Below are 53,737 nucleotides of genomic sequence, written 5' to 3' on the forward strand. Positions count from 1 at the left end.
CATGCCGCCATGCACGTTGCGATCGAACCAGCGAATCGGCCAGGGTTTCCAGATATCCAGGCAGCGGAAAACGACAAACCCAGCTGCCACCCACTGCCATTCATCCACCGGAATCGCCATCAGGGTAATCCACATACCGACAAATTCGTCCCAGACGATGCTACCGTGATCGTGAACGCCCATATCTTTCGCGGTCTGATGGCACAGGTAAACACCGATACAAATGCTCAGCATGACCATCAGCGAATACAATTCAAGCGGCAGGAACGACATGAGGTACCACAGTGGAATCGCCGCCAGCGATCCTACCGTACCCGGCATCCAGGGAGACAGACCGCTGCCAAACCCGGTTGCCAGCAGGTGCCACGGGTTACTCAGCCGTAAGCGGCGTTTTGCCACTTCAGCACCTTTCGCCTTGTTCGCAGAATCAGTTTTGCTCGCTAAAATGGTCATACCCCTTCCAGTTCAGCTCGGTTGCTTTATTATCCCTGAAAAAGCGTAGCCCTTCAGAGGAAGGCCCGATTTGCCCGATGCAGGTGTAGTCAGCGCCGAGATGTCCCAAGGCCAGTTCCAGCGCACCGCGGTTAATTTCCGGCACGGTGAAGCACAGTTCATAGTCTTCGCCGCCAGATAGCGCCCAACGCAACGCCTGTTCTCCATCGACGCAGCCCCGTAGCCAATCAGATTGTGGGATCGCGTCCAGATTAATACGCGCGCCGCACTCGCTGGCTTTAAGTATATGCTGTAGATCGGAGATGAGGCCGTCGGAAAGATCGATGGCTGAGCTGGCCAGATCGCGCAGCGCCTGACCTTGCAGGATTCTCGGCTGAGGACGAAGGTGACGTTGGATTAATCCCTGACGTGCCTTTTCATCATCAACGTGCAGCGTATTCTGTAGGATAGCCAGACCAGCCGCACTGTCGCCTAATGAGCCCGTAACATAAATCCAGTCACCAATTCTGGCTCCGCGACGCGTCAGCGCCCGACCTGCCGGCACCAGGCCGTGGATAGTCAGCGTCAGGCTCAGCGGGCCGCGCGTCGTATCCCCTCCCACCAACTGCATGCCATAATAGTCAAGCAGTTCAAACAGGCTGTCGCTGTACGCGGATAGCCACTGGCTATTGCTTTTAGGTAGGGTAATGGCCAGAGAAAGCCAGGCAGGATCGGCGCCCATTGCAGCCAGATCGCTTAAATTGACCGCCAGAGATTTGTAACCCAAATCGGCGGGATCGATATCAGGCAGGAAATGAACGCCAGACACCAGCGTGTCGGTACTTACCGCCAGCATCTGCTTATCTGCCACCGTCAGTAACGCACAGTCATCACCAATGCCTAACTCAACATCGCGACGTGAACTTCGGACCCGATTAAAATAGCGGGCAATAAGGTCAAACTCACCTTCAACCATAACCTTTCCAGCCAGCCTATCATTCAAAAGCGATCAGGGCCGGATATCCGGCCCTGATTCGATTCATTTTACTTCTTGCCTTTCCGTACACTCGGAGCAGCTTTGTCTAGCACGCCATTCACAAACTTATGGCTATCTTCAGCACCGAAGATTTTAGCCAGTTCGATGGCCTCGTTAATCGCCACCTTGTAAGGAACGTCTTCGCGCTTGCTCAGCTCAAACATCGCCAAACGCAGAATCGCTTTTTCAACCTGTCCCAATTCCTCAATTTGACGAGACAGGAAAGGTGCCATCAGTTGATCAAGCTTCTCAGCCTGAGTGGCAACACCCGCCAGCAATTCACGGAAATAGGTAATGTCGACATCTTTGACATCCTGCTCGCTCAGGAATTGGTGTTCAACATCGGCAATATCATTTTTAGATAACTGCCAGGAGTAAAGCGCTTGAACCGCACATTCACGAGCGCGGCGACGAGCAGCAGGTTTCACGGAATTCCCCTTACTTAATCAGGCTTACTTAATCGCTTTCAATACATTAATCATTTCTAGCGCGGTCAAAGCAGCTTCAGCACCTTTGTTCCCCGCTTTCGTACCGGCACGCTCAATCGCCTGCTCAATGCTTTCCGTCGTCAGAACGCCGAAAGCAACAGGGATTTCACTGTCCATCGCAACAGAGGACAGGCCTGAGCTACATTCGCCAGCAACAAATTCAAAATGCGCTGTTCCACCACGGATGACCGTTCCCAGAGCAATCACGGCATCATATCCGCCATTTTTCGCGCTTTTGGTCAGGGCACGAACCGTCAATGGCAGTTCATAAGCACCCGGCACCCAGACAACGGTGATGTTTTCGTCTTTAACCTGACCGATGCGTTTCAATGCATCAATCGCACCGTCCAGCAGGCTGTCGTTAATAAAATGGTTAAAACGCGCAATCGCAATCGCCACACGGGCATCAGGAGTAGCAACAACACCTTCGATAACGTTCATAGCTTTCCTTGTATCTGGTCTTTATGGCCCGCAGGGGGGCGGATTCTATCATAATTTTTGTTGGCACGTATCCGGTTTTGTCGGACCTGCGCCACGTATTTACATACACATCAGAATTTAGGTTTCAGGCGCAATCGCAAATCTGGGCCAACCTGGCGCACGTCTGCGATATCAAACTCCGGTGCCTGAGACAGCTGATCCAGTCCGGGCAAGAGGCACAGCGAACGGGCATTTTCACCTAACAGCTTGGGGGCAAGATAAACGATAAGTTCATCAACAACGCCAGCATTAAGCAGCGCACCGGCCAGACTGGCCCCGGCTTCGACCCAGACGGAGTTAATCTGCCGTCTCCCCAGTACCATCATCAACGCCACCAGATCAACACCGCCATTGTGCTGTGGTAGCATCACTTGTTCAACGCCCTGCGGCCACGCTTGTTCATCCGCCTGCACGCGCGCCAGCCAGGTCTCACCCGGTTGGCTAACAATCCGATGCTGTGGTGTGACGCGCTGCTGGCTGTCCACAATCACCCGCACGGGCTGCCTGAGATCCGCTTCTGAATAGCGTTTCTGAATATCGGCCCCCAGCTCTGACCAGCGTACAGTGAGAGAAGGATCGTCAGCTAACACCGTCGCACTGCTGCTTAGAATCGCAGCGCTCTCCGCACGAAAGCGCTGCACATCCTGCCGTGCCTGCGGTGAGGTGATCCACTGGCTTTCCCCCGACGCCATCGCAGTACGCCCATCCAAAGACGCCGCCATTTTGAGCTGCACGTAAGGAAAGCCCGTCCGCATGCGTTTCAGAAAGCCGACATTCACCTTCTCTGCTTCAGCCATCATCAAACCATGACTGACGGCAATCCCCGCTTGCTGTAAGCGATGCAAACCACGACCCGCCACCTGTGGATTCGGATCCTGCATCGCAGCAACCACGCGGGAAACGCCAGCCGTAATCAACGCATCGGCGCAAGGTGGCGTTCGCCCATGGTGACTACACGGCTCTAACGTGACGTAGGCCGTCGCACCACGTGCACGCTCCCCCGCCATTCTCAGCGCATGCACCTCAGCGTGTGGCTCACCAGCACGAAAATGATAGCCTTCACCGACAATTTCGCCATCACGAACAATCACGCAGCCAACATTAGGATTGGGTGCTGTGGTGAAACAGCCACGGCGCGCCAGCTCTAGCGCGCGCGCCATGTATAATTCATCCTGCGGCAAGTGGCCGTTTTCCTGAAAAGCGCTCATTCCCGAACCTCTTATTTCTATTGCGTCGACGCAACTTAATCCTGCAAACGCGCAATTTCTTCGCCAAATTCGCGGATATCTTCAAAGCTGCGATACACCGATGCAAAGCGGATATAAGCCACTTTATCCAGCTTTCTCAGCGCTTCCATCACCAGGTTGCCCACCATCTTGGTGGTCACCTCGCGTTCTCCGGTCGCACGAAGATGAGATTTAATGTGATTAAGTGCCATTTCGACGTCATCAGAACTGACCGGCCTTTTTTCCAGCGCCTTCAGCATGCCGCTACGCAATTTATCCTCATTAAAAGGCTCGCGTACTTCATTGCTTTTGATGACTCGCGGCATCACCAGTTCAGCCACTTCAAACGTGGTGAAGCGTTCATGACAAACCAGACACTGCCGCCGACGACGTACTTGCGAACCTTCGCCGACCAGACGGGAATCAATGACTTTGGTATCAACAGCGGAACAAAATGGGCAATGCATGATGTGTCCTGACCAGTAATCCTTAAACGTAGCGACAGTTTACCCTGAATTAACGGACTAACCAAAACTCCTGATCCACGTTGCGAAGGGTTTCGCATCTCTTCCGGTAATAGGATGAAAAAAGCTGTCTCACCTATGACTTAGGCTTAATCACAGCTAAACTCAGCAACAGGGATCAACGGATCAATGAATAAAAACATCGAAAGGGGAACCACAGACATGAGAACCCGATATCGCGTACTGAGCTTCCTGCCAGCGCTAATTTTGCTCGCAGGGTGCGCTGAACAGCGCCAGATGCCAAAATTGCAAAATCAGATAGGCCAGCTCAATCAGCAATTACAAACGCTGACCGATCAGGCCACGGCATTAGAGCGACAAAATGCGTTGAATTCCCAGTCCACCTCCGGCGTTTATTTACTGCCAGCAGCACAAACCAGCACTGTGCTGGAAAGCAGTATTGGCAGACTCAACGTGTCGTTACGCAATATCGAGACGGAAGCGAACGGAACAAGCGCGTTGTTGCACATTCGCACGCTTGATGCGAAGGGGCTACCGGCCTTTGGCGCACAGCTTGACTGGGGACGACTCGACCCGGTGAGCGGGAAGCCTTTGGCTGGCGACACGCAAACACAGTCGTTTGTCGTCTCCCCTACTCTGTTACCAAAAGCCGAAGCGATTATTGAATTGCGCCTGAGCGGCCTGTCGCCGGAAGAACTCGGCTTTGTTCGTTTACATCAGGTTCAGGAAATACAGAGTCCGCCACCGGTTGCCGCCACCGAGTCCCCCTAGTAAACACATTTCCCAACGCTAAGATGCAAAAAACCCCGCAATGCGGGGTTTTTTATGTTTACAGTCAGCAGATTAAGGCAGGATAGACGGTTGGTCCGCCCCTTCTTTTTCCACTTTCTGAACGATCAAGTGTTCGCGCTTCATACCCAGTTTCAACGCCAGAGCAGAAGAAACGTAGATAGAAGAGATCGTACCGATGATCACACCGATAAACATCGTCAACGAGAAGCCATGCAACAAGGCTCCACCGAAGACCATGAGGATCACAATCATCGCCAGCGTGGTCGCCGATGTGATGATGGTACGATGCAACGTCTGTGTCAGAGAGATGTTGGTAATCTCGTAAGGTGTGCCACGACGAACCTTGCGGAAGTTCTCACGAATACGGTCAGATACCACGATCTTATCGTTAAGTGAATAACCAATTACCGACATCAACGACGCAATGATCGTTAGGTCAATCTCAATAGAGAACAGAGACAGCAGACCCATCGTGATGATCGCATCGTGCGCCAAAGCCAGCACGGCACTCATCGCCAGACGCCATTCAAAACGAAAACCGATATAAATAAGGATAGCAATCAACGCAGACAGCAGCGCCAATGCGCCCGCCTGTGCCAAATCACTCCCCACGCTCGGCCCGACAAACTCAATACGTTTCACCGTCGCATGCTGCTGGAAGGTATCGTTCACCACCTTCAGCACTTTGTTACCGAGCGCTTCGTTCTCGCTGCCAGACACGGGTGGCATGCGTACCATCACGTCACGGCTGCTACCGAAGTTCTGCACCTGCGGCTCTGAAAACCCAGAGGTCTCTAATGAACTACGCAGGACATCGAGATCGATCGGTTTCTCAAGGTTAATCTCAATGACCGTACCACCGGTAAAATCGAGTCCCCAGTTGAAACCACGTACACCCATAATCGCGATAGAAGCGATGATCAGCAGACCGGAAATGGCAAATGCCAATGTGTCCCAGCGCATGAAATCATGGACTTTACGCCCATGATTGAGTTGTTCAATGTTGTATTCCTGTTCCTGTGCCACAACGCACTCCTAGATAGACAGCTTGTTGATACGTTTACCGCCGTAAAGCAGGTTAACGATGGCACGAGTACCGACGATCGCCGTAAACATTGAGGTCGCAATCCCAATCGCAGTCGTGATAGCAAACCCTTTGATAGAACCGGTACCAACCGCATACAGGATGATGACTTTAATCAACGTCGTGACGTTCGCATCAACAATCGAACTGAATGCACCTTTGTAGCCCTCATGAATGGCCTGTTGCACGGAGCGACCATTACTGAGTTCTTCTTTGATACGTTCGTTAATGAGTACGTTAGCATCGACTGCAACCGCCAACGTAAGCACGATACCCGCGATACCCGGCATGGTCAGCGTCGCCCCTGGCAGCAGCGACATCACGCCGACAATCAACACCAGGTTAGCAACCAGTGCACTGGTCGCGATGACACCAAACTTCTTGTAGAAGAAGACCATAAAGAGGATCGATGCGATCAAGCCCCACAAACAGGCTTCCAGCCCCTGAGTGATGTTTTGCATCCCCAGCGTTGGCCCAATGGTGCGTTCTTCAACGATCTGGATCGGTGCAATCAGCGCACCCGCACGCAACAGCAGAGAAAGCTGACGCGCTTCGTTCGGGTTATCAATGCCGGTAATACGGAAGCTATTACCCAGTCGCGACTGAATCGTCGCTACGTTGATCACTTCTTCGTGTTTTTCCAATATCGAGCGGCCAGTTGCATCTTTCTTGCCGCTGTCTTTGTATTCCACAAAGAGCGTCGCCATCAGCTTACCGATACTGTCTTTGGTGAAGTTGGACATGGTGTTGCCACCCGCGCTGTCCAGAGAAATATTCACCTGAGGCTGGTTGTATTCATCCGTACTCGATGTCGAATCGGTAATATGGTCGCCCGTCAAAATCACACGCTTGAACAACACCACAGGTGAGCCATCACGCATGTTCTTCACTTCAGAGTCGCCCGGCACACGGCCATTAGCCGCTGCGGTTGCATCAGCATTACTGTTGACCAGACGGAATTCCAGCGTAGCGGTTGCACCAAGAATTTCTTTCGCGCGCGCCGTGTCCTGAATACCCGGCAACTCAACGACGATGCGGTCGGCACCCTGACGCTGTACCAGAGGCTCAGCAACACCCAGTTGGTTCACACGGTTACGCAGGATATTGATGTTCTGCTGTACGGCGTATTCACGTGCTTCACGCAGACGTTCGTCAGACATCACTGCGCGTAACAGGTTGCTGCCGCTGCTGCTGAGAACCAGATTACGGTGACGAGTCGTCAGATAGTTGATGCCCTCATCACGCGTTTGAGCATCACGGAAACGAATTTCGACACCGTAATTATCAATTTTACGCACGGAGGCATAAGGAATGTTCTTCTCACGCAGATCGCTGCGCAAAGAGTCCATGGTTTGTTCTTGTAGTTTACCCAGCGCCGTATCCATATCCACTTCCATCAGGAAGTGAACGCCGCCGCGCAGGTCAAGCCCCAATTTCATCGGTTCAGCGCCCAACAACCGCAGCCAGGTTGGCGTAGCAGGTGCCAGGTTAAGTGCAACGACGAACTTTTCGCCCAGCTCATTAACGAGCGCTTCACGCGCACGGAGCTGAACATCAGGGTTAGAGAAGCGAGCCAGAATTGCACCGTTTTCCAATGCAATCGACTTACTGGTAATGTTCTGTTCTTTTAAAACATTCTGGACTTGGATCAGCGTCGTTTCGCTGGCGGCGGTTCCCCGCGCGCCAGTAACTTGTACCGCCGGATCCTCACCATATAGGTTAGGAAGTGCGTAGAGCAGGCCGACAAACAACACCACGACCAGCATCAGGTACTTCCACAAAGGATAACGATTTAACACGGCAGTTCCCTTCGGGAAAATCGGAAATTACAGGGCCTTAATCGTGCCCTTCGGCAGCACGGCAGCCACGAAATCACGTTTGATAACCACTTCATTGGTCTCGTTCAACGCAATCGCAATATAGCCAGTTTCGGACACTTTGGTTACGCGACCAACCAGGCCACCAGTCGTTAAGACTTCATCGCCCTTGCCGATAGAATCCATTAACTTTTTGTGTTCCTTGGCGCGTTTTTGCTGAGGACGCAGGATCATAAAGTAGAAAATAAGACCAAAAACGGCCAGCATAATAACCAGAGAGTACGGGCTTCCCTGAGCCGGAGCGCCGGTTGCAGCTACAGCATCGGAGATGAAAAGACTCATTTAAATATCCTCTTTTTTGTCAAAAGATAAGCTATCAAAAAGATAAGTTATCAACCTTATAATCGTAAAAACGCTTCACAACAAAATACAATTCATAACAAAATACAATGCATAGCAAACGGACTATCAGCTGCTTGCGGCGACGTCTTTTTCCGCAAGCGGCGGAACCGGTTTGCCTATGCGTTGGTAAAAATCCACCACAAAGTGCTCTAATTTACCCTCTTCAATGGCCTGGCGTAAACCTGCCATTAAACGCTGATAATAACGCAAGTTATGAATGGTATTGAGTCGTGCTCCGAGTATTTCGTTGCAACGGTCAAGATGATGCAAGTAGGCGCGGCTATAATTGCGACACGTGTAGCAATCACAGTGTTCATCCAGCGAGCTGACATCATCTTTATGCTTCGCATTACGGATTTTCACTACGCCATCAGTCACGAAGAGATGCCCGTTACGTGCGTTGCGCGTTGGCATCACACAGTCAAACATATCGACACCGCGGCGGACACCTTCGACTAAGTCTTCCGGCTTGCCAACGCCCATCAGGTAGCGCGGTTTATCTTCTGGAATCTGCGGGCAAACGTGCTCCAGAATACGGTGCATATCTTCTTTCGGCTCACCTACAGCCAAACCGCCCACAGCGTACCCATCAAAGCCAATGTCTACCAGACCTTTTACGGATACATCACGTAAATCTTCGTAAACACTTCCCTGAATAATACCGAACAGCGCATTTTTATTCTCCAGCTCATCAAAACGCTGACGGCTGCGTTTTGCCCAGCGCAGCGACATCTCCATAGAGCGCTTGGCGTAATCCCAATCGGCAGGGTACGGCGTACACTCATCAAAGATCATGACGATGTCGGAACCGAGATCGTGCTGAATCTCCATCGATTTTTCCGGGCTAAGGAAAATCGAGTCCCCGTTGATCGGGTTACGGAAATGCACGCCCTGTTCGGTAATCTTGCGAATATCGCCGAGGCTAAATACCTGAAAACCGCCGGAGTCCGTCAGAATCGGGCCGTGCCAGTTCATGAAGTCGTGCAGATCGCCATGCAGTTTCATGATTTCCTGACCGGGACGCAGCCACAAATGGAACGTATTGCCGAGCAGAATCTGTGCGCCGGTCTCTTTCACTTCTTCCGGCGTCATGCCTTTCACCGTGCCGTACGTCCCCACGGGCATAAAAGCCGGGGTTTCCACTACGCCACGTTCAAAAATCAATCTACCGCGTCGCGCACGGCCGTCCGTTGTTTGTAATTCGTACTTCACTTAGCCTCCGGCATCAGAAAAACAGTCTGATGGATGGTAAAAAGACGCGCATTCTACCAACCAACAAACCCGCACCACAAGCCAGCCATCTTCCCGAATTAATTCCCCCCTATGCGATTTTTTGTAGATTTGTGCCAATTTTATGACACAAATCCGGCACAGAGCATTACCGCAAGACGAACCATACCAGCAAGCTGATGTGAGTTGTTTTGCGCTAATTTTTTGCCCCATATATGCCCATGCCATTTTAAAACGCAAAAATACGGGAACATAAAAATTATCGATATCAGATTTCCCGGTATACAACACCCAGCCGCAATAAATTCAAATACTCAGCGGATGTCGCCATCGAATCAACAGCAATACTGATGGCGCGAACTCGATATTGTTGGTCGAATGAGAATACTGCATCCCCCCCACCGGTAATGGTTGATGTCTGAGGAATTTTAACACCAGAGTTTATTTGTGGATTTATGTACAGTGAAATAACTGATGTATTTGACGGTCCGTTTTCATCAACAAATGATGCAATTATCTTCTCAATAACTACATATCTACCGAATTCGACTGGTACCATCATTCCTGTTTTTAGTCGTGGGCATTTATTATTTACAGACCAATTTCCTGATGTTGAGCCGTCTAACCACACTACGCTTTCTGGATTTGATGGTATTTTATAATCCATAAATATACTACTATCTGCAACCCCTCCAGTCATCAACTCTCTAAACATCCCCATAGTTCTTGAATTATTCGATCTACTCAAGGAATTCATCAATAGAGAATAAATTTCATCATCGTTCTCTATATAGCGGTGACTAGCGGCATCCCTTCCACCATAAAACATAAAAACACCAAATTTATCGAATCTCTCAGATATGTAGTTATTTACATCAACCATCTGAGTTCGGTTGAAAACCGGAACTTCTTCTGGGTAATAATATGCAGTGAGCAACGGGATTACTCTCCCCCTCCTAAATCCGTTTTCTTCTGCCAGCGCCCAAGTCGTAGCAGCGTAAACTGTTAAGCCATCTACATCAACATAATGTGAATAATTGCTAGTAAAAACAAAGTCAAAGTCTTTATGAACTGGAATTACGTTAAAATTTGCTTCCGAGTTTGTGGATACGTAAAGAGGCTTGTCAGATAGGCCTTTAGCCACAGATATAATCGTAGATTGTCTAGAAATCGGGTAGTTATCAAGGGTTGGTTCATCAAGAAGATAAAGCCCGATTACTGCGTTGTGATCTAGCAAACTTGAAAAAAAACCGAAATCACTTGGTATATTATTACTATATTCCCCATTAGACACAGGCTGAAAAACAACACCGAAGCCATATATTTCGCATAGATTCAAGAAGTTCTCGAACGCCTTTAACCCATATGGAGACCACGAGTAAAGAACTATATTTGAAACACCAATGCTTGATAGTTTTATAAAAAATGAAGGGTCTAGTTTTTCCGCGTACCATAACTCAGTAAATGAAAATCGGCCATTATTTAAATATGTTCTCTTTGGTTCATTTATCTTGAACTCCTTACCATTTGAATCATAAATCAAATATCCGTCTCCCGATGCTGAACTTGACTGCGTCACTACTCCGGTTGATTTGTAATTTATTACTCCATACTTATATTTTATTGTTATATCATTTGAATCAATTGATGCCAAAAAGACATCATCAATACTATTGAATGAAGTATTCGTTATAACTGATATGTCTTTTTTTATTCCATCTATCTCTTGCTGAACTGTATTCCCACTTGATGTTTTTATCAAACTTGCCCCGGTGTTTACAGACAAATCCGCACGCAACTGATCCGGGTCATACTTCAGCACGTTCGGGAAATAGAATTGCTGCACGTTGTAGGCGTCGTAAATCGCCATCGAGTGTCCTTGCGCGGTCACGAACTTGGCAATCTGCCCGTTGTACACCGGATAGCCAGCGGAGTTAATCAAGATAGGCTGAGCAACAGGAACGTGGCTACCGTCCTCGTTTTCGATGTAAACCTGAATCTGGTTTTCAGGAATAGTCGGATCGGAATCAATTTCTCCAATGTAAATCTTGCCGTTGGCATTGGCCTTGAACGAGCGAGCCAGGGTGAAGAGTTGGGATGGCATGCTGACAACAACGTTTGGTGTGATATCCGCCATTATTTTCTCCGGGCGTGAGTAGTCCCCACAGAGCGTGTCTGCGGTAATAAAAAACCCGCCGAAGCGGGTTAGGTTTGGTGTTTAGGCTTATTCGCCTATTTGAGGGTGTATGTCATGCTCATGTCGCATACGATAAAGAACGCGCCAGTTGTCCTGTCTTGTTGGCCCTGAATCGATGTGCTCGGTAGCGCCTAACAGTATTCTTCTGGCAGCATTGATTGTTCTCGGTGATTCCAAAGGCATAGAGCAATACGCCCCAGCAAGTCTATGTTCGGCGGCACGAAGCATCGGGTAAACCTGCCTCATGTAGTCACACATGTAGTCGGCGTAACTCCACAGCCAGCACAGAACCTGAATTTCTTCATCGGTGAAGCTGCTTTTCGCTGCCCTCTTCTCTTTGCCGATAAACTCCCCTTCCAGTCCGTCCAGATAGGCCACTGCTTCTTTTATCTGCGCTGGCTGCAACTGGTGGATGTGTTCAACGTCGAAGCGCTCATGCACCAACTTCCAGATATCAGGGTAAATTTTTCCGATGCCGGTAGTGATTAAGCGCTCGGCTGTCTGGCGCAGCGGGATAAGCTGTGTTGCGGTTGATTGGCGAACCTTGCGAACCTGCTCCACTTCACCACGCTGGCTAAAGTAGAAATCCTCCAGCTTCTCGAATACGTCCCATGCGCGATCTGTTTCAAGCATCTTGGCATGGCGGGCGGCTCCACGTTCTGTCCAGAGAGTTAACTTAGGTGCACGCTTATCGACTTGGTTACCGAAAGTAACCGAGTTCTTTAAATCCTTTAATACTGAACCACTTATCACAAAGTAATGCTTACCTTCTGCAAATCTTGAGGAGTTGCAGGAGTAATTTTTCTTGATGTTGTTTTTGGTGCAGCCGTAGAAACTTGCGATCTGCTCAGTGGTAACAACAGGAACGCCAGAATGAACGATTACGGGCATACCTTGTTTGATAGCTGCATCGGTAGTTGCTATAATTGACATGTCAATAATTCCTTCCCAGATTTGTTGATACCGAAGCCTTGACTGTTAGCGCAGTTGGGGCTTCACTCTTTTGGGGTGATATCGATTGTTGAATTTAATTCGTGCAGCTTGTTACCCATCTCCTGAACACATAAACCAATGCATAAGTTACAGATCGATGCATCGCGCTCCTTTCCCACCACAAGCATTGCTGACTCATTTTGGCTTTTGCCGCAAAACGAGCAATGCCTAACACCATCCTTAATCATACCGTCACCCCTTCTCGCTTAAGGCTTTCCATCACTCTGCGGTAAATCTCAGTGTTTGCCGAACGCCCATTTTCCTCTGCTACCTTGCGTATCAAATCCAAATCCTTCTGAGGCCATCGCAGGTTAAATTGCGGTAATTTTCTTGCGCCTTGCATGCTACCTCCATTAAAAGGAACCACGGTGGTTCAATTGAGAATGTACTATCACCGTTATAGACTGTCAATAAAAAATACGGTGATAAAATGTCCAGAGAAGATCCGCAGTTTAAACTAAGGCTTCCTCCTGACTTAAAAGCAAAAGTGACTCAGCGTGCTAAGATGAACGGACGTTCTCTCAATGCTGAATTGGTGCAAATTGTGCAGGATGCAGTAGCCAAGCCATCCCCCGTGTCAGGCTACCGTGATGAAGCAGAGAGACTGGCAGATCAACAGGCCGAGCAGTTCAAGGCTGTTGTGTTTGAGACGCTTAAAACTATGTACGGGAAGGATAAATAGGATGTTTTTTGGTGATACTGTTCTAGTTGAAGATAACGGCGGACTTAGCACGCCTGAAAACGCAGGGAAAGACAGAAAACACCCTGATTATGAGTACTCTATGGTTACTGTATCCATGGAGTCAAATTCTGTAAACGCAGTAACCCACTGCGGAATTTCTGACTACAACATTCCAGATGAGCCATTAGAAAAAGGAGATTATAAATATCACAAATCTCTTTTTGATAAATCATTCTCTTACTCAAGAGTCATAATGGCAGATATAGAACCATCCTCTATTTCAGATAGAATTTACTGTTTATCAAAGGCAGGCAATGAGCTTAATGCTATTTCTCCATCTTCCATAAGTTTATATATTCGTGAGATTAATAATAATGATTCTCAAGATATTTATGGTGGAAGATTCCACTTTGATGATGAAAAAATCGAAAGAGAGTATTCAATAGAAACTGGTAATAATTCCTTATCCATATCAATACCTCTCAATCACCAGTCATTCTCAAAGATATTCGATTCAATAAAAAGTGGTGATAAATCAATTGGTTTAACAATTTCATTCCCAGCTTACGCTTTCTGGATAGATAAGATGGCGGGGATATGGGCACCATCCTCATACATCATTGACTCAGATGATGATAAAAGAAATTTCGTTATGATTTCTAAAATATCATCCTCTTTATTGGGAGCAAGCAAAAAGGAAGAAGAGGAAGATGAGTCGATGGATTATGAAATTGATGATAAAGAGCCAAGTGTTACAGCAAATGAAATAAACGAATCAATTAATTCACTTATAGCACAAAACAGAGAAAGCCGAGTGATTATGAAGACCATATCAACAGGCGTTTCAATAATTACCGCTTGTGCCATAGCAATAGCCGTTAAAATTATCTTCTAGCCATCCTTGGCTATGAATTACTCATAATTACCGTTAATCCCGCTTATCGTGGCAACTATTCCTGCTCTGGATAGGCGGTTAAACTCTTCACTGCCCACCGAATCTCTGATAGCTTTTACGGCGATCTTGTTAGCGAGGAATCGCCTTTCTGCTGCAGCGACGGCATGTTGTGATGCTCCAGACCTAACGGCGCGAGTGGCTTCTTGTATGGCTTTCTCAATGGCATATCGACCACTGCGGCTATTGGATATCTTGGCTACAGTGCCTTTTATTGTCGCGCCAGCGACAGCGCCAGCAGCCGCACCAACAACGCCGCCACCTGCGCCACCAACGACTGCACCAGAAGTTGAGTTACCAATCGCGTTAAGCACGGTTTCCGTTATTTTGGGGAGTCCGGTATTTAATGTATCAAGGACATCAGACGTTCTACCCGTTCTCTCTACGTATTGCTGAGGCTTAATCGCAGCCCTTGCCAATGAACCATAGGCATCTGAAATCCTTCCTAGTTCCTTTGAGTATCTTCCAATTGCTGCGGAGTTCTGTGGGGTGAGGATTGTAGCTATATGCTGAATACCTGCCACATCAGCCTTACCACCTCTGACCCCATGAGATAGAGCATCTTGAAGGATTGAGGCTACAGCAGTAACTCTTTCAGCTTCTGGAAGCGCGGAGATCATGGAGTGAAAGCCTCCTGGCCCATTTAGTCCCTTTGCTGATGATGATTGCAGAGCTTTGACACCATTTGTGATCAGTGCATCGGTTGCCAATTCTCGACCGAAAACAGATTCCGCGCTGGATTGTGCTGCAAATCTTGCCTTTGATAAATCATTGGCAGCAGACCAACTTTCTAAGAAACCGCCATTTTCAGCCATTACCCGCATATCATCAGTAATAGCTGACCTCATCTCCCCCGCTCGCCTTGCAGCGTTTGCCTCTCCGGTTCTGATATACTTTTGCTCAGCATCAGCAAATTTCGCACGCCATGCCTTCATCCCGTCGAAAGTAACACCTGAGCGGTTATTTGCCGCCTCAAGTTGTTTCATCTCAGGGGTAAGCGGTACGCCTGCTGACTTTTCACCCTGTACAACCGCATTAGCATTGCTTAGTCTCATCTTTTGCTGTGGCATCGTGGATCTAACCTCATCCCATGCTGCACGCTCAGCAGATTTCATTTCATCAAGATTTGATAGTACACGGCTTCGTATTGCGGCACTTTTTTCAGAGGCATTCCCTGCAGCTGCTCCGAATTCGTCCAAATTTCGGTTTAGCTTTGATGCTATCTCGTTAAAAGCCAGAAAATGAGCGTCTTGCGTTATCCCGGGCGTTGATGCCAGCGCCCCTTCTGCATGTGCTATACCACGACTTCCAGACCTCATTCCCGGTGTTAGGGTATTAATGTCTACACCAGCCGTCGCAGCGGCTCTAGCTACGTCATCGCTAACACTGGCTGCTTGATTTGCAATAACGTCTCGACCAGAGGTGGAGCGAGCCAACTGAGAGACATCATTAGCGGTATTGATTGTTCCTATTGCTGGAGGGGCAGCATCGCCACCTCTGATAAGTTGGCGAGCACCACGATACAAGGCAGGAGCGCCCATCAATGCAGTGTTGATCGCCATTTCCTTTGTGGCGTTCTCTGCAAAATCACCCGGCTGATTGCCAGCGTTTGCTACTGATCCAATCATCGCTCCTTTCACAGCGCCAGCGCCCGGAACAAGGTACGTACCGATAGCTTCACCTGCTTGCGCCCACGGATCGGTTGGTCTTTCTACTGGACGGTAAACGGGGTCGAGAACGTTACCCAGACCAACCGCACTAGTGCCAGCATTAATGAGGTTTGCGCCACCTTGCAGGATATCGAATGGAACGTTTGCCACTCCACGCGCAGCCTGTTCCGCATTTTGTGCCGCTGTTGGGGTTGGCGCTGATTGTGCCCACTGAGTTACTCCACCGTTATCCTGCTGCTGAGTGGTATTTTCTTGCTGTGACAACGCAGACGGATAAGCTGAATAGAATTGGTCTCGAACAGCGGCCCACTCATCTCGCCCTACTTTAGGGGCAACAACCTCGTCAAAATATTGCGCCTGTGCCTCGGTCTGTTGCTGTGGTGATAAAGACTGGTACTGAGGTGACGCAATAACATCCTTCCAATCCTTTGCCATTACCCACCCCACAAATTGGAATAGCCGCCCTGTTGTTCAGCATTTTGAGGAAGAGATTGCGCTGATGGCTGGTTCTGTTGATTGTGCGTGTCAATTTCAGATCGATAGCGATCAACAGTAGGTCGCTGCTTGTTCAAGTACGTCTCCTGTCTACGCAAAACCTGTTCCCAATTGTTAATCGCAGCCCTTGCCGCTTTTGGCGACATACTTTGATTAATAGAAAGGAATGCTTTTGCTGCCGCCTGACCTTCTGAATCAGACACCGGACCTGTCCCCTTCATGCCAATTACACCCATTAGCCTTGCCTGACCCTGCATCTGCTGGATTTTTTGCCATGCATCAGCAGACTCAGTGCCGGGAACCATCGAATTAACCGACCCGCCAAAGCCAAATATTCTATCAAATACTTCCGGCTTAATACGCGGGTCTGGTTGGCCCTGCTGCGGATTTCCTCCACTCCCCTTGACCTGATTAACCGTGTCAAGCATGTTGCTAACCTGATTCATCTGGGAGTCATAAGCGCCAACCATCTCTGTTTTTGCTTGAACAGATTTTTCACGATTCGACGCCATTTCTTGGCGCAGCCTATCTTGCTGTAATTGATTGGACTCTCGCGCGATCTGGCGATCGAATTTTTTATCCTCAAGCTCTAACTTTCGGATATTCGCGTTTTGCTGAGCTATCCCTATATTGGCCCATTGAGCAGCCTCACCAGCCCTATTGCTACGTACCTGCTCTGCCAGTCGCGCAGATTCATTCTGGCGTTGTGCCATATCGTTTTTCACTGCGAAACGGTCTTTAGCTCCTAACAGGCCAAACTGAACCTGTTGCAGTACCCCATCTAATTGATTCGGGTCATCCATGAAAAGTTTCATTAATTCCTGAGCGCTGGAACCCACCTTCTCTACGGTTGGGTTATGTTTCACCAAAGCACGGGCCATTGCTTCCGGCCCCAACTTTAACGCCGTAGATATATCATTCACGGCAGAGTTCAGAGCAGATACATCCTGTTCATTCTTAAAGCCCAACTGGTCTTGAATGGCTTTTCGTTGAGTAGGATATTTCAGCGCCAGAGCCTGCAACTTAGCCGGATCGTTAATCGCCTCCGGGAGCGCTTGTCTTAGTTGCGCTTCCTCGCTGATTTGTCGCTGCATCTGCTGGTTCTGCATCTGCGCCCCGATCACTTGTTGCTGACCTAATCGATTCTGCGTCTCCTGCAATGCCTCAGCGCGAAAGTCTGGGATCATCGTTTCATAATAATCAATCGGAGCACCGAGCCCCGAAATGCCGCCGAATTGTGCCATCAGAACGACCCTCCGCCCATCATCCCGCCTATCATGCTGGTAAACTGGTTAACATCCTGAGCGGCTCCATTAGCCATGCTGCTATTTGCGCTGGCGGCAACCTGCCACGGTAATGCTGCCCTGCCAGCTTTAATCTGTCCCAATTGCTGCTGTAGGGTAGCCATCGTATTACCTTGCCCAACAGCGAAGTTGCCCAATGCGTTAGCAGATTGAGCGCCCATGTTGGTTAGTCCCATCAGTTGCCCGTACATGGTTTGCTGCTGGTCGTTCATGTCAGCGAGATAGTTCTGACCTAGCATGGGCGCAATGGATGAGAGCATGTTACCGGTTGCAGTAGAACCAAGTCCTCCGGTTGCTTCCGCTGCATTCAGACCGCTATATCTAGCCTGATCATTCAGCATCTTATATTCATTAGAATTGAAATATTCTGAAAGAAGATTATTTCTGTCTATTGGTTGACCTGCGATGCCTTGCAAGCCTTTCAATGCAGATTGTCCAGCCTCTTCATATGGAGACATCCAACTTACAGCACTGTTATAACCCGCTTGTGATGCTGCAATAGCTCGGTCTTGGGCTTTGTTCTGCTCCTTTGCCGCTTTTCTTGCACCAATACCGCCGATTACCCCACTCACTGCGCCGCCGATACCGCTAATCGCTCCGCCCATGATATTCTCCCGGCTCGCGCCACATAATAAAAAAAGGAGCCGAAGCTCCCGATTTGGTGATTAGGTTTTCTGTCGTTCGTCGCCCGAAACCCATACGTGAGGCGTAATTGCATACGTGGGGACGATCAGGAAGGATGATTGCGCGTAAACTGTGATGACCGACGACACCCAAAATCGCCGCACCAGCTTTGCGACAATCCCGCCAGCGCTTGCTATCCATCGCCATGTGAATGTCCACAAATCCGTCTTGCGGTACAAGGGCAAACACACAGCAATCATCCCATACTGCATACTCCGCGCCGGGGTCTTCCCAATCATCCACACCCCACAGACGCATCAATCCCCGCCCGGTGAGAGCATCAACTTTTGTTAGCATGTGGAAACCTTAGTTAATCAGTCCGTGCTCCCGTAATGCGTCTTCAAGCGCTTTAACACGCTGGCGCGTAGACGTGAGAGCATCAGCTATGCCCTGAATCTGTAGAATGTTGAACAATGGTCCGATACTGAATGTTTGATTCGCGTTGAATGCGGAACGGTTTGGCGTCCCTGTTGATTGCGTCCATCCGGTTTGTTGTGGTCCGACTACCTGAACACCATTAATTTTGTAGACGCCGGAAATATTGACATTCCCTTCTACCTGCAATTTATCTGCCGTTGGTGATACGACATCGCCGACAAGCAATGATCCACCTTCACCCTGCACCATTTGGTTTGCTGTTGCAGATTTTGATACATAGTCAGCCTGTAGCTCGTCAATATCAGATTCAGCCGCGTTAACTCGACCATCAAGAGCGGTTATATCAGCCTGAACATCCACCACTTCATCAAGCAAAAAGTTGACATCACTTTGCAAAGTGACGATTTGGCCTTCTGCTGTTGTGACGCGAACAGTTAGCAATGAAATAGCGTTGGTGTTTGCAGTGATTCGGCCTTCGTGGTCAACGAGTGTCGCCTCTGCCTCGGTGATGCGCACCTCATGGTCGGATAACGTTTCCTCGACAGCATCTAACCTCTGTTCATGGTCTGCCAGTATCACATCCTGCTCGTCATTCCTGACCTGAGCATCGTATGCTCCGCTACCCGCTTGGTTGGCTTTACCAGCCACGCTACCGAAGTCACTACCCTGTTGGATTACATAAAGTTGGTACGGAAGAGAGAAGATATTAGGAAGCAGAGTTGCGTCAATACGCTGTGCCTGTACGACGACAGGCACATTAAGAGAGGGATCAGCCATTTATTCCACCCTGATTTGACAGCCTGAGAGGGTTACGGGTGATTTAGTGATTACACGTACCTTGAAGCCAACGTTCTTTCTAACACGACCAACACGCCGCCATAACACGCGCTTGTCATAGATAAACGGTGCGTTTTGCTCAATCATCTGCTCACGTCCGTAGTTTACCCCGTCCGTTGTCGCAGACAGGAAGAGACGATCGGCTATCTGAGCAACGCCAGTCGATGCCTCAAGCTCAAAATCAAAGCACCTCGCGTTATCTGCCTTGAACATTGGCGTGTAGAGCAAGTGTTCTTGCTGCTTCCCATACTGTGCCGACGATGCGAAGTTAAGTTTCCCGGTCACCGCTTCGTTTTTGTCACCACAAGAAATAACGTTGTTCTCGTAGACAAAATCAATACCACGGTAAACATCATCAAACATGCCAGTTTTAAGAATGCACCACTGCGGCCCGTTCTCACTCGATGCCGTCTCGAAGCACAACACATGCCGCGGGAGGTGGATAATCAGCAATTCGTGAGCATCAAAGCGCAGCGTTTCCATTACTCCGGTCGCAAGTTCGGCGGCGGTGTATTCGCGCAAAACCTTCTCCACCGAAGCAGTAGCGATGGGCTGAGCCTGCCCTGAGTTGATAACGTAAATGGATGGTGCGCCCGTTGCCTGATTACTTATGAATGCGTATGAGTCGGCGAACTTGGTTTTGCAGTGAGTGCCAGCGATACCCTTTTGCACCATCAGTGATGGCTGAGCCACGTAGAGCGCCGCACCTGTCGTTGTTGCTCCAGTCAGCGAGAAATACTCGATAGTCGATGTTCCGAATGCCACAATGAAATCACGCCAGTTCCCCATGCCAATAATGCCATCAGGCTGTGATTCCGCACGGTACTCTGCGCTGTTGCGGTCAGGATGTGATTCATCTTCAAGGTCAGAGATAAACCAAGAATCCGTACCATCCTTAGACCATGCATAACGACCTCGTAGGCGAGTGACATCACGCACAGAGCCTAAATCATACTGTGTGTATGTGCTCGACACGGGCCAGTTAGCCATCGTTTTAACGGTGCCATCGTAGCGATACAGTACCAGTTGACCGCCTACAGCAACCGCCTGTGATGCGCGCCCGTAGGCCAGACTCACGCGACCTGAGCCAGACACCGCACCCACTACCGATTGACCGCGATACAGACTACCCCCACACACGCGATAGACGGCATTCTGAGCGGTGTTGAACTGAGCACCACGCGATGCACCTGCAACGTCACCGCGCTTGTCTATGCCGGGGAATGAGCGGAGATATCCCGATGAATTGAGCATCTGCTTAGGTGTCGCCAGCATATTGACCGGAAGCAGATCAACATAGTCGGCATCGCGGAAGTTTTTACCGTTACCCTTCATTAACGGAAGCTGTTGGATTGGCATGATTACCTACTTATTAGGCGTGTCTTTCTCGATGTAGAATCGGCCCCACGTAAACGCGGATCGGTTTCCCTCACCTACTGGCATGTCGTTACGTCGCTGCAATGCGGGGATTGTGGTTAGGGCGATGCAGATTGATTGATATGCGGTATCGGCGGCGGTCAGTAGTGCGTCTGATGGCGGGATTACGTTATCCATGCAGATTTGAACTGCCAATTTCAGCGATACGCCGTCATATGCCCATGCCGGAATGCCTGAGTCGTCATCTGGTAGCGGGAATTCACCGTTTTCCACATCAGCGAACAGATAGCCAAGGTCAATACCCACCGCCTGCCACTGAGACATCATGTCTTCAAGGTCTTGAATTGAATCCTCAACGGCTTGTGGTTCAGCATCCGTTAGCGTGGCGTTTGAGTACAGCCCGGCCTTACGCAACGCCTTGAGGACTAAATCACCCTTTGTTCGCGCCATCTTGTGCCACCTTTGGTTTAGGTCCCGGCTTCTTGCGCTGTGCTGGCTCTGGCTCTGGCTCTGGCGATTCAGTTTCGGCAGGATTCTTTACCCAGCCAAGAGTTAATTTATCCTCAATTTCTTCTTCGCTAACGATGATGTAATCCAGCGAGAACGGACCGCATTTGATGGTAGTCCCGCGCTTATAAAGCATGATTTCTGGCATTGCGCTCTCCAAAAAAAAGAAAGGGGCCGAAGCCCTAACTGTTACTGCTTACCAAACACGATCCCGACATACTCAGGAACCAGCACAGAGCAACCGTACAGCGTGGTGAAACGCGCCGTAGTGGTGCCTTTGATGTGGTCGAACGCATACGACATGATGAGCGTTGCGCCCTGCTCAGTCGTTGCGGTCATGACCTGCGGCCCCTGTCCGGTAGGGAATGCCAACTTGCCGTACATCAACTCAACGGAGCCATCAGCCCAGAAGATGTTGGTTGGCGCTGAATTGGTGTTAAGCAGCGTGATTGCCGCACCGTTTGCCGCATTCGCGTTAACGTTCGCGTATGGACGGCTCGCTACGTCTGCATTGTTCGGTGGCAAAATCTGCGGGGTAATAGTTGCCGTGACACCGCTAACAGCCAGCACGCGGAATACCTGCGGCTGATCCGTGTCATCTTTAGTAATGTTGTGAACGGAATTAACGCCTGCGATAGTGAACGCATCACCCACCTGCAAGCCAGCAGCAGACAGAGTGATTACACCCTGACGGTTATCGACGGGCATATCGTTAGCGTCTTTAGCCGTCACTTTGTGCGCAGGAGCAGCACCCAGAGTTAACGCTGTTGCGGTGCCGTTTGGTACGCGGCCTGAGATATCCGTTTTATAGCTGTCAAACGATGCCACTGCGGGGATCTGCGCTTTCTCATACGCTGACAGGGTTACGCCCTGAACGTAGGCACGACCGCCCAACTCACTGGCAATGTCTTTGTAGTCGAATGCGTTCCAGAAACTGCGGCGGTTGATACCCTGCGGTACACCGATAGCCGTCATCGTCGCATCAATCTGCGCGGCGGCATCCCACAGGTCTTTCCCTTTGTTAGCAGACGCTGCGGCGACGGTAGCAACGTTTGTTGCGCGCAGTGAGGCGGTGGCAATCAGGTCAGAGTCAACCTGTGCCGCCAGTCGTTGGCCAGCAGCACGACCCGCCTCCGTTTTGTGCTCAGGGTCGCGCATTTCACGCGCATCCAGCGTATACAAGATGTTTTTTGGTTCTTTGAACACGGATGGGACGAGACGTTGAACCAGATCCGTAGGCGTTTTGCCAGTCAGGTCTAAGCCTTCCTCGATGTTCATGTGGTAGTGCTGCGGACGGTACAGCACATCACCAGCACGTTGCATCGCAGTGTCGCCGGGACGGAATTTCTTAGCGTTGCGGGATACGACGCAGGATGCTTCGAATGATTCCACGTACTCTTCAAACAGGATTTCTAGGTCTTTTGCTAATTGGTTAGCCATTTATATTGCTCCGATAGGTTATTTTTTAGCTTTGCGTTTTGCGGCCAGATATTCGGTGTAATCACCGCTTTGCTCCGCTTTTGCATGCAATTTTTCGAGACTGCTTAACTCGGCACCGTTGTTACCCTTTACTGCGGGAACGGTGCCAGCGGTAGATTTAGCTTTCGGCATAGTTTTGGCCTTTGATTCAATGATTCCAATCTGTCGGCCTAGCTCTACGGGGTCGGTAGCTTCGGCAAACTGTTTGCGTAACTCGGGGTTTCTGGCGAGGGCGATCACTACCATTTCCGGCTTCTCTGCGTACTGAATGACAGCAGCCTGAATAGCTTCAGGCACTTCATCAATCACTAGCTTTTCCGCCTGTTGGTAGTTGGGAACCTTCACCGTTTTGACGCGCTCCTGATACTGCTGCAGGCGCTGTTGATACTGCTGCTGTGCGGCCTGTTGCGCTTGCTGCTGCTGTGCCAGTGATGTGTGATATTTGGCGTTTTCTTCTGACCATGCGCTGAGCTTTTGCTGAAAAACAGCCTCGTCATAGTCAATGCCATCATCAGACAACTGAGGCATGCGTGGCGCTTGCGTTGGGGATTGCTGCTGCGGTTGCGGAGATTTGGTGCGCAACTCTTTTAGCTCGCGCTCCTTCTCCCTGATGGTGTTACGCAGATGCCGAACCAATGCCGGATCTTTCCCTTCGTCACTGGTAGGCGATTCCAGTTTTTTATCGCCGAAATAGAACTCTTCTTCGTCATCACCTTCATCGTCTGGCTGTTGCTCGGTGCCTTGACCTTGCTCGTCATCGACTTCGTATTGCTGACCTGCATCATCTGGAATTTGCTCAGGTGATTGCTCTTCGATTTCCACTTCCGGTGATTGGTTTTCTGCCTGTTGTTCCATGATTACCCCTGATTTACTCGACTGTTATGCCCATCGGAAGGCAATAGAATGCCGTGCCTCTTAGTGACGGCTTGGCGTGGTGATTTGGTTGGGTTACTGCTGAGGCTGTTGCGTTTGTGCAGATCGAAGCGCGTTGGTTACATCCATCTGCTGGTTATGTCCCTGCGATTGAGTTTTCAGGACTAATTCAGCGTCAGCGCGGGCATTGTCTCCCTGCTTATTCTGGAAGTCTGAAAGCATTTTGAGGGCTTCGCGAATGTCTTGTTTCTGCCGGCTATCCGCCTGCGCGAGAATCTTAACCACATTAGCGGCGGCGACTTGCGCGTCGGTCTGCGCTTGGAACGCTTTGACCTGAATCGATAGCTGCTCATTCTGCGCCTTCTGCAACTCGGCTTGGCCTTGCATAAGAATACCCTGAGCCTGAACCATTGCCGGATCTGGTTGTTCCTGTTGAGCCTGCTGAGCCTGTGCAACCATCTGCTCCTCTTCCGGTGTCTTAGGTTTGACAGCGCCAGACAGTAGCATTTGGTTTCTGTTGAACTCTTTCAGGTCGCTGATACCCTCACCGTCCATGTTATCCAGAATCATGCTGGTAACGATGTCGTGTTTCGGTGTGCCAGGCGGTAACAGCGATAGCATGTCGAGCAACGATTTCACTGTGGCATCACGCCGAGTAGCGAATGACTGACCAACATCCACTGTCACTTCGTACTTACCCTGCGATAAGTCGTTTAGCGCCACCTCTCGTCCCGATTGACGATCAACTACCGAGCCATTCAGTAGCACCATGTCATCGCTACCGTCTTCATTGACTACACGCATCGGCGCATCACTGCCGTACACCTCGCGAGCCATGCTCAACCAGACCACACCAGCACGACGCATAGACTTAGCCATGTTGTCCATGTAGACGTATGACTGTGTATCCATACGATTGAAAATAGAATCGACGGTTTCCGAGGCCACATTGCTCGGCATGTTCTCCATCTGATTAGCGCCGGTGATTTGCTGGATGGCCGTTCCGGTGTACTGGAGTAGGCCAGCCAACGCGGGTGGCATTTGGGTAGGTGGCGTGTATCCGCTGACCTCTGCCTGTGCCACTACCTGACCGTCTTTAGAGCGCATGCTCTTCATCGGGAGATACGCAGGGCGCTTCTTGTTACGCTCTGCCCAATGCGGAGCTAACGGGCTGGGTATGAATTCAACATCAACGATAGGAATGCCATCACCGCCAGCCTGAGTGGCGTTATCGGCAATCATCGATACCATCAGGTTTTCTAACCGCTGGGCATCCATAGCTTTAGCTGCGTGACCCTCGATGCGCTCCATGTTGTCAACGAATGAGCGACGGCCGTAGACAGGGATTAGCGGGATGTGTTCACCTGGTATGCGCTTAGGCTCTTCCAACCATTCCGCGCCGTCCATTAACCCACAGTAAACTCGGCGCTTCTTAACATCACGCTTGCCGATTTCGTCAAATCCACCTTCTGCTAACTCGTCAATGACCTCGGCTATCTGGTCACTATCGTATGTAGCTGTTTCGTTCGTGATCGGATTGCGGTATGCAGTTAGCGTGACTTTCTCAATGCGAATCTCGTAGTAACGCGCAACATAGATAGCATCTGGCGTACACCAGTCAAATTGCGTTCCTACGTCGCTCTTATCCATGCTTGCCATCAAAGCCTTTGGATACTCGGCCTTGAATGCTGCTGGCGTCATAGAGAACATCTCAAGCGCCCACATTGCATCACTACGGTCATACTGCTTGCTGTCGAGGTCAAAGAACACGCAGGTTGCCGCGTCGTACACGGGCAATAGGCTAATGCGTCGCTGTTCGTTTGACGGATCCATTTCGTCTTCATAGTCAGCACACATGCGGAAACAGCCGAACCCGCCAACTACAGCATCATCGAATGCGTTATCACACGCCTCACCACCTGACGTTTCCGAGTAATCAGCGCGGAACTTGCCGTTCATCTTCTCCGCAAGCTCATCCGACGCTTGCCCATCTTTCGGCCTGAACCTTACGCTAATTCGGTTCTGTCGGTACTCGCTGATAATTCGATCACACTCTCGCGCAACCTTATTCAGTTCAAATCGTGGGTAGTGCTCGAATCGCCCTTCTTCAAATGAATATCCGGCGTTCGTCGATCCTTCCCACTGCGCACCAGCGACACGAACAAACCGTTGCGCCTCGACAATCTTCTCGCGCACCTTCTGACTACCAGACCATGCTTTATCAAAGTTTGTTCTGGCCTGAACGTGCCACTTAGCCAATTTGTCAGTTGATTGTTTTTTATCTGCCATATCAGCCTACCCCACAGGGGATTGAATAGTTTGAATAGTCCGGTTCTATCGCTACAGAAGGGCAATGCATGCACATCATCAGGGAGTCAGCTAAGTTCGGCGACGGAATGCCTAGCTTCGATTTCATCTCGACTTTCGTCATAAGCTCCAGCTTTCCATTTCCGTTGAACTTGCGCTGTATCTGCGTGAGTTCAGCAAATAGCTTTTCTAGCATCTGATCGCCTATCGCCTCTTTATCGAAGCTCAGCATGTCGTCAGGGTTTGCGTACTCACCGTGGACTATTGCCCGATACGTCAGATAAAGCCTGTCAGCCAGCGTGTAATAGAATTGCGCTCGCTTGTTGCGGAACACGTCGCCAATGGTTCGGATGTTGTCACCATCGACCACCTCGTCGAACCATGCGCCAGCCTGATACGGGGAATCCTCATCAAACGGCGATTCACTCCCCTTAAACATCGTCACTGTTACTTTCTTGCCAGTGAATGAATCAGTTACTTGCCTGCGCAGGCCAGCGCCTAACCCATCACCGTCAAACAAGAAGTGATCTGCTCCATCGGCAATCGCTAAATCAGTAGCCCAATCAGCACCATCGTTGACATCCAACGGTGCAGGAGGTGAAGCTATGCGCTTAACCACTGACCCATGACGCATCGCATACCCCTTGTCATCTGGCCCTGTATCAGACGGATCGTGCGCAGCAACGATAGCGCCTTTCGCTTTCCAGCCAAGCTTGATGTGCGCGTCAGTAGCAGCCTCTAGCCATTCACGCTTGATGATTGCCATTTCGCTTGCACTTACTGGCTCACCCAGCCAGATATGACGATACAGAGTTGGATTGCGCCGCTTGCATTCCTCCATTTCCAAACGGAGAACTTCGGGAAAGTGCGGATTGTCCGTGTAGTTGACCGTGAGCAGGCAGATGTCATCAGGCGGCGTAACAACAAACCGTTGGTAGGTATCATCGAGAATATTTTTTGGGTTGAAACTCACCCATATTTCAGAGCCAGGCTTACGAATCGTTGGGATGAGGATATCCCACGACTCTTTTGTTACCGCCTCCGCCTCTTCAACCCAGCAAATATCAACGCCTTCGAGAGACTTTATCTTTGTCGGATTATTCTTGATGCCGTAAAACATGAACTCAGCGTTCGTGCCGAGGTGTCGAATCATTGAGCGCTGTATTTCGAACTCAGCCGTGTAGCCTTCGCGCTCTATCGTGTCCTCAAGCAAACGGATCACCGAGTCGCTGATACTGTTCTGTAACTCACGCGCACACAGGATGCGGATTGATTGACGCCTTGCCGCTTCAACAATAAGTCGCGCAATTGACCATGACTTACTACTACCTCGACCGCCCTTAGCGACCTTATAGCGATGCGCCTTAATGAACGGTCGAAAGTTAGGGTTAATCGTTGTCATTTTTCGAATAGCGTACCCATCGGTGAGGTTTCAATTTTAATAGCGCCGCCGTCCTTACCCGTCACCTCATGATCTTGCTTATCGCGCCATTTATCCTTCTGCCTGTTTTTGAGCCAGAAGATCGCAGCGGCGGTATCTGGTGGGTAATGCTTCTCAAGCGGCGTTTCAACAATCTTGTTGTCAATCACGCGAATATCCACGTCTGGAGCAATGAACCCCATAGCTCGTTGGTAGAGGCGATCAGCAACCTCGCCATCGGCTATTTGCTTGCCTCTTTTTATGGACTCTAAAAACTCATAGTGAACGAGTTTCCAGTTGTTGATTGTTGCTTCGCTCACCTCAAAGAATTCGGCAAGCCCTTTATCAGTCGCGCCCAACAAGCATAATTTTCTCGCCTGCTCGGCAAACTCTTCACGATAGGCCGATGGGCGACCGCCTTTGTTTTTCTCAGTCGCCATAGTTACCCTCTCAGAAAAGTGTCAGCGCTTCTTTAGCGTCCTGAATCGCCTTGAATGTACGGGCCACAACTTCACGCTCAGTCGTTGCCAGCTTGTACTGGTCTTTGAACAGCTCCAGCTTAAGCAAGTCGTCACCGACAAATTCAATTGCCGCTTGTGCTGCTGCCGTGTCGTTCATGACGAGGCGCAACAGTTCGAGACGAGTTGATTGCTGTGCAGTGAGTGATGGTTGAATGCTGGATGCTGTGCCTACGATTCCGCTTGTTGATTCGGTCATTTAGAACAATCCTCTAGATAAAAAAATACCGCATCGGGAATTACCGATACGGCATGGGATGAAACCTATATAAAACTCTGTCAATGCCACCATTCAGGCAGCATTTGCAGAATATTATAATATCGATGTTTTGATTTTTGTCTGTATGTTGGCGTTAGCTCTTTTCCACTGCTCTTCGGCGCTATCAGTACTGTGATTTACATTAACTTTCGCCAGTCCAGCCATCTTTTCCGCATAATCAATAGCCGCTTGCTTGCCGTTGTGTCCGAATCGCTCAAACCGACCTACTGTAGTAAGTCCTGTCTTTTCATATGCGGTCCATGACATCCTTTGGATATCATAAATAACATCCCACTCATTGCTCATATCAACCTCGCCTGCTACTGGGTGACTTGCGCAATTTCCACTCTTCAGCGTGCGCCAACTTTCCAACCTCGGTGAGAGAGTAGTATTGCTCTAAGCTATGGTATCCGCCGTTATTGTCTGCGTCATAGAAGTCCACAGACAGGTAGCCGCGCTCAATGAGAGAGTGAACCATTAAAATCTGATCATCGCTGATATCTGACCCAGCAATTCTTTCTTTTTTTAACTGAAGGATTTGATTAAAAAAATACAATTCCCTTCCAGATGGCTTTTCCATCCCAACCTCGTCTAAGTTGTCGTCATCGATAAATGCATGGCAGGCGGTGACGATGCCGCTTTTCGACTGGCCTGTCTAGCCACGCATTGATTATACATTCGAAATATCGAGCACCCTCGGGAGAATGCTCTGGATTTCGTCAGAAAGAAGCGATGCGCAGATTCAGAATTTCCAGATATGAACTCATCGCACCCACTTGCGCCATCAATAATCCCTGCTGGGTCGCATCCAGACCGGCAAAGATTGGGCTTTGGGCAATGAATGAGTTCAGTTTGGTTATCTTGTCTTCCAGATCGGTTTGTTCGTCAACTACGCGTTGTTGGTGAGGTTGCATGGTTATTCCTTCGGGTGGGGGTATTGGTTTATTCGCAGCATTGCCGCGTCTCTCGACGTTGCGCCGCCACTTCCCGTCTATTTCCGGGCCGCCAAGATGTGATCACACTCCTTACGGGGTTACACAATCTGATCCTTGTCGGGAGGATTCTTTATGAGAATGAAACGGAGATATGTCCCAGCAGCCATAACAAGAATTCGATAACTCCCCATCCCGCCACGGCGCAAATAACCGCGAATATGATGATCATGCCGTCAAAGCTGCTACCGTACATGCTGCATCCTCATTTCAAGCACTGATCACGGACGTACTCTTGCAGGCCGGTCAGTTGCTTTGTGATGGTTTCGATTCCAGCTCTGTGAAGGAAATAATCCCGTTCAGCGTCTGAAGTAAGTCGGGTGGCGGTTGCATCATCCATGCCGGGGGTGGCGGTGGCTTGCTTGACGACGTTGACGCGCAACCCGCACTTGCCAGCAGCAACACAGCGCTGCAAATCATCAAGCTTGCTTTTAGCATCTGCGAGTTCTCCAGTGTATTTAGCATCAAGATCCGCAACATCACGCTGGCGGGTTTGCATGTCGGTGATGGTTTCTTTCGCCTGGCTCAAATCGTGATCGGCTTTGCTGTATGCGTCGTGGTAGTAGTAGACACCGAATGACAGCGCAGCAATGAGAGCAAGAAGAACGGCGATTACTGTAGCCCTGATAGACATAGCTCACGCTCCACCGCTCGGCGGTCAGTTAATCCACGCCAGACCTTACCACCTGCTTTGTCCCATCGCTTTAGCTCGTCACATGCTTCGGATGTGTCGCCAGCGTTCAGTTTACGCAGCATCGTTGAACGATTTAACGCACCAATACCGATGTTGTATGTGAACGATATCAATGCGGCTTTCCGCATATCAGTCATCGGAACCTTTACGGCTTTATCTACAGCAGTAGCAGCAGGCGCGATGTGCTTAACGAGTAACGCGTCACATTCTGTTGCTGTGTAAGTTTTCCCGATCTTCACATCTTGGCCAGTTATTCCGTCGCATACTGTGGGAACGCCGGCGACGTCATAGTAAACGGTGTATGAACGCCCTTCATGCCACTGAATTAATACAGTAGCAATGGCGATAGCTCCACCAGCAGCAGCGCCGGCTATCTTTTTTCGTAGAGATGAATTCATCAGTCACTAATCCTTTTCATAAGCTCAGCAACTGACTCGGTACTTTCCGGATTAGGATTCTTTGATGATAGATAGTCAGATAACATCTTCGTGCGCCGCTCATCTTCTTTTCTTTCTCTGTAAGCATCGATGCGTCCGCTTATGAACGAGAAGACAGATACGGCAGCACCAACAGCGCCAAAGAAAATGAAAATCAAATCCTGAGTAGCAATACCGGCAGCGGATCCAACTGCGGCGATCCACGCGAAAAGTTGAGTAACTACATTTCCCGGCTGATCATTCATTTTGTAATCCTGCATACTCTCGCACCCACGTCAGAACCACCGAGACCATTCACATAGTCACGGTCGTTTTCGCAGAGAACCCGCAGTGCACCAATCTGAGCACCCCAAGCATCCCGCTTCCACGTTTCTACCGTGGAGATCACGTCATCATCGCTCTTTGCATTGATGAGTCCGTATGAGACTACAGAGCGAGGGTATGCATATGCAGCAGAGTTAATGCGGGAGTTAATTTCAGCGCCAGCCCATGACAGGAACACCAGCGCAAGCAGCCACGGGGATGAGCTAACGAACCCCGCTTTAAGAAATTCAGGTATCTTCAAAGGGATTCTCCCGTTTGCTGTGAGAAATAAAAAAGGCCACGCAATAGCGCAGCCTGAAATAGAAAAGCCCCTGCATTTCTGCAAGGGCTTGAATGTGTGTGGCGTCTGGCACTGAAATCCAGATTATCGACCCCGGCTACTGACTGAAATTCAGTATGTGAACTCGCCTCGTGTGTCGAAGGGGCATTTCTTTCCGCGCATCAGCCTGCGCATTCACCACAACGGTCAGCTCACTGAATGCATTACTGGGGAGTAATACTGCTGCGTGGGTTGGACTATGAATCCGTCACGCCAATGAGCTTACCTGTTGTGAGCAGACCTCTCAGCCTGCATGGCGGGAGTAGCAATCCGAAGATGAACATACCCGCTTGACGGTTAAATGGTGAGCGCCGCCTCGTTTATCTCACCACCAAAAATACTGCCGCAGCAACTTAAGAGTCACTAACGGCATCTTAGGTTTAAGTATGGGTAAATGGGTAAACGGTGTCAAGCCATTTCATGCAACATGTTTAATTTTCTCGACACGTTTACGACTTTTAAACGCATTTTGTAGAGGGGTATAGAGAATATACAGACTGGCAGACAGCACCTGAGCAACTTCCTTCCGTAGAGTTTCCTCTGATGGCTTACGCCACCCTTCACCCAATCTTCCTTTATCGATTTTGCGTGGCCTTGCAGCCTTGTGATAGTACGATGCAATGGCTCGCTTAGATGATCCGTGAGCGTAGTAACTGAGAAGAATACCGAGCGCCCTTGTGTCAATGCGCATGACGGAATCTACGACCTGAGAAATCAACATCCCGTCATCATCGTTACACATGGGCCTGCTCATCACCCTGCTCGGCTCTACCCTTTCCATAAATTGCGCTATCATGCTGCTTTGTCGTTTCTCCAGTCGACCTGAATATACCCACGCGCCCCACAACTCTAACCAGCCATTGATCCATCTATGTTGGTCATCGGTAAGATTCAGCTCAGCTATTGCCATTCTTCCTCCGCTTCGGATTAGCATCCCATGACTGGATATGTGTAGGTGCTGGATATGGAGTGATTGGGGTGAAGAGAGTTAGAATGTAGCCAATTAATCTCGGCATGATTGAACCTCCACCGAGAATATTCGGCGCGCCATTTCTGAATAGGCATTCCCAACCACCTCTTCCAGATTCGTGGGTTTATTCAGCGAGTACCGATTAATGATCTCCCGCCGCTGCTCGTTCTTCCGCGCTATAGCTTGCTCATGCTCTGCTATTTCACGTTCGAGCTGAATAAGCTCTGATGTTGCGTATGCTGGGATTTGATGTGTCATGCTGCTAACCTCGCGTTAATTGTTTGAGCATTCGGTATTTTTCCGCATATCGAATGGCGCGAATTTTTATGCCGATTTTCCGCTTAAACATTTTGTGCTTTATCCACCCACAGATTAGGAATGCCGTAACAGCGATGAGGTAGGCTGCGAAAAATGCTGCGTCAGTCATGCTGCCTCTCGTTGTTTGATTAGCGCCCGCGTTAAAGCCCTGTAATGCGACCTCAGTGATTCCAGTTCTTCACGGGTGTAACGATGTGGGATGTTGTTGCTTTCAAGCGCTAGGACGCGATCAAGGCCGATTTTTGCTATCAGATTGATACGGTATTGGGTGATAGCGCCGGAGTGATGGACGTTGCAGGATGCACACTGTAACGCTACGTTGTCCTCGTTGAATCTTAAGTGTGATGCCGCTGCCGTTGTCCTGTAGTGTCCTGCGTGGTAACTCACCGCCGTTTTACTGCCGCAACTGATACAACCGCAACCCTCATCTCTGGCCCTGATGTAATCGTTAAATGCTCGCTGGGTCATGTTCATCCAGTGACTTAACGGCTTCACATCTGCCTTGCGCTTTTTCAACTGGCGACGGTCATCGGCGGCTTTGCGCTGGGCAAGTCGCTCTGATTGCTGTCGTGTGTATTGAATTGCGCAGGATGGACTACAGACTATTTGAAGGGTGTTGCGTGGGGTGAATTTCTTTTTGCAGCACTTACAGGTCTTTGGCTTCGGCTTTTGCCGTTCAGCCATTCACAAGCTCCTTTTCTCTCTCGTCTTCATGAGTGAAGTCATCACCATCAATTGGAATTAACCAGTGAGAAAACATAAATGAGTAATCATTAAGCGTGGATCCGCTAGATAGCATTGTGACAAGACGATCGCAATGCACCAGCCAGCGAGTAGATCCGGCGTTATAGAATCGCCTACCATCTGGGAGAGAAATCCGTTCTCCGTGATGAACTATTTTCTCCGTTGTGACGACAACACCAAGAGTTTCCGGGTTCCCGCCGACTATGATAGCCAGCCCACCAGCACGTAATTCAGCCATTATCTTTCTCCTGTTTCAGTAATTCCTCGGCGCACTCAGCACAAACATGCGTCTCGTCATCAATCAAATCAGCATTGCAATTAGCAAATAGTGATTGACCCTCGTAGCCGACTACGCACGAGCGCTGAATGCATGATTTTTGATATGCAGTGATTTCATCTTGTGTTAGCAGCACTTCTCCCCCTCATTCGGTCAAATTTCCGCGTTAGCAGGCCGTGGACATAATCAAATGTCGTCACCTGGCTTGCTGGCGGAATTGGTTGGGTTTTGTTTCTACTGCGACGGGTTGGCTGGAATATCAGATTGTCGAGTGCTTTTTGTGTCGGGCTAAGCTGCCGCGCCATGCTTGGCCTCCAGTCTTTTCCTTCCGAACTCCATCAATTGATCGCGTTCAACTGTTGAGAACTGGAGATGCGTTCGCGGCCACGGATGCCAGATAACAATCATTTGGCCTTTATTATTACCGGATACTGGCTTACCAGATGATGCGCTCAGGAACGCCAGCCTTCCACCAGTGATGAATCTGACTTCGTGTGCCGTCTTAATCGCTTCCAGGAACCAGCCCGTTGAGCAATCTGCGTTGAGCAGCATCACGCAGCCAGTCCAGTGCTCTGCATTTTCCTTTGCCGCCTTCTGCACGAATGGCATCGGATGGCTGTACGGCGGGTTTAGCCATGCGTATCCGGGGATATCTGGAATCACTTCATTCCACGGCGTTATGAGAGTGTCCTGATACTCGTTGATAAAATTCCTGCATAGGCTGTTATCAACGCTTGCTGCGGCATCCAGCACAAAGCAGAACTCAGCGTTAAGCGCGTGGAATATCTCAGGAGGTGTCCGCCAGCAATCCTTATCATTAGGTGCAGTGTTTGATTTGAGCGTCATCCCCGCACACCTCGCAACAACTGGTCGAAACGCTGGATAGCTGAATTCATCGGGATGCGCGGCGTGGTCTTTACCGGACGCCCTAACCGTATCGATTCTTTCAAATCTCCAGCCGGCAGGTACTGATAGATCCCACGCTCTCCGGTTCTCACCAGTTCACCCCGCTTAATCATGTCGTTAATTGCAAACGCAACGTTTCTCCCCTCCCACCCGACACTGTCGCAATACAGCCTCAATTGTGTGAATGTCGCTCTGTTGTGATTTTGAAAATAGTCACTGATTATTTTTCGTGTTGTCATGTTGACCTCAGAAGAAATTCTGTAGCCTATTGAGAATGTTTTCGTCTCTCGTTCCGGCGAAAACGTGTTTAATGGCGGAGTTGATTAATGCGCTGTAACAGCGTTCGAACTCGTCTGGATCCATGTTCGCGTATGCCAGGCTCTTAGCCTCTGTGCGGATATCACCGTTTAGCCTTACCGTTTGCTCATAGAACCCGGCGAGTATCGTCAGGTCTTTTCGGAAGCGGTCAAACTGTGTAGCCTCGTCCATGTTCTCAAGGCCTGCCCGGTCAGCGCTCCAGTGCTGAAAGCAGAAGTTGAAAAAGGCGAAAGCTTTGCGGTGAAAGGCTGGGTTTCTGGTTAACTTGAATTCGGCGGTGTACATCTCGCCATTTTTGAACTTAGTCAGACGGGGTAAGTCATGTTCGAAAGCTGGACAGAAAACGCCACCGGCATTTTTGACCATTTCGATTTGCAATCACTCATCCCTCACAGTTATACCGGCTTCCAACATGAACTCGACGCAGCCATCAATCGCTATCTGAGCCGTTTCTTTGCTGTAGATACTAAACCCCTCTGTTGACGGGAGAACCACCACTAGCGCGGCCCTGCTGTCTACCCATGCCTGCTGATATGCTCGCCACATTGACTGAACCATTTCTGATACGTAACTGCCGTTATCCCACTTCGCTAGGCCGCCGGGGTTCATTTTCTCAAAATCACTGCGCATCTGCTCTGTGCTCATCGTTTAATCCTTATCCAAAAATTACGTGTTTCACATCGCTAATTGTGGTTTTCTCAATGCGATAATCTTTATATCCCCGTGCTTTCGCCATGTCTTCGGCTATGCTTTTTGTTGAGCATATTGCTACCGGGCAGTAACTAGGGAGGATGATAGTGTGTGGCTTATACTCAGATTTCATTTTATCTAACGCTGATTTTTTCATTTCCTAACTCCCATAAAAAAGCCCGCAGCGATTATCAGCGGGCTTATAGCTCTGTGATGTAGAAATATATCATTGATATTTCTCGCTTAACTCACCAATCTGTTTGAGAATTTCTATCAAATCACAACCTGCACAGCCAAGCGCTTCCGCGATAAGCTCCGTCTGTTCCTCCGATGGCCCATCTTGCATTATTTGGTTCAGACACCGATGAGAGACGCCAACATGCTTAGCGATGCTATTCAGGGTCACGCCGTTATCTTTTGCCATTGTTTTAACCATCCAGCGGTAATCGCTCCACTCACTCATTAGCTAATCCCTCAAATTGTGCGAATACTGCGCCACAGTCGCTGCGAATGGTCAGATCTGAACCCATTCCCCACGGATCATCTCCTGCCTTGTCTCTATCTGAGATTACCCCGTAAGCATGACCAAAAACCGGGCCGGTAACTTGATATTGTCCGCCAACGTCAAAACCCGGAATTGATGACATCGTGCATTTTACTTTCACTGTTCTACTCCCCCTGATTTGACCGACTAAACGTCAGCGCCTTTGGCGTAACGTTTCTGGCCTGAGGTATTTTGTTTAACTGAGCATGTCTCTCTCGCCTGATCCTGATCGGTTGGGAGAAAGTGACCGTTTTTGAAAAGCTGATAGACCGTTCCGAGTTGTCCAAATCGGTTTTTTGTGACGATGATTTCTGCATACGGTGCGGCTGATGAATCAGGGTTATATACGGCATCACGGTAAAGCATGATGATGCTATCGGCGTCCTGCTCAACGCTTCCAGAGTCGCGCAGGTCTGCGTTAACAGGACGCTTGTTTGGGCGCTTTTCAACATCGCGGGATAGTTGGCTGAGGGAAAGAACCGGAGTTTTTAACTCTTTCGCCATGCGCTTCAGGCTTCCAGAAATGTGCGCAACTGCTAGATCATTTCGCTCTGCCGTTGGCTTTTTTATCAAGCCAAGATAATCGACCATGATCAGCGAAAGCTCAGGGTGAGAGCGCTTATGTCGTTCTGCGATAGAGCGGATTTTCTCAACGTTCAGCGACGATGCGTCAACAACCCAAACATCAAGGCCAGAGAGCAAACCAATACCGCTAGATACCCTTCCCCATTCCTCGTCACCCATACGTGAAGGTTTTCGCAAACTGGATACGGGGAGATTTCCGGCATCAGCAATCTGACGTTCGATAATCTGGCTTGAGTCCATTTCCATACTGAAAATCAGGACGCCACGTTTTTTATCGCTGTTTGGGTAAGGCTGCTCAGCTACACCACGAGAAACCTTCAACGCGAATTCCGTTTTACCCATTCCGGGACGCGCAGCTACAACGACAAAATCCACCGGATTTATACCGCCAGTGATCTCATCTAGTTCATCGATCCCAACGCGTAACGCCGTGGATTGTTCGCCGTTCTTCAGGCGACTCTCCAGCATAACGGTGTAATCGTCCATCAGATCGCCGATATGAGTAGGAACGATGTCGCCAGCGTCAGATGCCAATGACGGAAGTTTCCCCATCGTTTCGGCTATCACCGCCAGCGCTTTTTCGTGGCTGTTGGCCTGCTCGATTGATGATTTGGCCTCGTCGATCAGCGAAACAAACTGACGAACCTGATGGTACCCGTGAACCATCCTAGCGTAGCCTTTCAGGTTTGCGGCTTTTGGGAACTTGCTTGCCGCCTCCATGACGTTGGCAAAGTTACCCTCGCCCATCGCCTCGGCGACCATCAGCCCGTCAATCAGGTTTCTAGTGATCGCCTGATTTTTTATTTCCCGATAGATATCCCTGTAGAGCGGCACAGAGAAACATTCGTCAGTCAGGGTAGATAAAACCTCGCTGGCATCAGGAGTTAACCCGCTAACCAGTAAACCACCGATTACACTGGCTTCGATATCCTGTCTCATAGCGTACCCTCCCTGATTTTCGTCAGCGTTTTTCTTTGCAGCAGGTAGTCAAAATTCGCAACCCAACCACGATCATTCTCGCCAAAGTGGAACGGCCTAGCAGCAGCCATAAACGCCCTGACATAGGATTTGAATCCATCGAGATTTGGTGTAGCCAAAGATTTAATCAGGGCATTCAGTTTTCGCTTTCGTTCGTCATTGGCTTCTACAGCGTGAGGCAACCTGTCACCCACAGCATCGTTGTAGGCGTTCAGGTAATCATCGTATTTGATTGGCGGTGATTTTCGCTTTGAAGGTTTGGCACCCTTCGCACTTTCACCCGTAGGGGGTAAGGGGGTATTTGTATTTATTGTCTTTTGAATATTGTCTTTTGTGTTTAGCTGAGTTGGCAAATGGGTATTAGCTGACTTGGCTAATGTTTTATTAGCCGATGTAGCTAATGTTTCGCTGACTTGGCTAATGCTCTTCATATCCCACATGGAGACATGCTTGTTAATCCCAACCCGCTGACCGCTGCCAATTAGGAAACTCCTGTCAATAAGCTGGCGCTTAGCGACACAAACATGCGTGTGGTGTATGCCTGTCATGGCTGCTATCTGCGTATTGGTAAGGCGATCCATCGCTTTGTTGAATCCGTAGGTCTTGCGCATGATGGCGAGCATTACTTTCAACTGCCTGGCTGTTAAGTCAGCCATCAGGATACTGTCTGTAAGCTCGTTGGCAACGCGCATGAAACCGTCATCAGTGTCAGCCACGCGATGCTCCACAACCTCAAGGCGAGGTTTTTGGTAGTCTGATATCCTAGCGACGCTCATCTTTCTTCACCCCTGCTTTAGCCAGTCTGAAAACACCGATAAGCCGCTCAGCGAACGGCTTGTTATTTACGGCGGCAACGACCAATCCATCAGGTGAATCAGGATGCGTTCGCTCCTCTTCTCGCTTGAAAAATCTTCGTTTTCGTGCCATTATTTACCTCAGAAATCGATAGTTATCTGTTCAGAATCCTCACCCGCCAGTGGGGATTTTTTCTTTGTCAGCACAGCAGCAAATCTCCGCGCTAACTCCACTATCTCGTTGTCATCAACGCCGTATTCCAATATCGCCAGTGCTAACGACGCCTGACTGAAAAAACTCTCTTTCATCCGGCTTACTGTCGATTCATGAACACCCATCAATGATGCGAATTTTGATTGACCGAATACGGCCAGTTTCCCTAGTAATTGAGACTCAATGCGTTGAGCCTTCTTTCTGTATCTTGCGCGTTCCATTCGTTACTATTTTCCTGTTTTCTGAATACAGGCATCCCGTGGGGTGCCACTTTGTTTGATGCTCCAGACCGTCCAGAGCGTGATCAGCGGGTTTAAAGAGCGGTAAGGCTATTTCTTGCTGCTTGGGAAGGGTTTAACTTCTTCCCCGCTAATGCTTCCATCCTGTTGAACGGTGACGAAAATGTTCCTGCCCGCTCTGATGGCTTTACTGATTGCGCACTGAATCACGCCAAAATCTTTTGCTGCTTTCGCTTGCCCATGGATCTTGGCGTAATCCTCAAGAGTCATTCGATTCATAGGTTGCTCCCTGTTAATTACAGACAAAGAATACTACAGGTAATTATTTATGTAAATATCCTGAGTATTTTTGTTTGATTACCTTTGCTATTAAAATGTGAGAATGGAAACGAAAAAGACACTGACGAGAGAACAGCTTGAGGCGGCTAGAAAGCTGAAGGCTCTGTATCAGTCGAAGAAAAAAGAATTGAACGTTACGCAATACACTATTGCTGACGAGCTAGGAATATCGCAGGGTGCGGTAGGTCACTACCTGAACGGCAGGATCGCGCTTAATGTACCTGTCGCATCGGGGTTTTCCAGAATACTCCAGATACCGATATCAGAATTTAGTCCTGAACTCGCACGGGACGCAGCATCATACGCGAGCACAGTTGATTCCAATGTTGCGTTCCATGGGATTCACGATCCGAAGGGTGAGTATCCGGTCATTAGCTGGGTAAGCGCCGGAGAGTGGTCAGAGGCTATTGAACCCTACCACCGCAGAGCTATTGATCGGTGGTACGGAACCACTGTTGATTGCTCTGATAGCTCGTTTTGGCTGGATGTAAAAGGCGACTCTATGACCTCACCTGTTGGCCTGAGCATCCCTGAAGGGATGGTAATCCTCGTTGACCCAGAGGTTGAACCCATTAACGGCAAGCTGGTTGTTGCAAAGCTGGATGGCGAGAACGAAGCGACGTTTAAGAAGTATGTTGAAGACGCTGGTCATAAATTTTTAAAGCCGCTAAATCCACAATACCCATTAATCACAATTAACGGCAACTGCCGAATTATCGGTGTTGTTGTAGATGCGAAGATAGCCAATCTCCCCTAACCCGGCGTGTAGCCGGGCTTACATTCTTGTATCGATCGCACCTAAAAATCACGATAACCAACTGATATCAATATAATTCATCTTAAACTAATCTCCATTTACCCCGGTATCGATCGCACCCCATCACCTACACACTAATCTCATTTGAAAAATAAATTCACTTAAAAATCAATACTGTGAATATTTATCTTAAAAAATAAATACCGAGAGTATTTACAATAATAAATACCTTGAGTATTCTTATCTCACAGCAGGACGCTAAGCAACAACGACATGATGTCGGGCTCTTTAACATGAATGGGAATTCTTCCGGAATGTCTGGAAGACCAAGGTGAATGCTTTGGGGAGTGGTGAATGCGCAGGCTGATGCGCTGCAATCTTGTGAGTAGATGGAGAATGATGCCCGCCATGGCGCGTAGGTAATCGACCAGTAGGGGCAAGGTGAAGTAGGCATATCAGTAAGGCGACATACACGAATCACGCTACTAGCGTGGACTTGATAGAGGCCGAGAAAATCAGTAAGACCTGCCGGAAATCAGCACCGGCCACCACTCCACCAAAGCACTTACCGGAGGTAATCATGAAAATAGATAAAGAGAAATTTCAGGATGCCAAGGAAGTGGCAAAACAAGCTGTTGCCCATCACTGCAAAACAAGATGGTGGCTGGCAATGAATCATCTCAAACGAGCGTATGGATTTACTGAAAGAGGAACGCAGCAATGACAACAATCATCGTTAAGCCAGCTAAAGATAACGCCAAGCGTAGAAAGTATTTGCGTACTGGCGCGTTCTTCGCACAGAAAGACGCAGATCGGGAACTGGCGCAGAAAATTAGCAAGGCGTGGGCGAAATTAACTCGCGTTGAATTACCGAAACGTAGTGAGCCTGAGTATTCCGGTTCGTGCTGCTTGCCGCAAGTGGCGCTATACAGCGCAGGGCATCGTAATAACCGTAAAGACGCAACGCATATTATTAAGTGAGGGTGAGATGAATTTTAAAATAGGTGATGAGGTTTTGTGGACTAGCTCATCAAATGGGTCTACAAAAACAAAAATTGGCGTAGTTGTTGAGTTGATTCCTGCGGAAGTAAGCGTTAGAAAATCAAAATTTAGTAACTACCTTGATGCTTCAAGAATTCCGAGAAAAGAGGAAAGTTATATTGTTTGTGTTGGCCCCAAACCGGGATCTAGAGCAAGGCCAAAATATTATTGGCCTAGAGTATCAGCACTAAATCATCACAAAGACAACTAAGCCGCCTAGAGTGGCTTTTTTATTACATCATCGCATCAGAAGATGCGTAAGGGGTGAGTATGTGGGTTCATGAAATATTAGAGCAACATGCAATATTTGACGGTAAGCCTGATTTCATGGACGGCTCACTAATTATTAACACTCTCAATCATAAATCATACGGCGGAACGCCTGCGGCGATGCGCGAGTCGAATTCTGACCCTGACATGAAAGACCCTAAGCGCTATCTCGTCAGGGTAACTATTGAGTACGAAGAAGTTAATTAACCCAGCCGACACCAGAGAATAACGCCACCGAAAGGTGGTTTTTTATTACCTAAAATCAGGAAATCAAAATGAACATTAATGAATTAACTATCGGTCAAGCCAAAGAATTGGCGTCATTATTCGGCGGAGCTAAAACTGAATCATCATGCCCGATTGAAAATGGCGCCCGTTATATCGTCACGTTACAACGAGGCTGGATTGTGGTTGGTAACGTAGCCAAATCTGGAGACTACCTGAGTATTTCAAACGCTGCTGTTATTGAGTGTTGGGGTACTACTGATGGGCTGGGGCAATTAGCTATATCCGGACCAACGTCTGATACACGACTGCGTAAAACATCCGACCTACTCACTCATGAGTTAACCGTTGTTCATCTAATGCGTGTCCAAAACGAAAAATTGTGAGGTCATGATGGCGATCAAAACATGTGACGCCGAATCTGTGACGTTAACAGCCACGCAATCCGGCTACGGCTACGGCGACGGCTACGGCTACGGCAACGGCAACGGCAACGGCGACGGCTACGGCTACGGCTACGGCGACGGCTACGGCTACGGCAACGGCTACGGCAACGGCTACGACGGCAACGGCTACGGCTACGGCAACGGCAACGGCAACGGCTACGGCAACGGCTACGGCAACGGCTACGGCGACGGCTAACACTCAGGGGAAACTATGAGCGACGAGTTAATCAGCGAATATAAGCGTTATTTCGCAGTGATGGGAATATTTCTGGCTATTATTATTTTGATTCTCGTCGCTGTACTCAGTGTTATTTATTAATTGGAGTGAGTGATGTGTGATGATGATAACGACTCATTATCTGAATACTGGAAAGATTTGAAGCCATTTTTAAAGGAACGAAAAAGACAAGCAAGGAATGCCGCACATGAAGGAATTAAACGTTTCTTTGAAAGAAATTTCGTGACATTCGAAGAAGGCGAAAACACTCTGATATTCAGGACGCCACAAGGAACAGTAGCATATTACCCACCAAGTCAAAGAATGCAGCATAAATCAAAATGGTTTGATGCAAGCCCAACATTTTGCATGAATTACGTAAATAAACTTAGAGCCGTGTAAAAGCGGCTTTCATACCCATGCTGCTATTAGGCGGCATAGTTATGAATAAACAGGAGAGAGTTATGAGTGAAATTAAAGATATCGAATACGAGATAGTTACAGAAAAGTTATTTGATTTTTCTGCTGGTGCTTACTGCGGGGTTTTAATGCCTGAACACGTGATGAAAAAACTTGCAAAACTGCAAAATAAACACCTTGAAGATGTAAAGAGAATTCTAACTGAAAATAAAAACGATTTATATGTTTCTGGATGGACGCTTCACCATCCGAAAGGAGTACAAAAAGCGGTGTATTTCGCTGATACATCTGGGGCATTCAGTGTAGAAGACAGAATAAGATTAGCTACTGTAAAAAATCAACCGATACATAGACCGCTAGTTTTTAAAGCAAAAAGCATGGATGATGCGGAAAGTATGGCTAACGCACACTTCAACAACACATCTAATTAATCAGGAGTCAACGATGGGATTAGCTATCGCGGGCGCACCCATCGTGCGTCCTAAATTCGATTTCGACGGTATTAAATCAATACAGCACTCTCGTAAAAATATATTGACGGGAGATTCATTTAAACCTGCACCATCCACCCCGCCACCAAATAAATCTCTGATTCAGATAATCATCGACTTTCTGAATAGGAGGCTTGAACCGTGAAAACCCATCAGCAAATGATTGAGGATTTAACTGAATCATACGTCGCAATGCTGGATAAAAATCAGGACGAGCAGGAGTGGCTAGAAAACGAAGTGCTGTGCCGGCTTAACAATAAATATAGGTGCATTAAATTTAACGACCTAAGCGGCGCACTAGAGGATGTTATTAAAAAATCATTCTGCCAAGAAGCGCCATGGATTTCGGAATCGCATCCCGTCCGTGGATACGTTGATTCCGCGGCGTTTGAAGAGTACCTATCTGGCGTTCAATACGAACTCATGCGCCACTGCGTCATTCTGGAGCGTGCACTAGCGCTATCTGCTGCGGAAAATCCGACATATGAGCGTGATTTTTTTGGTGAATGGGTTTCATGAATTGGATAACAGGAGATTGATGTAATGAGCGAGCAAAAGACGCACTACCGGAAAGCGTTCGACTCTCCATATTTGAGTAGCGCCGACATAGTAGAGCCAACGGTATTAACCATCGCAAGAGTGGCACTTGAATCCGACAAAACCAAAAAGACAAAGGATGTATTCAACACCGCCCACTTCGTAGAAAAAGAACTACGCCCTGGCGAAAAGCTAAAGCCGATGATTCTCAATGCTACGAACAGCAAGACTATGAAAGCGCTGACCGGTTCGCCATACATTGAGGACTGGTGCGGCGTGGCTGTCACTGTCTACGTTGATACTAAAGTACGGTTCGGCAATAGCTCTGTCGAGGGATTGCGTATAAGCCCTACACGAGTCAGCAAGCAACTATTAACGCCGTCTGCAACAAAGGCATGGAACAACGCAAAAGCAGCATATAAGCGAGACGGAGACTTACGCAAGGTGCTTGAGCGCATGGATATGTCGGAAGAACACCGTCAGCAGCTCATCAACGAATGCAGGGAGGCTGCGGCATGATTTGGCATGATATTCAGCAGAACACAGAAGAATGGGAAGCGTTGCGAGTAGGTAAGGCGACAGCGTCTAATTTCGGGCTAATCATGGCTAACGCAGGAAAAGCGTTTGGCGACCCAGCAAAGCGATACGCTCTCCAGATTGCACTGGAGCAAATTAAGGGATGCAAGTCGGAATTCAGCTTCTCTAATGAACACATGGAGCGAGGCCACGAACAGGAGCCTGTGGCGAGAATGCTCTACGAAGAGATGAATTTCATCGACGTGGATAATGGCGGATTTTTCGATCTGGTCACATACGGAGATAGCCCAGATGGGTTAGTTGGTGATAATGGGGTGATAGAAATTAAATCCGTTATTGCCCCCACTCATTACGCAACACTGAAACGCGGCAGTTTCGACCCATCATATCGCTGGCAGCTAGTCGGGCATCTGGATTGCACAGGCCGTGATTGGGTTGATTTCGTCAGTTACTGCGCCGATTTTCCAGAGGAAAAGCAATTGGTGGTATGGCGATTGACGCGAGACGAATGCGCTGAAGAAATTGATTCTCTACGTGAAAGAAGAAATCAATTTTTATCTCTGGTTCAGGAAGTTAAGCAATCAATATTGCAGGCATAAAAAATGAAACGCACCCCATTCTATCGCCGAGGCGGAAGGGATTCCCCAAATAAAGGCATGAAGGAGAAAATAATCTGGCAGTTACAGAAACACGGCAGACCAATGACAGGAAGTGAATTGGCTGAAATATTCAAGATGGAATTAGGTGAATTCAATAAAATTGCAAAAAGGATTGATGAGCACTCAACCATCGTTTCAGTGAAAGTTTCAAAGATAATGAACAATAGCGAAATAGATTTTCTGTATGAAATGGAGAGTAAGCCAAAGCTATCAATACCAAAAAGACAAGGAATGTCTCAGATTCGCGTTTCGTACAAATCCTTCGCAACTTCCAGCCGTCTATCAAAAATCAAGCACATCGCCGAAGCCATAGAGCGCAGAGAATTAATATCTCGAGGCGAATATGTATCCGGATAAACCAAGTTGAGGTAATCATGGCTGACATTGCCGACGCAGCAAATGATTTAACTGATTTCACAATTCAGCACGCATTAGCTAACCGCCCTGCTCCACCAGTATTTACGGGAACGTGTCGCTACTGCTTCGAAAAAATAAATACAGGTAGTTATTGCGATGAATTCTGCCGCGATGATGATGAAAAGAGAATTAGACAGGGGATGTATCATGGTTAACCGATATCAACCAGCTCCATTTCAAGAACGCATTATTCATGTCAATGAAAATGGCGATTACGTTAAATATACCGATTACGCAGAACTCGAACGGCAGCGGGATGCGTTGCAATCCGCATTAAATACTGCAACTGAATCCATTGCTCAAGCTCATCATGTATTGAGAGAAGAGACAAAAAGAAATAACGAGTTGGCTGCGGAGAATGTGGCGTTGAAAGAAAGTATTCCAAAAATAGGAAATATGGTCGAAACCCAATATCGAAGCAAAGAGGGAAATAAAAACAGAAGGAGCACACTGATAGAAAGGTTTAAGAGAACAATTGATAAGTCTGATTTGCCGGGAAATCAAAAGGTATTTCTTAAGCAAAATCTTCTCAATATTCTTCATGAACACTCGAATTTATATGAATGCAGATACCTGTACAAGAGAGAAGCCCCAGCCACCGACGCCGCATTGCGTGAGATAGAGGCAAAGGCGGTTGATAAAGCACGTGACGATATGCAGCGCGGCGGAAACCTGACTTTCGGCGATTGTTACGTGTCGCTAACAAATAGCGCCCAACAATTGCGGGAGGGGAAGGTATGAGCAAAGGTGTAGAGCAACTCACAGCGATGATTAATCACGATGGTGTTAGGCAGCAGAGACTCATTGACTGCATTTTCGAAGCAAAAACTAATAAGCGGCAGAAATGCACGGAAATAACCTTTGGCACTAAATGTGCTGACGTGGTTGATGCATGTAACGCACAAAAGATGGTTGGTTTAATTCTGTGGATTCCGCGTGATGTTTTCGATAAATGCACAAAAGGCGAGGTGCAGCATGACCAACAAACCGATTAGTGAACCGGAAGCTATGATGGCCGATACCTTTGTCGCAATGGCTGCTGCACACAGAAACCTGCGGGATCTGACAGAGGTTTATCGCAGCGCGTATGAAGAGGCTAAGCAAGACGGTCTGGTGAATTGGGAAGCCGCGACATCTCTTAACGTCGAGAACGAAGAGAATAAGCGCAAAGTCGCAGCGCTTGAGCGGCAGTTAGCAGCAGAGCGGGCAGATAAGCGCCGCATGGATTGGCTTGTCTCTCACTACGTCGAGGTGCGCACTCCGCTCGTTTATGGAAGCCATGCACTGTTTGTCGCCCAGGTCGTTTCGGAAGATTGGGCAGAGGAACACGCTACATCGCTACGCGAGCAAATCGACGCTGCCATGAAAGCTGCCGGCCTACCGGTTGAGGGGGAATAGATGCGTATCAACAAGAGGCAGGCAGAGTTTATCCACCCGGCTGTCGTCTACGGCTGGGAAATCTATGTGAGCCCGTTTAGGAAATCTGCGCTCTGGGATGATGATCCGATGACCCCCGTCAAAGTTGGGCCATTGCTAGAGGGTTTAATTGACGTAGGGGTAATGGAGCGCGTCGAATCTGGGAGTGGGTTCGGACGCATTCGAATCTCAAAAATCGGCAGAAGGTTTTTATGTCCGTATTGTTTTCGCGGTCGGACTTACAGAGGGTCTGATGATCCAGAAAAAACGGTCCCATGCGCTTACTGCATTAATGGCGTTAGGCTAGATACGGAGAGTAAACAATGACTGATTTATTGAGCAAAGAAAGGCTGGAATCTGTAGCGAATGGTCACCCGTTTGACGGAAATACGCCGGTATTATCTGTCGAAGAGGTCAAGTTAATGGCTGGCGAACTCCTACAGCGACGTGAGGCGGCGGAGAATCCTGTAGCGTGGACAGATGCGCAGGAATTACGTGATGTCGAGCGGCGTGGTTGCGGCTATTTGTTTACAGTAAACCCCATCACTCCGAACGCTGACATGCGTCGTGTGATTCCGCTATTTAAACAGCCCCCCCTCACCAGCGCCGAACGGGAAAGACTGGAGAAGTACGCAAACGAAAGGAATGCAGAGAATCAGGATTTAATGGTGACTATCGGCAAGCTCCGCGTTGAGCGTGAGCGACTGGAAGAAAGACTGGCGGCTTATGATAGGGCGGCGAAAGAGCCTGTGGGCAACGATAAGGCTTGGCATATCTGCAATAACTGCGATGACGAAGTGTCAGGACATCGCAGGGTTGATTTATTCGTTGCGCCAGACGGTCGATGGCTATGTGAGAATTGCGCAGACGGTGAATGCTACGATGGGAAATTGCCAGATAACTGGCGGAAAACTCTTCCCCATCCTCCTGAGCTATTCACCGCACCACCACTGCCTGTAGTGCCGGATGACTGTCCCGATGCGATATACGAAATGTGCTGCCAAATGTTCGATGACCCTAACAGCAAAGCTACGGAGATATGGAACGCCTGCCGCGCCGCAATGCTCCAGTCTGGCAACAAATCTAAATAACCCATCCAATACATTAATCACATTATCAACCGTTGTTGTTGAGGTGAACTCATGCGCCAATCAAAAGAGATTGATAGCATTTTGGAAGGCATGCCACGGAGGGCAAAAAACACAAAGCCGTTGTTCGGCATAGGCATAAATAACTCCCCATTTTGTACATCAGCTAAATTTTCTGGAAAGGTAATAAACCACAGGGCTTACGCTGCATGGTCTTCAATGTTTAAGCGTTGCTACTCAGACTCTTACCATGAAGAAATGCGGACATATTATGGATGCCATGTTTCACCAAATTGGATCATGTTTAGCGATTTTCTTTCATGGTGGAGAGATAAATACGTGGAAGGATGGCACCTGGATAAAGACTTGCTTGTTGTTGGCAATAAAGAGTATTCCCCTGCTGCGTGTCTATACATTCCCATGCATCTAAATGCATTTTCCTCTATGAGCTTTAATCGTGGCGACGACTGGCCTATCGGAGCTTTTCTTCACAAGAGAAGCGGACGGTTCTTTTCAAAGGTTAACGATGGTTGCGGAGGAACGATAAATCTCGGTACTTTTCGCACACCAATAGAAGCGCATCAGGCATGGTATGAGGTAAAGATGGAAATGGCTATCAAATATAAATCTCTGTGCAATAGCATTCACCCAAAACTACACGCAGGGCTGATTCGAAAGATAGAGAGCCTGCATCATCCTGATGCGAAAAATGTAAAGGAACCGACTACCCATCCGGGTAAGGGTGAAGCATGATTATCGGCTTCATTCTACTCGTTAGCGCGTGTGGCTCAGATTACTGCGATGCTCTACCCGTTTCTGAGCGCGTTATGACGTTTAACGAGTGTCAGAACTGGATAACGTTAATTCACGAGAAACGACCGGCTGCAACGTTACTCTGCGCTCCGGTCAACAACGACTAACCAGCCTCGCATTAGCGGGGCTTATTTTTGGAGATGAAGATGATATTCAAAACTGAACAAGTGCATGGGTGCAGGGTTCAACTAAACCCTAATGGTAGTGACCTTCGCTGCGGGGATAGAATTAATAATCTGAACTGGAACCAGAATGAAGGAGTCGTTCAACTTTGCCCAATGTGCCAACTAAATCAGAAAAACAACACGCTTATTCAAATGGTAAACAGGCAAAGAAAGGAGATGCACAATACATGAAACGCCCAACCCCAGCAGCAACACTCGCCATAGCCGCTCTTGTAGCGGCTTTTTTCTGGGCGCTATACGCATTATGGAGCATCGTATGATTCATATCCCTATTCCAACATGGCTGCTCACGTTAGCTACAGCAGTATTTATTGCATGCATTTACGTACACGGCAACGAGGGCAATCTCGTTAATTTGATTATTAGCAGCATCGGATTTTTTCTGTGCCTGCCGGATATGATTTGTCGGATTATTGGATTCTGCAAATCCCTGAGAGGCAAAAAATGAACCCTCTCGATTATGTCGTAGTTGCTGTATTCGCCGCCGCGCTGTTCCGTGTTTTCTGGTAATCGATATGCAAACAGAAACGGAGAACGCTATTAGAAGCGTAGCTAAAGCCTGTCGCTCTGAAATCATCAACGCGACAGCAGACCAGCCGAAAAAAAACCACGATCCGATTATCACACGCATTCTCGACAAACACGCTAAACGCATAACCGCCCTTCCACCTAATTCATTCAGTGCAAAGCTTTGGCTGAGCTATTTCGTGCGCGTCATTGATGCTGAAACTAAGTGAGGAAGAATGGAAGAATATTTAACCGTTTCTGAGCTTTCCAGACTTCTAAAAATTTCCCCTGGCACGATTTACAGAAACCCTCATCGGTACAACATGTTTAAGGTTGGTGGCATGTGGAGGGCTAATAAAGAAAGTCTGGAAAAATTTCCCCGTAACATGAACAATGCTATCCGGCTGGCTGTGGTCGGTAAGGAGTCAAAAAAATGCCGATCTACAGGAGAGGGAAAACGTATTGGGTTGACATATCAACGCCAGATGGGGAAAGAATTAGGCGATCTGCTGGCACCACGGAAAGAGCAAAGGCTCAAGAATATCACGACAAGTTGAAGCATGAAGTATGGCAAGTGGCGAGAATAGGGAAGATTGCTGATAGGACGTTTGAGGAGTTGATCATTCTCGCTCTGAGGGATGCAGAAGATCAGTCTTGCTTTGAGAACAAACAGATTTATGCCCGTTATTGGTTAACCGTCTTTGATGGCCGAATTATATCGTCTATCAGCGGAGAGGAGATAACAAACAAACTCCCGACACACTCTACAGCTAAGAATTGTAAGCTGTCGAATGCGACGAGAAACCGATATAGGGCATTCATCATACGGGCGCTCTCACTCGCGGTGAAGTCAGGATGGATCAGGAACATGCCGTACACATCAATGCAGAGAGAACCAAAGGTCAGGGTTCGCTGGATTGAGAAAAGTCAGGCGAGAGCTTTGATAGAATCCTTACGACTGGACTGGATGAAAAGGGTTGTGTCATTTGCACTGCTAACCGGGGCAAGAAAGGGAGAGATTTTTTCTCTTAAATGGGACAGTGTTAACTTGTCGAGACGGATCGCTATTGTTACGGCTGATAACGCAAAGTCAGGAAGGGCCCGCCCACTACCGCTTAATGATGATGCAGTGAAAATCATCAACGCATGCGGACGTGATTCTGACTATGTATTTTCTGCTAACGGCGTTAGGATTGTCGAGATAAACCGCACTGACTTTTGCAACGCGCTAAGAATTTCAGGAATAGCGGATTTCCGATTTCACGACTTGCGCCACACATGGGCAAGTTGGCATGTGCAGAACGGAACTCCGCTGATGACCCTGAAAGAATTGGGAGGATGGGAAAAGTTGGAAATGGTTAACAAGTACGCCCACCTGAGCACTGAGCACCTGAGACAATTTAGCGGAATTGTCACATTTTTGGCACAGAGCGACACGGAAGAAAGTTTTCATCCATCGCTATCAGTTGTAAATATCTGACAAGTATACAAATTAATCCACATCCAAATTATAGAACGCTTCCCAGCATCAGAAAAACAGTCTGATGGTAATGATGTATTAACGCCTGACAGAGCGTGGTCTGTGGCGTTCCTATTATGTGGAAAGTGGGTTTAGCCCACGTTTTCCTGTTCGGCCATCGGATTGTGCGTAATAAACATCGCATCACCGTAGCTGAAAAAACGATATTGCTCTGCCACCGCCTGGCGGTAGGCAGACATCGTATTCTGGTAACCGGCAAAGGCCGATACCAGCATGATTAATGTCGATTCGGGTAAATGGAAATTGGTCACCAGCGCATCGATAATGCGGTAATGATAGCCCGGATAGATAAAAATTTTGGTATCGCCGAAGAACGGTTCGATCGCCGCGTTCTGGCTGGCCTGCGCGGCACTTTCCAGTGAACGTACCGAGGTAGTACCAACGGCGATCACTCGATTTCCGCGTGCCTTGCACGCGAGCACGGCATCGACAACATCCTGCGGTACTTCAGCATATTCGGCGTGCATGATGTGATCTTCAATCGTATCGACGCGTACAGGCTGGAAAGTCCCCGCCCCTACGTGCAGCGTAACGAACGCCATGTCGATGCCTTTCTCGCGTAGCGCGGCCAACATCGGCTCATCAAAGTGCAAGCCCGCCGTCGGTGCCGCTACGGCGCCTGGACGTTGGCTATACACCGTCTGATAAAGCTCACGGTCGGCATCTTCATCAGGTCTGTCGATATACGGTGGCAAAGGCATGTGGCCGATATCATTCAGGATCGAAAGAACATCGCGAGCATCATCGAAATGCAGCTCGAATAACGCATCGTGGCGAGCGGTCATCGTGGCCTTGACGCTTTCGTCATCGCCCAGCAGCAGTTCCGTACCCGGTTTCGGCGCTTTTGACGCCCGAACGTGTGCTAGCACCCGATGGTCATCCAACACACGCTCAACCAGTACTTCCAGTTTGCCGCCGCTGGCTTTACGACCAAACAGACGAGCAGGAATCACGCGCGTATTGTTGAACACCAGCAGATCGCCGGGATTCAGTTTATCCAGCAAATCGGTAAACACGCCGTGCGTCAAATTTCCCGTCGGCCCGTCCAGCGATAGCAGGCGGCAACCACTGCGTTCCGCTTGTGGATAATGGGCAATCAATGATTCAGGAAGTTCAAACGAAAAATCGGTAACACGCATGGCAATTCACTTAGCTGTAATACATTAAAAATGGGCGGCCTAGTCTAGAGCCGCAAGCGCATGGCTGCAAGAAATAAGCACCTGAGTCGTGGAATGCATTATATCCAATAGAAAAGGTATATACTGTCACGATGAATTTTCTTGCCCACCTCCACCTGGCCACGCTGGCCGACAGCTCCCTATTAGGTAATCTGATGGCGGATTTCGTGCGCGGCAACCCGCAGGACAGCTACGCTGACGAGATCGTCGCGGGTATTCGTCTGCATCGTCGCGTTGATTCGCTGACCGACAGCCTGCCGGAAGTCAAACAGGCGCGTCAGTATTTCAGCGATGAATTCCGCCGCGTTTCGCCCATTACGTTGGATGTACTGTGGGATCACTATCTTGCGCGTCACTGGTTACAGCTGGTGCCGGACACGCCCTTGCAGGCCTTTATCGACGAGGCGCAATCACAAATCGAGCCGCATCTGGCGCAAACGCCGGAACGCTTTCAGAATCTGAATCGCTATCTGTGGCCGGAACGCTGGATGACCCGTTACGCAGAGCTGCCGTTTATCGCCGATGTGCTGCACAGAATGTCGGTACGCCGTCCGAAACTGGCTGCGCTGTCCGGCTCTTTTCAGGATATCGAGCAGCACTATCACCAATTTGAAACACTCTTCTGGCAGTTTTATCCACGGATGATGCAATTAGCAAAAACGCAGCAGCTGTAAGATCGCGACTTTTCCGTTTTTCTACGCGGCGTATTGTCCTTTCCATCAAAAGGGTTAATCTACCCCATTGAAAGGAAATAGCGATGAGTTCAATAGGCAGAAACTATCTCATTAATTGGTCTCTTTGCCTGTATTCACTCAGGCAGAGTCCCTATACTACTCGCTGTTTTTTATATCATCCGATCATTAACCGCTATCTACAGGAGTAATTATGGTCCTGGTAACTCGTCAAGCCCCAGACTTCACCGCAGCTGCCGTTTTAGGCAGTGGCGAAATCGTCGAAAATTTCAACCTGAAGAAGCACATCAACGGTAAAGCTGCCGTGATCTTCTTCTGGCCGATGGACTTCACCTTCGTTTGTCCGTCAGAGCTGATTGCTTTCGATCACCGCTATTCCGAGTTCAAGAAACGCGGTGTAGAAGTGGTTGGCGTTTCCTTCGACTCCGAGTTTGTTCACAACGCATGGCGTAAAACCCCTGTGGACAAAGGCGGCATCGGCGAAGTGCAATACGCGATGGTTGCTGACATCAAGCGCGAAATCCAGAAGGCCTACGGTATTGAGCACCCAGAAGCCGGTGTTGCACTGCGTGGTTCTTTCCTGATCGACAAAAACGGCGTAGTTCGTCACCAGGTGGTGAACGATCTGCCGCTGGGCCGTAACATTGATGAAATGCTGCGTACCGTTGATGCCCTGCAATTCCACGAAGAGCACGGCGAAGTGTGCCCGGCGCAGTGGGAAAAAGGGAAATCCGGTATGGGCGCGTCACCAGACGGCGTAGCGAAATACCTGTCTGAGAACGCAGACAAGCTGTAATTCCTCATCTTGCCAACATGGTAATATGATGGCCAAGCCAGTCGCGATGCGACTGGCTTTTTCTTTGCCCGCAATTTATCCCTCTGTTCTTCTTCACCTCTCACCGCCTCTTCCCGGCGATATCTTAAATAATACAAAAGGTTGACTAGGGGCGCTAAATCCTTAGCCTTAAAGCCACATCGTGTTAATGCACGACAGATTCACTGGAATAAAAGGAGAACGCATGCAACAAAATCTCGCGCTATGGCTGAGAGAAGCTGGAATACAACACGCTAGCCTCATTGCGTTACTGATTGTTCTTGGGCTGATATTGCTCATTTCTGCCGTCATCCACCTGATTTTTCATCAGGTGGTGCTGAAAAGAATGGTACTACGCTCACTCAATAAGCCGGGGAAAACCGAAGGGCGCGGGTGGAAAC

The 53,737-nt window shown here is 48.8% G+C and carries 78 protein-coding genes and 1 pseudogene (2 of these 79 cut by a window edge); 28 read left to right on the top strand and 51 right to left on the bottom strand.

Translation table 11 applies throughout. The features are described from left to right. The 6 genes from pgpA to nrdR form a co-directional block, all read right to left on the bottom strand. Nucleotides 1-453, bottom strand: the 5' portion of a protein-coding gene (pgpA, locus tag H4F65_RS08165; protein ID WP_010282072.1) for a phosphatidylglycerophosphatase A. It extends 84 nt beyond the left edge of the window; only the first 453 of its 537 coding nucleotides appear in the window; it begins with the start codon at nt 451-453; its stop codon lies beyond the left edge, outside the window. Beyond that, on the bottom strand, nt 428-1,408 hold the full coding sequence (thiL, locus tag H4F65_RS08170) for a thiamine-phosphate kinase (RefSeq protein ID WP_010282069.1): 981 nt from the start codon (nt 1,406-1,408) through the stop codon (nt 428-430). Before thiL ends, pgpA begins: the two co-directional genes overlap by 26 nt. 68 nt (nt 1,409-1,476) lie before the next feature. Continuing rightward, a complete protein-coding gene (gene nusB, locus H4F65_RS08175; RefSeq protein ID WP_010282066.1) occupies nt 1,477-1,896 on the bottom strand; it encodes a transcription antitermination factor NusB in 420 nt (139 codons plus the stop codon). Nucleotides 1,897-1,920: 24 nt separating this feature from the next. Beyond that, nucleotides 1,921-2,397, bottom strand: a complete 477-nt coding sequence (gene ribH / locus H4F65_RS08180; protein WP_010282064.1) for a 6,7-dimethyl-8-ribityllumazine synthase — start codon at nt 2,395-2,397, stop codon at nt 1,921-1,923. Between the two features lie 110 nt (nt 2,398-2,507). Continuing rightward, nucleotides 2,508-3,644: a bifunctional diaminohydroxyphosphoribosylaminopyrimidine deaminase/5-amino-6-(5-phosphoribosylamino)uracil reductase RibD gene (ribD, locus tag H4F65_RS08185; protein ID WP_010282060.1), complete on the bottom strand. Its 1,137-nt coding sequence runs from the start codon at nt 3,642-3,644 to the stop codon at nt 2,508-2,510. A 35-nt stretch (nt 3,645-3,679) separates the two neighbouring features. Beyond that, a complete protein-coding gene (gene nrdR / locus H4F65_RS08190; protein WP_010282042.1) occupies nt 3,680-4,129 on the bottom strand; it encodes a transcriptional regulator NrdR in 450 nt (149 codons plus the stop codon). Nucleotides 4,130-4,348: 219 nt separating this feature from the next. Here nrdR and H4F65_RS08195 point away from each other — a divergent pair, with 219 nt between their 5' ends. Further along, nucleotides 4,349-4,918, top strand: coding sequence for a SadB/YajI family lipoprotein (locus H4F65_RS08195; protein ID WP_010282039.1), 570 nt, complete (start codon nt 4,349-4,351; stop codon nt 4,916-4,918). A 72-nt stretch (nt 4,919-4,990) separates the two neighbouring features. Here the strand turns inward: H4F65_RS08195 and secF are convergent, their stop codons facing one another. The 8 genes from secF to H4F65_RS08235 form a co-directional block, all read right to left on the bottom strand. Further along, nucleotides 4,991-5,902 carry a protein translocase subunit SecF gene (secF, locus tag H4F65_RS08200; RefSeq protein ID WP_043901963.1) on the bottom strand — a complete coding sequence of 304 codons (912 nt, stop codon included), beginning with the start codon at nt 5,900-5,902 and terminating at the stop codon, nt 4,991-4,993. Between the two features lie 72 nt (nt 5,903-5,974). Continuing rightward, entirely contained in the window at nt 5,975-7,822 is a 1,848-nt protein-coding gene (secD, locus tag H4F65_RS08205) for a protein translocase subunit SecD (protein WP_071822569.1), read from the bottom strand. 27 nt (nt 7,823-7,849) lie between these two features. Then, nucleotides 7,850-8,182, bottom strand: coding sequence for a preprotein translocase subunit YajC (yajC, locus tag H4F65_RS08210; protein ID WP_010282033.1), 333 nt, complete (start codon nt 8,180-8,182; stop codon nt 7,850-7,852). Nucleotides 8,183-8,308: 126 nt separating this feature from the next. Beyond that, complete coding sequence (gene tgt / locus H4F65_RS08215) at nt 8,309-9,454, bottom strand: tRNA guanosine(34) transglycosylase Tgt (protein WP_010282031.1); 1,146 nt, start codon at nt 9,452-9,454, stop codon at nt 8,309-8,311. Between the two features lie 286 nt (nt 9,455-9,740). Further along, the gene (locus tag H4F65_RS21860) at nt 9,741-11,609 is read right to left on the bottom strand and encodes a phage head-binding domain-containing protein (RefSeq protein ID WP_052051605.1); all 1,869 of its coding nucleotides are present in this window, start codon (nt 11,607-11,609) and stop codon (nt 9,741-9,743) included. A gap of 87 nt (nt 11,610-11,696) precedes the next feature. Then, complete coding sequence (locus H4F65_RS08225) at nt 11,697-12,602, bottom strand: ORF6N domain-containing protein (protein ID WP_010282027.1); 906 nt, start codon at nt 12,600-12,602, stop codon at nt 11,697-11,699. A 62-nt stretch (nt 12,603-12,664) separates the two neighbouring features. After that, a complete protein-coding gene (locus tag H4F65_RS22140; RefSeq protein ID WP_010282025.1) occupies nt 12,665-12,850 on the bottom strand; it encodes a ClpX C4-type zinc finger protein in 186 nt (61 codons plus the stop codon). Beyond that, nucleotides 12,847-13,005, bottom strand: coding sequence for an Arc family DNA-binding protein (locus H4F65_RS08235; RefSeq protein ID WP_010282023.1), 159 nt, complete (start codon nt 13,003-13,005; stop codon nt 12,847-12,849). Before H4F65_RS08235 ends, H4F65_RS22140 begins: the two co-directional genes overlap by 4 nt. A gap of 87 nt (nt 13,006-13,092) precedes the next feature. On the opposite strand from H4F65_RS08235, the gene H4F65_RS08240 reads away from it, so the two are divergent. Both H4F65_RS08240 and H4F65_RS08245 read left to right on the top strand, forming a co-directional pair. Then, complete coding sequence (locus H4F65_RS08240) at nt 13,093-13,344, top strand: Arc family DNA-binding protein (protein WP_010282021.1); 252 nt, start codon at nt 13,093-13,095, stop codon at nt 13,342-13,344. A gap of 1 nt (nt 13,345) precedes the next feature. Beyond that, complete coding sequence (locus H4F65_RS08245; protein WP_010282016.1) at nt 13,346-14,239, top strand: hypothetical protein; 894 nt, start codon at nt 13,346-13,348, stop codon at nt 14,237-14,239. A gap of 17 nt (nt 14,240-14,256) precedes the next feature. Here H4F65_RS08245 and H4F65_RS08250 read toward each other — a convergent pair whose 3' ends face one another. From H4F65_RS08250 to H4F65_RS08425, 36 genes are all read right to left on the bottom strand, one after another. Then, the gene (locus H4F65_RS08250; RefSeq protein ID WP_010282014.1) at nt 14,257-16,401 is read right to left on the bottom strand and encodes a hypothetical protein; all 2,145 of its coding nucleotides are present in this window, start codon (nt 16,399-16,401) and stop codon (nt 14,257-14,259) included. After that, entirely contained in the window at nt 16,401-17,705 is a 1,305-nt protein-coding gene (locus H4F65_RS08255; RefSeq protein ID WP_010282013.1) for a phage DNA ejection protein, read from the bottom strand. The genes H4F65_RS08250 and H4F65_RS08255 overlap by 1 nt, the downstream gene beginning before the upstream one ends. Then, on the bottom strand, nt 17,705-18,370 hold the full coding sequence (locus H4F65_RS08260; RefSeq protein ID WP_010282011.1) for a hypothetical protein: 666 nt from the start codon (nt 18,368-18,370) through the stop codon (nt 17,705-17,707). The genes H4F65_RS08255 and H4F65_RS08260 overlap by 1 nt, the downstream gene beginning before the upstream one ends. Beyond that, nucleotides 18,354-18,746, bottom strand: coding sequence for a hypothetical protein (locus H4F65_RS08265; RefSeq protein WP_010282010.1), 393 nt, complete (start codon nt 18,744-18,746; stop codon nt 18,354-18,356). The genes H4F65_RS08260 and H4F65_RS08265 overlap by 17 nt, the downstream gene beginning before the upstream one ends. Before the next feature lie 9 nt (nt 18,747-18,755). Continuing rightward, nucleotides 18,756-19,604 (bottom strand): coiled-coil domain-containing protein, encoded by an 849-nt coding sequence (locus H4F65_RS08270; protein WP_010282008.1) that lies wholly within the window; start codon nt 19,602-19,604, stop codon nt 18,756-18,758. After that, complete coding sequence (locus H4F65_RS08275) at nt 19,605-21,023, bottom strand: packaged DNA stabilization protein (protein ID WP_010282007.1); 1,419 nt, start codon at nt 21,021-21,023, stop codon at nt 19,605-19,607. It lies immediately after the preceding gene. 6 nt (nt 21,024-21,029) lie between these two features. Continuing rightward, nucleotides 21,030-21,491, bottom strand: a complete 462-nt coding sequence (locus tag H4F65_RS08280) for a packaged DNA stabilization gp4 family protein (protein WP_010282006.1) — start codon at nt 21,489-21,491, stop codon at nt 21,030-21,032. Further along, nucleotides 21,472-21,696 (bottom strand): hypothetical protein, encoded by a 225-nt coding sequence (locus tag H4F65_RS08285; RefSeq protein WP_010282005.1) that lies wholly within the window; start codon nt 21,694-21,696, stop codon nt 21,472-21,474. Before H4F65_RS08285 ends, H4F65_RS08280 begins: the two co-directional genes overlap by 20 nt. A 41-nt stretch (nt 21,697-21,737) precedes the next feature. Continuing rightward, the gene (locus H4F65_RS08290) at nt 21,738-22,988 is read right to left on the bottom strand and encodes a P22 phage major capsid protein family protein (RefSeq protein WP_010282004.1); all 1,251 of its coding nucleotides are present in this window, start codon (nt 22,986-22,988) and stop codon (nt 21,738-21,740) included. Nucleotides 22,989-23,006: 18 nt separating this feature from the next. Further along, the gene (locus H4F65_RS08295) at nt 23,007-23,882 is read right to left on the bottom strand and encodes a hypothetical protein (protein WP_010282003.1); all 876 of its coding nucleotides are present in this window, start codon (nt 23,880-23,882) and stop codon (nt 23,007-23,009) included. Between the two features lie 93 nt (nt 23,883-23,975). Beyond that, nucleotides 23,976-26,189 (bottom strand): portal protein, encoded by a 2,214-nt coding sequence (locus H4F65_RS08300; protein WP_010281992.1) that lies wholly within the window; start codon nt 26,187-26,189, stop codon nt 23,976-23,978. Nucleotide 26,190: 1 nt separating this feature from the next. Continuing rightward, a complete protein-coding gene (locus tag H4F65_RS08305) occupies nt 26,191-27,609 on the bottom strand; it encodes a PBSX family phage terminase large subunit (protein WP_010281990.1) in 1,419 nt (472 codons plus the stop codon). Beyond that, nucleotides 27,606-28,067, bottom strand: coding sequence for a hypothetical protein (locus H4F65_RS08310; RefSeq protein ID WP_010281988.1), 462 nt, complete (start codon nt 28,065-28,067; stop codon nt 27,606-27,608). The genes H4F65_RS08305 and H4F65_RS08310 overlap by 4 nt, the downstream gene beginning before the upstream one ends. Nucleotides 28,068-28,077: 10 nt before the next feature. Beyond that, nucleotides 28,078-28,344, bottom strand: coding sequence for a DUF2560 family protein (locus H4F65_RS08315; RefSeq protein ID WP_010281986.1), 267 nt, complete (start codon nt 28,342-28,344; stop codon nt 28,078-28,080). Between the two features lie 114 nt (nt 28,345-28,458). After that, nucleotides 28,459-28,710, bottom strand: coding sequence for a hypothetical protein (locus tag H4F65_RS08320; protein WP_010281983.1), 252 nt, complete (start codon nt 28,708-28,710; stop codon nt 28,459-28,461). A gap of 1 nt (nt 28,711) precedes the next feature. Then, nucleotides 28,712-28,984 (bottom strand): hypothetical protein, encoded by a 273-nt coding sequence (locus tag H4F65_RS08325; RefSeq protein WP_010281978.1) that lies wholly within the window; start codon nt 28,982-28,984, stop codon nt 28,712-28,714. 139 nt (nt 28,985-29,123) lie between these two features. After that, nucleotides 29,124-29,318, bottom strand: coding sequence for a crAss001_48 related protein (locus H4F65_RS08330; protein WP_010281975.1), 195 nt, complete (start codon nt 29,316-29,318; stop codon nt 29,124-29,126). A gap of 283 nt (nt 29,319-29,601) precedes the next feature. Next, the gene (locus tag H4F65_RS08335) at nt 29,602-30,030 is read right to left on the bottom strand and encodes a lysis protein (protein WP_010281968.1); all 429 of its coding nucleotides are present in this window, start codon (nt 30,028-30,030) and stop codon (nt 29,602-29,604) included. Then, nucleotides 30,009-30,488, bottom strand: coding sequence for a lysozyme (locus tag H4F65_RS08340; protein WP_010281967.1), 480 nt, complete (start codon nt 30,486-30,488; stop codon nt 30,009-30,011). The genes H4F65_RS08335 and H4F65_RS08340 overlap by 22 nt, the downstream gene beginning before the upstream one ends. Continuing rightward, nucleotides 30,488-30,772 (bottom strand): hypothetical protein, encoded by a 285-nt coding sequence (locus H4F65_RS08345; protein WP_010281963.1) that lies wholly within the window; start codon nt 30,770-30,772, stop codon nt 30,488-30,490. The genes H4F65_RS08340 and H4F65_RS08345 overlap by 1 nt, the downstream gene beginning before the upstream one ends. An 816-nt stretch (nt 30,773-31,588) precedes the next feature. Beyond that, nucleotides 31,589-32,080 (bottom strand): antiterminator Q family protein, encoded by a 492-nt coding sequence (locus tag H4F65_RS08350; protein WP_010281957.1) that lies wholly within the window; start codon nt 32,078-32,080, stop codon nt 31,589-31,591. A gap of 93 nt (nt 32,081-32,173) precedes the next feature. After that, a complete protein-coding gene (locus H4F65_RS08355) occupies nt 32,174-32,398 on the bottom strand; it encodes a hypothetical protein (protein ID WP_010281954.1) in 225 nt (74 codons plus the stop codon). A 165-nt stretch (nt 32,399-32,563) separates the two neighbouring features. Further along, complete coding sequence (locus tag H4F65_RS08360) at nt 32,564-33,142, bottom strand: recombination protein NinG (protein ID WP_010281949.1); 579 nt, start codon at nt 33,140-33,142, stop codon at nt 32,564-32,566. Further along, the gene (locus H4F65_RS08365; RefSeq protein ID WP_010281940.1) at nt 33,135-33,440 is read right to left on the bottom strand and encodes a hypothetical protein; all 306 of its coding nucleotides are present in this window, start codon (nt 33,438-33,440) and stop codon (nt 33,135-33,137) included. The genes H4F65_RS08360 and H4F65_RS08365 overlap by 8 nt, the downstream gene beginning before the upstream one ends. A 155-nt stretch (nt 33,441-33,595) precedes the next feature. Beyond that, nucleotides 33,596-33,784: a NinE family protein gene (locus H4F65_RS08370; protein ID WP_072014194.1), complete on the bottom strand. Its 189-nt coding sequence runs from the start codon at nt 33,782-33,784 to the stop codon at nt 33,596-33,598. Beyond that, nucleotides 33,768-34,325 (bottom strand): phage N-6-adenine-methyltransferase, encoded by a 558-nt coding sequence (locus H4F65_RS08375; protein WP_010281926.1) that lies wholly within the window; start codon nt 34,323-34,325, stop codon nt 33,768-33,770. Before H4F65_RS08375 ends, H4F65_RS08370 begins: the two co-directional genes overlap by 17 nt. A gap of 306 nt (nt 34,326-34,631) precedes the next feature. Beyond that, complete coding sequence (locus H4F65_RS08380; protein WP_010281922.1) at nt 34,632-35,081, bottom strand: DUF1367 family protein; 450 nt, start codon at nt 35,079-35,081, stop codon at nt 34,632-34,634. Then, nucleotides 35,082-35,348 carry a phiTE_015 family protein gene (locus H4F65_RS08385; protein WP_010281920.1) on the bottom strand — a complete coding sequence of 89 codons (267 nt, stop codon included), beginning with the start codon at nt 35,346-35,348 and terminating at the stop codon, nt 35,082-35,084. Between the two features lie 10 nt (nt 35,349-35,358). After that, a complete protein-coding gene (locus H4F65_RS08390) occupies nt 35,359-35,550 on the bottom strand; it encodes a hypothetical protein (RefSeq protein ID WP_010281918.1) in 192 nt (63 codons plus the stop codon). A gap of 69 nt (nt 35,551-35,619) precedes the next feature. Beyond that, nucleotides 35,620-35,856 carry a hypothetical protein gene (locus tag H4F65_RS08395; protein WP_010281916.1) on the bottom strand — a complete coding sequence of 79 codons (237 nt, stop codon included), beginning with the start codon at nt 35,854-35,856 and terminating at the stop codon, nt 35,620-35,622. After that, the gene (locus tag H4F65_RS08400; RefSeq protein ID WP_146235408.1) at nt 35,849-36,058 is read right to left on the bottom strand and encodes a hypothetical protein; all 210 of its coding nucleotides are present in this window, start codon (nt 36,056-36,058) and stop codon (nt 35,849-35,851) included. The genes H4F65_RS08395 and H4F65_RS08400 overlap by 8 nt, the downstream gene beginning before the upstream one ends. Before the next feature lie 26 nt (nt 36,059-36,084). Beyond that, a complete protein-coding gene (locus tag H4F65_RS08405; protein WP_010281912.1) occupies nt 36,085-37,461 on the bottom strand; it encodes a replicative DNA helicase in 1,377 nt (458 codons plus the stop codon). Beyond that, nucleotides 37,458-38,276, bottom strand: a complete 819-nt coding sequence (locus H4F65_RS08410; protein ID WP_010281910.1) for a replication protein — start codon at nt 38,274-38,276, stop codon at nt 37,458-37,460. The genes H4F65_RS08405 and H4F65_RS08410 overlap by 4 nt, the downstream gene beginning before the upstream one ends. Then, entirely contained in the window at nt 38,263-38,427 is a 165-nt protein-coding gene (locus tag H4F65_RS08415; protein ID WP_010281908.1) for a hypothetical protein, read from the bottom strand. The genes H4F65_RS08410 and H4F65_RS08415 overlap by 14 nt, the downstream gene beginning before the upstream one ends. 8 nt (nt 38,428-38,435) lie before the next feature. Next, complete coding sequence (locus H4F65_RS08420) at nt 38,436-38,729, bottom strand: CII family transcriptional regulator (protein WP_010281906.1); 294 nt, start codon at nt 38,727-38,729, stop codon at nt 38,436-38,438. Between the two features lie 108 nt (nt 38,730-38,837). Continuing rightward, entirely contained in the window at nt 38,838-39,026 is a 189-nt protein-coding gene (locus H4F65_RS08425; RefSeq protein ID WP_010281902.1) for a Cro/CI family transcriptional regulator, read from the bottom strand. Between the two features lie 103 nt (nt 39,027-39,129). Here H4F65_RS08425 and H4F65_RS08430 point away from each other — a divergent pair, with 103 nt between their 5' ends. From H4F65_RS08430 to H4F65_RS08535, 22 genes and pseudogenes are all read left to right on the top strand, one after another. Next, complete coding sequence (locus tag H4F65_RS08430; RefSeq protein WP_010281899.1) at nt 39,130-39,843, top strand: LexA family protein; 714 nt, start codon at nt 39,130-39,132, stop codon at nt 39,841-39,843. 580 nt (nt 39,844-40,423) lie between these two features. Then, nucleotides 40,424-40,567, top strand: coding sequence for a hypothetical protein (locus H4F65_RS08435; RefSeq protein WP_010281896.1), 144 nt, complete (start codon nt 40,424-40,426; stop codon nt 40,565-40,567). Next, nucleotides 40,564-40,824, top strand: coding sequence for a transcriptional antitermination N peptide (locus H4F65_RS08440; RefSeq protein WP_010281893.1), 261 nt, complete (start codon nt 40,564-40,566; stop codon nt 40,822-40,824). Before H4F65_RS08435 ends, H4F65_RS08440 begins: the two co-directional genes overlap by 4 nt. 7 nt (nt 40,825-40,831) lie before the next feature. Continuing rightward, complete coding sequence (locus H4F65_RS08445) at nt 40,832-41,095, top strand: hypothetical protein (protein WP_072014195.1); 264 nt, start codon at nt 40,832-40,834, stop codon at nt 41,093-41,095. Between the two features lie 59 nt (nt 41,096-41,154). Then, nucleotides 41,155-41,361, top strand: a complete 207-nt coding sequence (locus H4F65_RS08450; RefSeq protein WP_010281890.1) for a hypothetical protein — start codon at nt 41,155-41,157, stop codon at nt 41,359-41,361. A 68-nt stretch (nt 41,362-41,429) separates the two neighbouring features. Continuing rightward, entirely contained in the window at nt 41,430-41,765 is a 336-nt protein-coding gene (locus H4F65_RS08455) for a hypothetical protein (RefSeq protein ID WP_010281887.1), read from the top strand. A 4-nt stretch (nt 41,766-41,769) separates the two neighbouring features. Continuing rightward, a complete protein-coding gene (locus H4F65_RS08460; RefSeq protein WP_010281884.1) occupies nt 41,770-42,021 on the top strand; it encodes a hypothetical protein in 252 nt (83 codons plus the stop codon). 135 nt (nt 42,022-42,156) lie between these two features. Further along, entirely contained in the window at nt 42,157-42,444 is a 288-nt protein-coding gene (locus tag H4F65_RS08465; RefSeq protein ID WP_146235409.1) for a hypothetical protein, read from the top strand. A gap of 62 nt (nt 42,445-42,506) precedes the next feature. Next, on the top strand, nt 42,507-42,893 hold the full coding sequence (locus tag H4F65_RS08470) for a hypothetical protein (protein WP_010281878.1): 387 nt from the start codon (nt 42,507-42,509) through the stop codon (nt 42,891-42,893). A gap of 13 nt (nt 42,894-42,906) precedes the next feature. After that, complete coding sequence (locus tag H4F65_RS08475; RefSeq protein ID WP_010281874.1) at nt 42,907-43,098, top strand: hypothetical protein; 192 nt, start codon at nt 42,907-42,909, stop codon at nt 43,096-43,098. Beyond that, nucleotides 43,095-43,472, top strand: a complete 378-nt coding sequence (locus H4F65_RS08480; protein ID WP_010281870.1) for a hypothetical protein — start codon at nt 43,095-43,097, stop codon at nt 43,470-43,472. The genes H4F65_RS08475 and H4F65_RS08480 overlap by 4 nt, the downstream gene beginning before the upstream one ends. 24 nt (nt 43,473-43,496) lie before the next feature. After that, nucleotides 43,497-43,628, top strand: a pseudogene (locus tag H4F65_RS21865) (hypothetical protein); the annotation flags it as partial. 377 nt (nt 43,629-44,005) lie between these two features. Continuing rightward, complete coding sequence (locus tag H4F65_RS08490) at nt 44,006-44,626, top strand: lambda exonuclease family protein (protein ID WP_010281863.1); 621 nt, start codon at nt 44,006-44,008, stop codon at nt 44,624-44,626. Between the two features lie 3 nt (nt 44,627-44,629). Further along, nucleotides 44,630-45,043, top strand: coding sequence for a hypothetical protein (locus H4F65_RS08495; RefSeq protein ID WP_052051606.1), 414 nt, complete (start codon nt 44,630-44,632; stop codon nt 45,041-45,043). 17 nt (nt 45,044-45,060) lie between these two features. Continuing rightward, on the top strand, nt 45,061-45,258 hold the full coding sequence (locus H4F65_RS08500; RefSeq protein WP_039319322.1) for a hypothetical protein: 198 nt from the start codon (nt 45,061-45,063) through the stop codon (nt 45,256-45,258). Further along, nucleotides 45,251-45,844, top strand: coding sequence for a hypothetical protein (locus H4F65_RS08505; RefSeq protein ID WP_039319325.1), 594 nt, complete (start codon nt 45,251-45,253; stop codon nt 45,842-45,844). Before H4F65_RS08500 ends, H4F65_RS08505 begins: the two co-directional genes overlap by 8 nt. After that, nucleotides 45,841-46,098 (top strand): hypothetical protein, encoded by a 258-nt coding sequence (locus H4F65_RS08510; protein WP_010281855.1) that lies wholly within the window; start codon nt 45,841-45,843, stop codon nt 46,096-46,098. The genes H4F65_RS08505 and H4F65_RS08510 overlap by 4 nt, the downstream gene beginning before the upstream one ends. Then, nucleotides 46,079-46,501, top strand: a complete 423-nt coding sequence (locus H4F65_RS08515) for a hypothetical protein (RefSeq protein ID WP_010281852.1) — start codon at nt 46,079-46,081, stop codon at nt 46,499-46,501. The genes H4F65_RS08510 and H4F65_RS08515 overlap by 20 nt, the downstream gene beginning before the upstream one ends. A 341-nt stretch (nt 46,502-46,842) precedes the next feature. Beyond that, the gene (locus H4F65_RS08520; protein ID WP_010281843.1) at nt 46,843-47,610 is read left to right on the top strand and encodes a hypothetical protein; all 768 of its coding nucleotides are present in this window, start codon (nt 46,843-46,845) and stop codon (nt 47,608-47,610) included. A 51-nt stretch (nt 47,611-47,661) separates the two neighbouring features. Then, the gene (locus H4F65_RS08525) at nt 47,662-48,360 is read left to right on the top strand and encodes a hypothetical protein (RefSeq protein WP_010281839.1); all 699 of its coding nucleotides are present in this window, start codon (nt 47,662-47,664) and stop codon (nt 48,358-48,360) included. Nucleotides 48,361-49,120: 760 nt separating this feature from the next. Then, entirely contained in the window at nt 49,121-49,342 is a 222-nt protein-coding gene (locus H4F65_RS08530; RefSeq protein WP_010281831.1) for a hypothetical protein, read from the top strand. 203 nt (nt 49,343-49,545) lie between these two features. Next, complete coding sequence (locus tag H4F65_RS08535) at nt 49,546-50,592, top strand: tyrosine-type recombinase/integrase (protein ID WP_010281829.1); 1,047 nt, start codon at nt 49,546-49,548, stop codon at nt 50,590-50,592. Between the two features lie 131 nt (nt 50,593-50,723). Here H4F65_RS08535 and queA read toward each other — a convergent pair whose 3' ends face one another. Then, a complete protein-coding gene (queA, locus tag H4F65_RS08540; protein ID WP_010281822.1) occupies nt 50,724-51,791 on the bottom strand; it encodes a tRNA preQ1(34) S-adenosylmethionine ribosyltransferase-isomerase QueA in 1,068 nt (355 codons plus the stop codon). 131 nt (nt 51,792-51,922) lie between these two features. Here queA and H4F65_RS08545 point away from each other — a divergent pair, with 131 nt between their 5' ends. The 3 genes from H4F65_RS08545 to H4F65_RS08555 form a co-directional block, all read left to right on the top strand. Continuing rightward, entirely contained in the window at nt 51,923-52,504 is a 582-nt protein-coding gene (locus H4F65_RS08545) for an acyl carrier protein phosphodiesterase (protein WP_010281818.1), read from the top strand. A gap of 211 nt (nt 52,505-52,715) precedes the next feature. Then, entirely contained in the window at nt 52,716-53,318 is a 603-nt protein-coding gene (locus H4F65_RS08550) for a peroxiredoxin C (protein WP_010281817.1), read from the top strand. A gap of 223 nt (nt 53,319-53,541) precedes the next feature. After that, nucleotides 53,542-53,737, top strand: the start of a protein-coding gene (locus H4F65_RS08555; RefSeq protein ID WP_010281816.1) for a mechanosensitive ion channel family protein. Its footprint extends 1,079 nt past the window's final position; the window shows 196 of its 1,275 coding nt (coding positions 1-196); it begins with the start codon at nt 53,542-53,544; its stop codon lies beyond the right edge, outside the window.

Source organism: Pectobacterium brasiliense (assembly GCF_016950255.1).
In the GTDB taxonomy this organism is placed as follows: domain Bacteria; phylum Pseudomonadota; class Gammaproteobacteria; order Enterobacterales; family Enterobacteriaceae; genus Pectobacterium; species Pectobacterium brasiliense.

Coding starts and splice junctions, on each gene's coding strand:
- H4F65_RS08510 (WP_010281855.1), top strand. CDS start 45,841: ATGAGCAAAGGTGTAGAGCAACTCACAGCGATGATTAATCACGATGGT.
- H4F65_RS08505 (WP_039319325.1), top strand. CDS start 45,251: ATGGTTAACCGATATCAACCAGCTCCATTTCAAGAACGCATTATTCAT.
- H4F65_RS08305 (WP_010281990.1), bottom strand. CDS start 27,609: ATGACAACGATTAACCCTAACTTTCGACCGTTCATTAAGGCGCATCGC.
- H4F65_RS08240 (WP_010282021.1), top strand. CDS start 13,093: ATGTCCAGAGAAGATCCGCAGTTTAAACTAAGGCTTCCTCCTGACTTA.
- queA (WP_010281822.1), bottom strand. CDS start 51,791: ATGCGTGTTACCGATTTTTCGTTTGAACTTCCTGAATCATTGATTGCC.
- H4F65_RS08440 (WP_010281893.1), top strand. CDS start 40,564: ATGACAACAATCATCGTTAAGCCAGCTAAAGATAACGCCAAGCGTAGA.
- H4F65_RS08535 (WP_010281829.1), top strand. CDS start 49,546: ATGCCGATCTACAGGAGAGGGAAAACGTATTGGGTTGACATATCAACG.
- H4F65_RS08360 (WP_010281949.1), bottom strand. CDS start 33,142: ATGGCTGAACGGCAAAAGCCGAAGCCAAAGACCTGTAAGTGCTGCAAA.
- H4F65_RS08395 (WP_010281916.1), bottom strand. CDS start 35,856: ATGAGTGAGTGGAGCGATTACCGCTGGATGGTTAAAACAATGGCAAAA.
- H4F65_RS08520 (WP_010281843.1), top strand. CDS start 46,843: ATGACTGATTTATTGAGCAAAGAAAGGCTGGAATCTGTAGCGAATGGT.
- H4F65_RS08450 (WP_010281890.1), top strand. CDS start 41,155: ATGTGGGTTCATGAAATATTAGAGCAACATGCAATATTTGACGGTAAG.
- H4F65_RS08515 (WP_010281852.1), top strand. CDS start 46,079: ATGACCAACAAACCGATTAGTGAACCGGAAGCTATGATGGCCGATACC.
- H4F65_RS08405 (WP_010281912.1), bottom strand. CDS start 37,461: ATGAGACAGGATATCGAAGCCAGTGTAATCGGTGGTTTACTGGTTAGC.
- H4F65_RS08330 (WP_010281975.1), bottom strand. CDS start 29,318: ATGCAACCTCACCAACAACGCGTAGTTGACGAACAAACCGATCTGGAA.
- H4F65_RS08255 (WP_010282013.1), bottom strand. CDS start 17,705: ATGGCACAATTCGGCGGCATTTCGGGGCTCGGTGCTCCGATTGATTAT.
- H4F65_RS08495 (WP_052051606.1), top strand. CDS start 44,630: ATGAAACGCACCCCATTCTATCGCCGAGGCGGAAGGGATTCCCCAAAT.
- H4F65_RS08550 (WP_010281817.1), top strand. CDS start 52,716: ATGGTCCTGGTAACTCGTCAAGCCCCAGACTTCACCGCAGCTGCCGTT.
- H4F65_RS08225 (WP_010282027.1), bottom strand. CDS start 12,602: ATGTCAATTATAGCAACTACCGATGCAGCTATCAAACAAGGTATGCCC.
- ribH (WP_010282064.1), bottom strand. CDS start 2,397: ATGAACGTTATCGAAGGTGTTGTTGCTACTCCTGATGCCCGTGTGGCG.
- H4F65_RS08385 (WP_010281920.1), bottom strand. CDS start 35,348: ATGAGCACAGAGCAGATGCGCAGTGATTTTGAGAAAATGAACCCCGGC.
- H4F65_RS08345 (WP_010281963.1), bottom strand. CDS start 30,772: ATGAATGATCAGCCGGGAAATGTAGTTACTCAACTTTTCGCGTGGATC.
- H4F65_RS08260 (WP_010282011.1), bottom strand. CDS start 18,370: ATGGGCGGAGCGATTAGCGGTATCGGCGGCGCAGTGAGTGGGGTAATC.
- H4F65_RS08275 (WP_010282007.1), bottom strand. CDS start 21,023: ATGCCAATCCAACAGCTTCCGTTAATGAAGGGTAACGGTAAAAACTTC.
- H4F65_RS08410 (WP_010281910.1), bottom strand. CDS start 38,276: ATGAGCGTCGCTAGGATATCAGACTACCAAAAACCTCGCCTTGAGGTT.
- H4F65_RS08350 (WP_010281957.1), bottom strand. CDS start 32,080: ATGGCAATAGCTGAGCTGAATCTTACCGATGACCAACATAGATGGATC.
- H4F65_RS08470 (WP_010281878.1), top strand. CDS start 42,507: ATGAGTGAAATTAAAGATATCGAATACGAGATAGTTACAGAAAAGTTA.
- H4F65_RS08465 (WP_146235409.1), top strand. CDS start 42,157: ATGTGTGATGATGATAACGACTCATTATCTGAATACTGGAAAGATTTG.
- H4F65_RS08370 (WP_072014194.1), bottom strand. CDS start 33,784: ATGGCGCGGCAGCTTAGCCCGACACAAAAAGCACTCGACAATCTGATA.
- H4F65_RS21860 (WP_052051605.1), bottom strand. CDS start 11,609: ATGGCGGATATCACACCAAACGTTGTTGTCAGCATGCCATCCCAACTC.
- H4F65_RS08530 (WP_010281831.1), top strand. CDS start 49,121: ATGCAAACAGAAACGGAGAACGCTATTAGAAGCGTAGCTAAAGCCTGT.
- H4F65_RS08390 (WP_010281918.1), bottom strand. CDS start 35,550: ATGAAAAAATCAGCGTTAGATAAAATGAAATCTGAGTATAAGCCACAC.
- H4F65_RS08365 (WP_010281940.1), bottom strand. CDS start 33,440: ATGGCTGAATTACGTGCTGGTGGGCTGGCTATCATAGTCGGCGGGAAC.
- H4F65_RS08290 (WP_010282004.1), bottom strand. CDS start 22,988: ATGGCTAACCAATTAGCAAAAGACCTAGAAATCCTGTTTGAAGAGTAC.
- H4F65_RS08265 (WP_010282010.1), bottom strand. CDS start 18,746: ATGCTAACAAAAGTTGATGCTCTCACCGGGCGGGGATTGATGCGTCTG.
- H4F65_RS08425 (WP_010281902.1), bottom strand. CDS start 39,026: ATGAATCGAATGACTCTTGAGGATTACGCCAAGATCCATGGGCAAGCG.
- H4F65_RS08310 (WP_010281988.1), bottom strand. CDS start 28,067: ATGGCGACTGAGAAAAACAAAGGCGGTCGCCCATCGGCCTATCGTGAA.
- H4F65_RS08475 (WP_010281874.1), top strand. CDS start 42,907: ATGGGATTAGCTATCGCGGGCGCACCCATCGTGCGTCCTAAATTCGAT.
- H4F65_RS08500 (WP_039319322.1), top strand. CDS start 45,061: ATGGCTGACATTGCCGACGCAGCAAATGATTTAACTGATTTCACAATT.
- H4F65_RS08420 (WP_010281906.1), bottom strand. CDS start 38,729: ATGGAACGCGCAAGATACAGAAAGAAGGCTCAACGCATTGAGTCTCAA.
- H4F65_RS08325 (WP_010281978.1), bottom strand. CDS start 28,984: ATGGAAAAGCCATCTGGAAGGGAATTGTATTTTTTTAATCAAATCCTT.
- H4F65_RS08375 (WP_010281926.1), bottom strand. CDS start 34,325: ATGACGCTCAAATCAAACACTGCACCTAATGATAAGGATTGCTGGCGG.
- H4F65_RS08245 (WP_010282016.1), top strand. CDS start 13,346: ATGTTTTTTGGTGATACTGTTCTAGTTGAAGATAACGGCGGACTTAGC.
- H4F65_RS08355 (WP_010281954.1), bottom strand. CDS start 32,398: ATGACACATCAAATCCCAGCATACGCAACATCAGAGCTTATTCAGCTC.
- ribD (WP_010282060.1), bottom strand. CDS start 3,644: ATGAGCGCTTTTCAGGAAAACGGCCACTTGCCGCAGGATGAATTATAC.
- nrdR (WP_010282042.1), bottom strand. CDS start 4,129: ATGCATTGCCCATTTTGTTCCGCTGTTGATACCAAAGTCATTGATTCC.
- H4F65_RS08460 (WP_010281884.1), top strand. CDS start 41,770: ATGATGGCGATCAAAACATGTGACGCCGAATCTGTGACGTTAACAGCC.
- H4F65_RS08455 (WP_010281887.1), top strand. CDS start 41,430: ATGAACATTAATGAATTAACTATCGGTCAAGCCAAAGAATTGGCGTCA.
- H4F65_RS08435 (WP_010281896.1), top strand. CDS start 40,424: ATGAAAATAGATAAAGAGAAATTTCAGGATGCCAAGGAAGTGGCAAAA.
- H4F65_RS08445 (WP_072014195.1), top strand. CDS start 40,832: ATGAATTTTAAAATAGGTGATGAGGTTTTGTGGACTAGCTCATCAAAT.
- thiL (WP_010282069.1), bottom strand. CDS start 1,408: ATGGTTGAAGGTGAGTTTGACCTTATTGCCCGCTATTTTAATCGGGTC.
- secF (WP_043901963.1), bottom strand. CDS start 5,902: ATGCGCTGGGACACATTGGCATTTGCCATTTCCGGTCTGCTGATCATC.
- H4F65_RS08340 (WP_010281967.1), bottom strand. CDS start 30,488: ATGAATTCATCTCTACGAAAAAAGATAGCCGGCGCTGCTGCTGGTGGA.
- H4F65_RS08235 (WP_010282023.1), bottom strand. CDS start 13,005: ATGCAAGGCGCAAGAAAATTACCGCAATTTAACCTGCGATGGCCTCAG.
- H4F65_RS08335 (WP_010281968.1), bottom strand. CDS start 30,030: ATGTCTATCAGGGCTACAGTAATCGCCGTTCTTCTTGCTCTCATTGCT.
- yajC (WP_010282033.1), bottom strand. CDS start 8,182: ATGAGTCTTTTCATCTCCGATGCTGTAGCTGCAACCGGCGCTCCGGCT.
- H4F65_RS08320 (WP_010281983.1), bottom strand. CDS start 28,710: ATGAGCAATGAGTGGGATGTTATTTATGATATCCAAAGGATGTCATGG.
- H4F65_RS08250 (WP_010282014.1), bottom strand. CDS start 16,401: ATGGCAAAGGATTGGAAGGATGTTATTGCGTCACCTCAGTACCAGTCT.
- H4F65_RS08525 (WP_010281839.1), top strand. CDS start 47,662: ATGCGCCAATCAAAAGAGATTGATAGCATTTTGGAAGGCATGCCACGG.
- H4F65_RS08295 (WP_010282003.1), bottom strand. CDS start 23,882: ATGGAACAACAGGCAGAAAACCAATCACCGGAAGTGGAAATCGAAGAG.
- H4F65_RS08195 (WP_010282039.1), top strand. CDS start 4,349: ATGAGAACCCGATATCGCGTACTGAGCTTCCTGCCAGCGCTAATTTTG.
- H4F65_RS08545 (WP_010281818.1), top strand. CDS start 51,923: ATGAATTTTCTTGCCCACCTCCACCTGGCCACGCTGGCCGACAGCTCC.
- H4F65_RS08280 (WP_010282006.1), bottom strand. CDS start 21,491: ATGGCGCGAACAAAGGGTGATTTAGTCCTCAAGGCGTTGCGTAAGGCC.
- H4F65_RS08415 (WP_010281908.1), bottom strand. CDS start 38,427: ATGGCACGAAAACGAAGATTTTTCAAGCGAGAAGAGGAGCGAACGCAT.
- H4F65_RS08270 (WP_010282008.1), bottom strand. CDS start 19,604: ATGGCTGATCCCTCTCTTAATGTGCCTGTCGTCGTACAGGCACAGCGT.
- H4F65_RS22140 (WP_010282025.1), bottom strand. CDS start 12,850: ATGATTAAGGATGGTGTTAGGCATTGCTCGTTTTGCGGCAAAAGCCAA.
- H4F65_RS08490 (WP_010281863.1), top strand. CDS start 44,006: ATGATTTGGCATGATATTCAGCAGAACACAGAAGAATGGGAAGCGTTG.
- H4F65_RS08315 (WP_010281986.1), bottom strand. CDS start 28,344: ATGACCGAATCAACAAGCGGAATCGTAGGCACAGCATCCAGCATTCAA.
- H4F65_RS08285 (WP_010282005.1), bottom strand. CDS start 21,696: ATGCCAGAAATCATGCTTTATAAGCGCGGGACTACCATCAAATGCGGT.
- H4F65_RS08430 (WP_010281899.1), top strand. CDS start 39,130: ATGGAAACGAAAAAGACACTGACGAGAGAACAGCTTGAGGCGGCTAGA.
- H4F65_RS08300 (WP_010281992.1), bottom strand. CDS start 26,189: ATGGCAGATAAAAAACAATCAACTGACAAATTGGCTAAGTGGCACGTT.